Origin of the sequence: Pseudomonas sp. Leaf15 (genome assembly GCF_001421425.1) — a bacterium.
Taxonomy (GTDB): Bacteria; Pseudomonadota; Gammaproteobacteria; order Pseudomonadales; family Pseudomonadaceae; genus Aquipseudomonas; species Aquipseudomonas salomonii.
Genome location: NZ_LMKI01000023.1, coordinates 576716 through 633839, shown reverse-complemented (window position 1 = coordinate 633839; position 57124 = coordinate 576716). Strand labels below are relative to the sequence as shown.

General features: G+C 60.1%; 49 protein-coding genes and 1 pseudogene (2 of these 50 cut by a window edge). 25 read left to right on the top strand and 25 right to left on the bottom strand.

Features of this window, described 5'->3' with window-relative positions:
* Positions 1 to 660, top strand: the 3' portion of a protein-coding gene (locus tag ASE80_RS19080; RefSeq protein WP_056860316.1) for a N(5)-hydroxyornithine transformylase PvdF. Its footprint begins 168 nt before the window's first position; only the last 660 of its 828 coding nucleotides appear in the window; its start codon lies beyond the left edge, outside the window; its stop codon occupies positions 658 to 660.
* 523 nt (positions 661 to 1183) lie between these two features.
* Here ASE80_RS19080 and pvdO read toward each other — a convergent pair.
* Genes pvdO through pvdM form a run of 3 tightly spaced genes read right to left on the bottom strand, consistent with a single transcriptional unit; the run spans position 1184 to position 4738 of the window.
* Positions 1184 to 2056: a dihydropyoverdine dehydrogenase gene (gene pvdO / locus ASE80_RS19075; RefSeq protein WP_056860315.1), complete on the bottom strand. Its 873-nt coding sequence runs from the start codon at positions 2054 to 2056 to the stop codon at positions 1184 to 1186.
* A 33-nt stretch (positions 2057 to 2089) separates the two neighbouring features.
* Positions 2090 to 3370 carry a pyoverdine-tailoring periplasmic protein PvdN gene (pvdN, locus tag ASE80_RS19070; RefSeq protein WP_056860314.1) on the bottom strand — a complete coding sequence of 427 codons (1281 nt, stop codon included), beginning with the start codon at positions 3368 to 3370 and terminating at the stop codon, positions 2090 to 2092.
* Positions 3371 to 3388: 18 nt separating this feature from the next.
* Entirely contained in the window at positions 3389 to 4738 is a 1350-nt protein-coding gene (pvdM, locus tag ASE80_RS19065; protein WP_056860313.1) for a pyoverdine-tailoring dipeptidase-like protein PvdM, read from the bottom strand.
* Between the two features lie 142 nt (positions 4739 to 4880).
* Between pvdM and pvdP the strand changes: the two genes are divergently transcribed.
* On the top strand, positions 4881 to 6494 hold the full coding sequence (gene pvdP, locus ASE80_RS19060; protein WP_056860312.1) for a pyoverdine maturation tyrosinase PvdP: 1614 nt from the start codon (positions 4881 to 4883) through the stop codon (positions 6492 to 6494).
* Here the strand turns inward: pvdP and ASE80_RS19055 are convergent.
* Positions 6487 to 7434 (bottom strand): DUF1853 family protein, encoded by a 948-nt coding sequence (locus ASE80_RS19055; protein WP_017138105.1) that lies wholly within the window; start codon positions 7432 to 7434, stop codon positions 6487 to 6489. The two genes, pvdP and ASE80_RS19055, sit on opposite strands and share 8 nt — an antisense overlap.
* A gap of 144 nt (positions 7435 to 7578) precedes the next feature.
* Between ASE80_RS19055 and ASE80_RS19050 the strand changes: the two genes are divergently transcribed.
* The 8 genes from ASE80_RS19050 (at position 7579) to pepN (ending at position 16075) form a co-directional block, all read left to right on the top strand.
* Positions 7579 to 8469 (top strand): NAD(+) kinase, encoded by an 891-nt coding sequence (locus ASE80_RS19050; RefSeq protein WP_010210870.1) that lies wholly within the window; start codon positions 7579 to 7581, stop codon positions 8467 to 8469.
* Positions 8466 to 9440: a metallophosphoesterase gene (locus ASE80_RS19045; RefSeq protein ID WP_371920483.1), complete on the top strand. Its 975-nt coding sequence runs from the start codon at positions 8466 to 8468 to the stop codon at positions 9438 to 9440. Before ASE80_RS19050 ends, ASE80_RS19045 begins: the two co-directional genes overlap by 4 nt.
* 38 nt (positions 9441 to 9478) lie before the next feature.
* Positions 9479 to 10828 (top strand): ATP-binding protein, encoded by a 1350-nt coding sequence (locus ASE80_RS19040; protein ID WP_056860310.1) that lies wholly within the window; start codon positions 9479 to 9481, stop codon positions 10826 to 10828.
* Positions 10828 to 11313: a hypothetical protein gene (locus tag ASE80_RS19035; protein WP_056860309.1), complete on the top strand. Its 486-nt coding sequence runs from the start codon at positions 10828 to 10830 to the stop codon at positions 11311 to 11313. Before ASE80_RS19040 ends, ASE80_RS19035 begins: the two co-directional genes overlap by 1 nt.
* Positions 11313 to 12236: a tetratricopeptide repeat protein gene (locus ASE80_RS19030; RefSeq protein WP_056860308.1), complete on the top strand. Its 924-nt coding sequence runs from the start codon at positions 11313 to 11315 to the stop codon at positions 12234 to 12236. Before ASE80_RS19035 ends, ASE80_RS19030 begins: the two co-directional genes overlap by 1 nt.
* Positions 12237 to 12315: 79 nt before the next feature.
* A complete protein-coding gene (locus ASE80_RS19025) occupies positions 12316 to 12576 on the top strand; it encodes a YeaC family protein (RefSeq protein ID WP_017138108.1) in 261 nt (86 codons plus the stop codon).
* Positions 12573 to 13403 carry a DUF2797 domain-containing protein gene (locus ASE80_RS19020; protein WP_056860307.1) on the top strand — a complete coding sequence of 277 codons (831 nt, stop codon included), beginning with the start codon at positions 12573 to 12575 and terminating at the stop codon, positions 13401 to 13403. Before ASE80_RS19025 ends, ASE80_RS19020 begins: the two co-directional genes overlap by 4 nt.
* Positions 13404 to 13417: 14 nt before the next feature.
* On the top strand, positions 13418 to 16075 hold the full coding sequence (pepN, locus tag ASE80_RS19015) for an aminopeptidase N (protein ID WP_056860306.1): 2658 nt from the start codon (positions 13418 to 13420) through the stop codon (positions 16073 to 16075).
* Positions 16076 to 16121: 46 nt separating this feature from the next.
* On the opposite strand, the gene ASE80_RS19010 is transcribed toward pepN, so the two are convergent.
* Positions 16122 to 17168: an aldo/keto reductase gene (locus tag ASE80_RS19010; protein ID WP_056860305.1), complete on the bottom strand. Its 1047-nt coding sequence runs from the start codon at positions 17166 to 17168 to the stop codon at positions 16122 to 16124.
* Positions 17169 to 17327: 159 nt separating this feature from the next.
* On the opposite strand from ASE80_RS19010, the gene ASE80_RS19005 reads away from it, so the two are divergent.
* From ASE80_RS19005 to ASE80_RS18990, 4 genes are all read left to right on the top strand, one after another.
* A complete protein-coding gene (locus ASE80_RS19005; RefSeq protein WP_056860304.1) occupies positions 17328 to 18044 on the top strand; it encodes a helix-turn-helix transcriptional regulator in 717 nt (238 codons plus the stop codon).
* 51 nt (positions 18045 to 18095) lie between these two features.
* Positions 18096 to 18431, top strand: coding sequence for a nuclear transport factor 2 family protein (locus ASE80_RS19000; RefSeq protein WP_056860303.1), 336 nt, complete (start codon positions 18096 to 18098; stop codon positions 18429 to 18431).
* 15 nt (positions 18432 to 18446) lie between these two features.
* Positions 18447 to 19583 (top strand): cell division protein ZapE, encoded by a 1137-nt coding sequence (gene zapE, locus ASE80_RS18995; protein ID WP_056860302.1) that lies wholly within the window; start codon positions 18447 to 18449, stop codon positions 19581 to 19583.
* A gap of 127 nt (positions 19584 to 19710) precedes the next feature.
* Positions 19711 to 20202, top strand: a complete 492-nt coding sequence (locus ASE80_RS18990; protein ID WP_056860301.1) for a GNAT family N-acetyltransferase — start codon at positions 19711 to 19713, stop codon at positions 20200 to 20202.
* A 113-nt stretch (positions 20203 to 20315) separates the two neighbouring features.
* Here ASE80_RS18990 and ASE80_RS18985 read toward each other — a convergent pair whose 3' ends face one another.
* The 4 genes from ASE80_RS18985 to ASE80_RS31145 all read right to left on the bottom strand — a co-directional run bounded on the left by ASE80_RS18985 (position 20316) and on the right by ASE80_RS31145 (position 25109).
* Positions 20316 to 20528 carry a hypothetical protein gene (locus ASE80_RS18985; protein ID WP_056860300.1) on the bottom strand — a complete coding sequence of 71 codons (213 nt, stop codon included), beginning with the start codon at positions 20526 to 20528 and terminating at the stop codon, positions 20316 to 20318.
* A gap of 142 nt (positions 20529 to 20670) precedes the next feature.
* Positions 20671 to 22911: a TonB-dependent siderophore receptor gene (locus tag ASE80_RS18980; protein ID WP_056860299.1), complete on the bottom strand. Its 2241-nt coding sequence runs from the start codon at positions 22909 to 22911 to the stop codon at positions 20671 to 20673.
* Positions 22912 to 23037: 126 nt separating this feature from the next.
* Positions 23038 to 24780 (bottom strand): phosphoethanolamine transferase CptA, encoded by a 1743-nt coding sequence (locus ASE80_RS18975; RefSeq protein ID WP_056860298.1) that lies wholly within the window; start codon positions 24778 to 24780, stop codon positions 23038 to 23040.
* A 152-nt stretch (positions 24781 to 24932) separates the two neighbouring features.
* Positions 24933 to 25109 (bottom strand): DUF6026 family protein, encoded by a 177-nt coding sequence (locus ASE80_RS31145; RefSeq protein WP_256349299.1) that lies wholly within the window; start codon positions 25107 to 25109, stop codon positions 24933 to 24935.
* Between the two features lie 270 nt (positions 25110 to 25379).
* Between ASE80_RS31145 and gnd the strand changes: the two genes are divergently transcribed.
* The 3 genes from gnd to ASE80_RS18960 are packed head-to-tail and all read left to right on the top strand — an operon-like array spanning position 25380 to position 28704.
* Positions 25380 to 26363 carry a phosphogluconate dehydrogenase (NAD(+)-dependent, decarboxylating) gene (gnd, locus tag ASE80_RS18970; RefSeq protein ID WP_017138121.1) on the top strand — a complete coding sequence of 328 codons (984 nt, stop codon included), beginning with the start codon at positions 25380 to 25382 and terminating at the stop codon, positions 26361 to 26363.
* Positions 26360 to 27883 carry a glucose-6-phosphate dehydrogenase gene (gene zwf, locus ASE80_RS18965; protein WP_056860297.1) on the top strand — a complete coding sequence of 508 codons (1524 nt, stop codon included), beginning with the start codon at positions 26360 to 26362 and terminating at the stop codon, positions 27881 to 27883. The genes gnd and zwf overlap by 4 nt, the downstream gene beginning before the upstream one ends.
* Positions 27880 to 28704: a Cof-type HAD-IIB family hydrolase gene (locus tag ASE80_RS18960; RefSeq protein WP_056860296.1), complete on the top strand. Its 825-nt coding sequence runs from the start codon at positions 27880 to 27882 to the stop codon at positions 28702 to 28704. Before zwf ends, ASE80_RS18960 begins: the two co-directional genes overlap by 4 nt.
* A gap of 67 nt (positions 28705 to 28771) precedes the next feature.
* On the opposite strand, the gene ASE80_RS18955 is transcribed toward ASE80_RS18960, so the two are convergent.
* Positions 28772 to 29032 carry a hypothetical protein gene (locus tag ASE80_RS18955; protein WP_056860295.1) on the bottom strand — a complete coding sequence of 87 codons (261 nt, stop codon included), beginning with the start codon at positions 29030 to 29032 and terminating at the stop codon, positions 28772 to 28774.
* A 344-nt stretch (positions 29033 to 29376) separates the two neighbouring features.
* Between ASE80_RS18955 and ASE80_RS18950 the strand changes: the two genes are divergently transcribed.
* On the top strand, positions 29377 to 30702 hold the full coding sequence (locus ASE80_RS18950) for a sigma-54 dependent transcriptional regulator (protein WP_056860294.1): 1326 nt from the start codon (positions 29377 to 29379) through the stop codon (positions 30700 to 30702).
* 120 nt (positions 30703 to 30822) lie between these two features.
* On the opposite strand, the gene ASE80_RS18945 is transcribed toward ASE80_RS18950, so the two are convergent.
* The 7 genes from ASE80_RS18945 to ASE80_RS18915 form a co-directional block, all read right to left on the bottom strand.
* Positions 30823 to 32121: a transporter gene (locus ASE80_RS18945; protein ID WP_056860293.1), complete on the bottom strand. Its 1299-nt coding sequence runs from the start codon at positions 32119 to 32121 to the stop codon at positions 30823 to 30825.
* Positions 32122 to 32170: 49 nt separating this feature from the next.
* Entirely contained in the window at positions 32171 to 32920 is a 750-nt protein-coding gene (locus tag ASE80_RS18940) for a hypothetical protein (RefSeq protein WP_056860292.1), read from the bottom strand.
* A gap of 37 nt (positions 32921 to 32957) precedes the next feature.
* Positions 32958 to 33635 carry a C39 family peptidase gene (locus ASE80_RS18935; protein ID WP_056860291.1) on the bottom strand — a complete coding sequence of 226 codons (678 nt, stop codon included), beginning with the start codon at positions 33633 to 33635 and terminating at the stop codon, positions 32958 to 32960.
* Between the two features lie 62 nt (positions 33636 to 33697).
* Entirely contained in the window at positions 33698 to 34381 is a 684-nt protein-coding gene (locus ASE80_RS18930) for a hypothetical protein (protein WP_056860290.1), read from the bottom strand.
* A gap of 67 nt (positions 34382 to 34448) precedes the next feature.
* A complete protein-coding gene (locus ASE80_RS18925) occupies positions 34449 to 35012 on the bottom strand; it encodes a hypothetical protein (RefSeq protein ID WP_056860289.1) in 564 nt (187 codons plus the stop codon).
* On the bottom strand, positions 35009 to 35464 hold the full coding sequence (locus tag ASE80_RS18920; protein WP_056860288.1) for a hypothetical protein: 456 nt from the start codon (positions 35462 to 35464) through the stop codon (positions 35009 to 35011). The genes ASE80_RS18925 and ASE80_RS18920 overlap by 4 nt, the downstream gene beginning before the upstream one ends.
* 315 nt (positions 35465 to 35779) lie before the next feature.
* A complete protein-coding gene (locus tag ASE80_RS18915; RefSeq protein ID WP_056860287.1) occupies positions 35780 to 36775 on the bottom strand; it encodes a FecR family protein in 996 nt (331 codons plus the stop codon).
* 152 nt (positions 36776 to 36927) lie between these two features.
* Here ASE80_RS18915 and ASE80_RS18910 point away from each other — a divergent pair, with 152 nt between their 5' ends.
* On the top strand, positions 36928 to 37197 hold the full coding sequence (locus ASE80_RS18910; protein ID WP_056860286.1) for a PepSY domain-containing protein: 270 nt from the start codon (positions 36928 to 36930) through the stop codon (positions 37195 to 37197).
* Between the two features lie 19 nt (positions 37198 to 37216).
* Here ASE80_RS18910 and ASE80_RS18905 read toward each other — a convergent pair whose 3' ends face one another.
* On the bottom strand, positions 37217 to 42361 hold the full coding sequence (locus ASE80_RS18905) for a dermonecrotic toxin domain-containing protein (protein ID WP_056860285.1): 5145 nt from the start codon (positions 42359 to 42361) through the stop codon (positions 37217 to 37219).
* Positions 42362 to 42544: 183 nt separating this feature from the next.
* Between ASE80_RS18905 and ASE80_RS18900 the strand changes: the two genes are divergently transcribed.
* Entirely contained in the window at positions 42545 to 43582 is a 1038-nt protein-coding gene (locus tag ASE80_RS18900; protein ID WP_056860284.1) for an Ldh family oxidoreductase, read from the top strand.
* 91 nt (positions 43583 to 43673) lie between these two features.
* On the opposite strand, the gene ASE80_RS18895 is transcribed toward ASE80_RS18900, so the two are convergent.
* A complete protein-coding gene (locus tag ASE80_RS18895; protein WP_056860283.1) occupies positions 43674 to 43994 on the bottom strand; it encodes a DUF883 family protein in 321 nt (106 codons plus the stop codon).
* A 163-nt stretch (positions 43995 to 44157) separates the two neighbouring features.
* Here ASE80_RS18895 and ASE80_RS18890 point away from each other — a divergent pair, with 163 nt between their 5' ends.
* Complete coding sequence (locus tag ASE80_RS18890) at positions 44158 to 44412, top strand: hypothetical protein (protein WP_003190904.1); 255 nt, start codon at positions 44158 to 44160, stop codon at positions 44410 to 44412.
* Here ASE80_RS18890 and ASE80_RS18885 read toward each other — a convergent pair.
* Complete coding sequence (locus ASE80_RS18885) at positions 44405 to 45304, bottom strand: LysR family transcriptional regulator (RefSeq protein ID WP_056860282.1); 900 nt, start codon at positions 45302 to 45304, stop codon at positions 44405 to 44407. The genes ASE80_RS18890 and ASE80_RS18885 overlap by 8 nt on opposite strands.
* 91 nt (positions 45305 to 45395) lie before the next feature.
* On the opposite strand from ASE80_RS18885, the gene ASE80_RS18880 reads away from it, so the two are divergent.
* Entirely contained in the window at positions 45396 to 46322 is a 927-nt protein-coding gene (locus ASE80_RS18880) for a carbon-nitrogen hydrolase family protein (RefSeq protein WP_056860281.1), read from the top strand.
* A gap of 301 nt (positions 46323 to 46623) precedes the next feature.
* Here the strand turns inward: ASE80_RS18880 and ASE80_RS18875 are convergent, their stop codons facing one another.
* The 3 genes from ASE80_RS18875 to ASE80_RS18865 are packed head-to-tail and all read right to left on the bottom strand — an operon-like array spanning position 46624 to position 49083.
* A complete protein-coding gene (locus tag ASE80_RS18875; protein ID WP_056860280.1) occupies positions 46624 to 47175 on the bottom strand; it encodes a GNAT family N-acetyltransferase in 552 nt (183 codons plus the stop codon).
* Positions 47176 to 47180: 5 nt separating this feature from the next.
* Positions 47181 to 47642, bottom strand: a complete 462-nt coding sequence (locus ASE80_RS18870; protein WP_056860279.1) for an LEA type 2 family protein — start codon at positions 47640 to 47642, stop codon at positions 47181 to 47183.
* Between the two features lie 13 nt (positions 47643 to 47655).
* On the bottom strand, positions 47656 to 49083 hold the full coding sequence (locus ASE80_RS18865) for a nucleobase:cation symporter-2 family protein (protein WP_056860278.1): 1428 nt from the start codon (positions 49081 to 49083) through the stop codon (positions 47656 to 47658).
* Positions 49084 to 49318: 235 nt separating this feature from the next.
* Here ASE80_RS18865 and ASE80_RS18860 point away from each other — a divergent pair.
* Positions 49319 to 50944: pseudogene (locus ASE80_RS18860) on the top strand (methyl-accepting chemotaxis protein).
* Between the two features lie 108 nt (positions 50945 to 51052).
* On the opposite strand, the gene ASE80_RS18855 reads toward ASE80_RS18860, so the two are convergent.
* Entirely contained in the window at positions 51053 to 53233 is a 2181-nt protein-coding gene (locus ASE80_RS18855; RefSeq protein ID WP_056860277.1) for a M10 family metallopeptidase C-terminal domain-containing protein, read from the bottom strand.
* A gap of 327 nt (positions 53234 to 53560) precedes the next feature.
* Entirely contained in the window at positions 53561 to 54676 is a 1116-nt protein-coding gene (locus ASE80_RS18850) for a Gfo/Idh/MocA family protein (RefSeq protein ID WP_056860276.1), read from the bottom strand.
* A gap of 285 nt (positions 54677 to 54961) precedes the next feature.
* Here ASE80_RS18850 and ASE80_RS18845 point away from each other — a divergent pair, with 285 nt between their 5' ends.
* Both ASE80_RS18845 and ASE80_RS18840 read left to right on the top strand, forming a co-directional pair.
* Entirely contained in the window at positions 54962 to 56014 is a 1053-nt protein-coding gene (locus ASE80_RS18845) for a WD40/YVTN/BNR-like repeat-containing protein (protein WP_056860275.1), read from the top strand.
* A 15-nt stretch (positions 56015 to 56029) separates the two neighbouring features.
* Positions 56030 to 57124, top strand: partial view of an efflux RND transporter permease subunit gene (locus ASE80_RS18840; protein ID WP_056860274.1) — the beginning only. The gene runs 1281 nt beyond the window's last position; 1095 of the gene's 2376 nt are visible here — the first part of the coding sequence; it begins with the start codon at positions 56030 to 56032; the stop codon falls past the right edge of the window.

The following is a 57124-nucleotide window of genomic DNA, read 5'->3' as shown; positions in this document are numbered from 1 at the left end:
GGCGTGGTGTACGACGATGACGAGCACAACCCACGGGACCAGCAGTTGGTCGCTGACTATGGCTTTGCCTACCAGCCGGGTCGCCAGTGGCTCTACCCGGCAGGCCTGAGGGTGCAGGGCAAGCTGGTCAATGACTTGTTGCTGAGCGTACCGTCCACCTATCGCCGCCTGCCGCGTGGCAGCGCCGAACACATCGCCGGCAAGCAGGATTTTGAACGTCGCTTGCACGACACCCTGGTGGAGTTGAAGGCCGATATCGTGGTGCTGGACGGCCTGCTGGTGATCCTCGATGAGTTGGTGCGGCCCGGCGCGCCGTTTGCGCGGCGGATCATGAACATCCACCCAGGCATTACCCGTATTGAATCGCCTTACGAGCGCCGTGGCGCCTATGCCACCTGGAATGCCTTGTACGGCGCACGCGGGCAGACGGTGGTGGATTGGGCGACCAAAGCCACCAAGGCCTGCGAACCGCTGTACCTCACCGGCGCTTCGTTCCATTACGTGGACAACGGCATTGATTCGGGCGAAGTGTTCCACGACGTGCTGAAAACCGAGATTTCGCCTGAGGACACCATCCTCGAACTGCGCTGGAACAACTTCAACAACAGCCTGTTCCCGGCGTTGCATGAAGGGTTGGAGTTGTTGGCCAAGCAGGCTTAAGGCGATCCAAGTGTGGGAGCTGGCTTGCCTGCGAAGGTGGTGTGCCGGTGTACATATCCGTTGCTGCGGTAACGGCTACTTAGGGTTCCGCCCTGACGGCGGGTCACTTTTGCAAGGACGCAAAAGTAACCAAAAGGTCCTCGCCCCACCACTCGGCACCTCGCTTGGGCTCGGTGTGCCCTCACTCCGGCTTGAATCCGTGGGCCGCCGCGATGGGCCATCCTTGGCCCAGCGCGGCTAACCCGGCGTCCTGCCGGGTTACCCACGGATTCAATTCAAGCCTGCGTTCGGCCATCGTGGTTGACGGGGCGCCTCAGATCAAAATCAAGATCAAGATCTACAGCACGGCGGCCTGAAAGCCGACCTGAGTGGTCAAAACAAAAGCTAGATCAAGTCCAAAGCAAAAGCCTGTCTACCTGTTGCAACTCGGTTTAAATGTGGGAGCTGGCTTGCCTGCGATGCAGACACCTCGGTACATCAGGCGCACCGAGTTGATGCCATCGCAGGCAAGCCAGCTCCCACCTTAGAGTTCGCGCACTACCCGAAACCCAATCCAGTCCCCACGGGTTTGCGGGTAAATGGTGTTGCGGTTGCCCGAGCGTGAGAACACCGGCGCTTCGCCCCAGTCATTGCCGCGGATCTGGTAGCCCTCGCAGTGGGGCTCCATCCAGGCGCTGCCGTCGGTAGGGGCGCCGATGTAGTTGGGGTGCTCACAGTCGGCCACCCGCTCATACACATTGCCGTGCATGTCGTACATGCCAAATGCATTCGGCGGGTAGCTGCCCACCGGTGAGGAATAACTGTAGCCATCTGCCGGGCCGTAGGTGTTGGCGTGCTGGGCGATGCTGTAGCCCTTGCCCTCGTCGAACGGGAAGGGGAACGGCCCGGTGGAGCCGGCGCGGGCGGCGTATTCGCGCTGGGCTTCGCTGACCATGTGGTACTTCTGCCCGGTTTTTTTCGACAGCCAGGCGACATAATTTTTGATGTCGTCCATGTCCATGCACACCGCCGGCTGGCGTGGGCCTTGCGGGTAGCGGGGCTTGCTGGCGATGCATTCGCGGCCGGGGCGGGTGTCGCCGTCGGCAATCTTGACGCCGGTCTGGCGGATATAGCTGTCCCATTCGCTGGCGGTGATGTGGAAGCGGCTCATGGCAAAGGGTTTGGCGAAGGTTACGTCGTGCATCGGGCCTTCATCGGGCTCGCGGCCGACTTCGTCTTCCGGCGTGCCCATGGTGAAGGTGCCGGCGGGCAGCACCACCATTTCCGGGCAGTCCTTGCAGTCCTTGAACACTTTGCCGGGTTGCGGCGTGGCGGCCTGCACCAGGTTGGGCAGCCATGCCGCGCAAAGAGCACTCAGCGCCAGGGCGGTCAGGGGTTTGAGTCGGGATGGATTCATGTGGGCATCTCGTTCAAAGGAAAAAAGGGTGCATCACAGGCGTTGGCTCAACAGGGCCATGAACTGCTGGATTTCGTCCGAGTTGTTAAGCAAACCGGGGGACGTGCGGATCACCGGGCCGACATCGCGGTCGACCGCATCGATCACCACGCGGTTTTTCAGCATATGGGCGACGACCGCTTCGCTGTCCTGGTCCTTGACCCGAAAGAAGGTAAAACCGGCCGACAGGTCGCTGCGGCGCGGCGTCACCAGTTCGATCTGCGGATGCGCCAGCAACTGGGTTTTGAGTTCGCTGTTGAGCGCGTGGATGCGCGCCTCAACCTGTGCCTTGCCCAGTTGCAGGTGCAGTTTGAAAGCCTCATCGGCTGCCCAGCGATGCTCAAAGGCGTGGTAGCCACCGGGCGTCATGGTGGTGGCAAAGTTGGTGTCTTCTGAGAAGGTCGGCACCATGGGCGTGACGTATTTGTTTTCGGCATCGCGGGCGCAGACCAGCCCGGTGCCGCGTGGGCCGAACATCCATTTATGCGTGCCGGCGATAAAGAAGTCGCAGTGCATGGCCGGGAAGTCGAGGTTTTCCACGCCAAAACCATGCACGCCATCGACCACATACAGGATGCGGTCGTTGTCGTCGCGGTTGCGATTGAGTTCCTCCACCAGCGTGCCGATCTCGCCGATCGGCAGCTTCACGCCACTGCCAGACTGCACCCAGGTCATGCCCAGCACGCGGGTAGTGGGGCGAATCGCGCGCTTGATATTACCCAGCACCTCGTCACTGGAGACCTGGCTGGCCCGTTCGAACAAGCGGATGCGCCGCACCTGGGTGCCTTGGCGGGCGACGCGAAAATCCAGCACGTTCTGGGTGGCGTAGTGTTCGTGTTCGGTGGTGAGGATTTCCTGGTCGGGGCGCAGCTTGATTCCGCCGTAGATCATCGCCAGGCCCTCGGAGGTGCTGCCGGTGAGCGCGATCTGCGCCGGCTGGGCGTTCAGGTAACGACCTGCCCATTCGCGCACCTGGCCTTCACGTTTCCAGGTTTCTTCCAGGCCCCAGTCCATGGCCAGGCCGGGGTTGCGGTCGATCTGCTGGCGGTAGCGCTCAATGGCGTCGCGCACGGGGCGTGGGTGGGAGGTGACCAGGAAGTTGGAAAAGTGCAGGTAGTCCGGGTCCTGAGTGAACAGCTGTTTGAAACCCGTCCATGGGTCGTTGGTGGCGGGCGCCTGAGTGGCTGCCTGGGCGTGCGCGAGCAATGCACTGCCCAGTGGCAAGCTGGCGGCGAACACCCCGGCCTGCTTGAGGAATGTACGGCGGTCGGTCATGGACTGGCTTCTGAGTAATTAGCGGTTGGCCAACGGCTTGGCGGCTTTTTGTACCTGGTCCCACACCCGCAGGAAGTTGCCTCCCCACAGCTTGGCGATGTCGGCTTCGGAGTAGCCGCGCTGGATCAGTTCGGCGGTGACATTGCGCACATCGCCGACGTTCTCCCAGCCCTGGATGCCGCCGCCGTCGTTGAAGTCCGAGGCGATGCCGACGTGGTCGATGCCGATCTTGCGCACGGTGTAGTCGATGGCATCGCCCCAATCCTTGAGGGTGGCCTTGGGTTCTTCCTCAAGAATGGCGTACAGCCCCTGGGCGTATTGGCCGAACTTCTGCTCGGACCAGGCGGCGATGATGGCGTCGCCGGGCATCAAGGCCATGGCCAGGTTGGGCAGCGGCGGCAAATCGAAGCGCGCACGCAAGGTGTTGAGCTTGTCCTGAGTGGGTTGGCTCAATGGGCGCAAATAGGCCGGGAAGCCCACCACCTGCACCACACCGCTGCTGTTTTTGATCAGTTGCAGTTCTTTGTCGCTGAGGTTGCGCGGGATATCCACCGAGGCACGCGGCGCCGAGTGCGAGGCAATCATGGGGGTGCGGCTCAATTGCGCGACTTGTTCCAGCGCCTTGGTCGACATCTGCGACACATCGATGATCACACCCAGGTCATTGAGGCGCTGCACCGCTTGTTGGCCGATAGGTGACAGCCCTTCAAGCGCGTCGGTGCTGTCATTGAAAAACGGCAACGGGCGTGACGAGTCGGACCAGGCGTTGTTGCCGATATAGCTGAAACCGAACATGCGCATGCCGCGTGCGGCCCACAGGTCCAGCTGGTTGAGGTCGTCGCCCAGCGGGTAGGCGTTGAGCATGCTGATAAAGATCGCAAACTTGCCTTCGCCATGCAGGCGCCGCATATCGTCCGGGGTGTAGGCGATGCCGACCTGGTTGGGGAAGTCGCGCACCATGCCGGAGATGATCTTGTAGCGCACCTCCTGCTCGTGACGGGCCTCTTCGACAAAACCGTCGGTGGGTTTGTGCGGCGCGTTGGGGCCGTTCCAGATTTCCGGCCAGCCGAAAATCGTCAGGGCCGCGCCCGACAAACGCCCGCGTGCCGCCTTGGCCAGGTCGAACTGGCCACTGCCATCCTTGTCGGCTTCGTTGCCGGCGGTGCCGAAATCCATGGGCACGGTGATATGGCTGTCGAACGACAACAAGCGGTCCTGCATTTCGTTGGCCTGCTTGATCACCTCCAGCGGGTAGCCGGCATTGCCTTTGAACCAGTGATCCCAGGCCAGGAAACCGACCCCGGCGCCGATGGCCAGTGCCAGCGGCAGGCCGATATACAGCGCCTTTTTCGAACGTGATTTTGTCATTGCCATCTCAGTCAGTTGAGGCCTTTGCTATCAGGGAAGAACGAGCCATGACCGGGGAAATTTAGGCGCGGGCGCGGCAACGGTAAATTTCTTGCGGCCGTCAACGTTCTAGCTCTGATCAAGCTGTTTCCTAAGGTAAACAATGACCCTCTCTCGACGTGGCTTCATCGCCGGCCTGGCGCTGACCGGCGCTGCCGTGCCAGCGGCCCTTTATGCCCACCGCGAGCTGACGCGTGAAGAATTCCCGATCACGCCGGGCGAGGCCACGGTGGACCTGGCCGACACCGCCGGCCAACACCTGGCCAATACCCTGCGCGGTGTGTGGAGCCTGCGCCTGGAGGGCCGCGATGCGGGCCTTAAAGGCTTGCCGCTGCAAGGCCTGGAGCTGTTGCTCGACATCGCCCCGCGTGGCCGTGGCTTGCGTGGCTATCTGGACACCGCTGCAAACCTGCGTGCCGAGGGCGAGCCGCGTTACCGCGTGCTCGGTGATCTGCTGACGGGCGAGGGCGCCGTGCTCTACTGGCGCCTGATCGACCGCGACGCCGCGGATGGCGCACCGGCCTATGAGTTCAAGATGACCCTCGACGAAGTTTGGGCCGACTTCGCCAATGCCGGCAGCAGCACCCTGAGCGGGCAGGTTCTCGACCTTGAGCGCCCCCTGGCCCTGACCGAGCGCGACAACCGCTTTATCGCCCACAAGCAACTGTTCCCCGAAGCGCGCCAGCGTATCGGCCTTAACCCGACCTTGCTGGCTTGGCTGATCGCGCCTGAGCACCGGCTGTTCCACCAGCTCTGGCACGCCACCCGTGACCAGTGGCACAAGCTGTCTGAGGAAAAACGCGATGCCCTGCGCGGTATCGGTTGGCAACCCGGGCCACGCGGCCAGGAGCGCGACGCGCGCGGCAAACGCAAAGACCGTAACGGTTCGGGTATCGACTTCTTTTTCATGCACCGGCATATGCTTGGCACTGCGCGCTACATGCAAGACCTGCCTTCCTGGCCGCAATTCCCTGAACCCCAACCGGCGCTGGAACGCGATCGCCTGGGGTTTTTGCGTTATTTCGATAACCACGACGGCTTTGCGCTGCCACCCTGTTGGTCAGCACCTGATGACAGCGACTACACTCAATGGGTCAGCGATATCAAGGCGGCCGAGACCTACCACAGCAACTTCCAGGTGTGGGAGTCGCAGTACCGTGACCCGCGTTACCTGGCCAAACTGACCTTGGGCCAGTTAGGTTCGGAGATGGAGCTGGGCCTGCACGACTGGCTGCACATGCGTTGGGCCTCGGTGCCCCGCGACCCGTCCAACGGCGCGCCGGTGCCGTTCGCCCGTGACCCGGCGGACTTTGCCGCGCGTTGGTACGCGCCGCAGAACGACTTCCTGGGCGACCCGTTCTCATCGCACGTAAACCCGGTGTTCTGGCACTTTCACGGCTGGATCGATGATCGCATCGAGGACTGGTTTCGCGCCCATGAGCGGTTCAATCCAGGCGAGGTCAGCCGGCTGGAGGTCAACGGGGTCAAGTGGTTTGCCCAAGGCCGCTGGGTGGAAGTCGCTGACCCATGGCTGGGGCCGGACACCCACGGTTGCAGCACCACGCCGGGGCTGCAGATGGGGCGGTCGATGGAGATGGACCCGGAGACCATGAAGCTGGCGCTGCGCATCACCTTCGCCGAAGAAGACGGATTGCAGGCCTTGTTCAAGCGCGTGCCGAAACGGCCCTGGTATGCGCGCCACCTGAAACTCAAGTAATGCCCGGGACGTTTGGCCACAGGTCTGCAACAAGGAACAAACGTTCGGCTTCTTCCCAATCTGCGCCTTGCTGAACCAGCCGCACCAGTAATTGGGCCGGTGCCATCGGGTCGAGGTCTGCCAGCCAGGCTTGCATCTGGTCAGCACGCCACACCTGATCCTCCGAGTAATGCGCCGGCGCCAGCCAGGCGTGCCGAGGCAGGGGTTGCCAGCGCCCCGGCGGGCTCTGGCTGACGAAGTCGCGCCAATCACGCTGATGCAGCCAGCGCCCGCGCAGGTGCTGTGGTTCAACGCCCAGCGGGGATTCGGCGGTACCGGGCCACGGATAGAGCAAATACCCGCCCAGCCACAAATGTGCATCGAACTGCGCAATATCCAGCGCCGCCAGGGCTTCGCGGCTTTCCGGGCGGGCCGAAATCGGTAGTTGATGCTGGGCCAGGTGCGCGAGCTTGCGGTCCAGCCGGTCATGACAGCCGGGGCCGAGCCATTGCGCGGGGTCCTGGCCGTTGCCGTCCTGCGGCCCCAGATACAGTTTGATCGCCAGTTCCAGGTGGTGCACGCCATCGCGGTCGCGCACCAGCATGTCCAGCTCGCCCAGCGTATGCCCGGCGCGGCGGATCGGCAGGTTGGCGGCCAGTAACTCCACCCCCGGCGCATGTTGCACCGCGAATTGCCACAGGCGCTCGTAGTACAGGCCCAGGCGCCGCGTGCGCGACAGGCTTAGCCAATGCTGCAAGGCGCTGCTGTCCTGGTCGAGGGTGCGTAACCACTGTTCGAGCCGGTGCGGCGCCTGTACCCAGTCGCTGCCGGCCAGTGGGTGGCGCTGCGGCCAGGGCGTTTGCGCAAGCATCGGCGGGGCGAGCACCACCCACGCCAGGTCGCGCACCTCGGGGTGGCGCAATTGGCGGGGCAGGTTGAGCAGGTCGGGGAACACAGTCATGGTCCGAGCATAGCCTTTTAGAGCCGTTAAGGGTGGCTGAGAACCATTGTCATCAAGGCCCTGCGGCGACAAAGGGTTTTGCCTGACGCGGCCTTTCGCCCATAATCGTTCTTTTTGCCAGACCCCAAATCCCGCAGGAGCCCCATGGAGCAATTTCGCAATATCGGCATTATCGGTCGCCTGGGCAGTACCCAGGTGCTGGACACCGTCCGCCGGCTGAAAAAATTCCTGCTGGAACGCCACCTGCATGTGATCCTCGAAGACACCATCGCCGAAATCCTGCCCGGTCACGGCCTGCAAACCTCGTCGCGCAAGATGCTCGGCGAAGTCTGTGACATGGTTATTGTGGTCGGCGGCGACGGCAGCCTGCTGGGTGCCGCCCGTGCCCTGGCGCGGCACAACGTGCCGGTGCTGGGGATCAACCGTGGCAGTTTGGGGTTCCTCACGGATATCCGCCCGGATGACCTCGAAGTCGAAGTGGCCAAGGTGCTCGACGGCCATTACCTGGTGGAAAACCGCTTCCTGCTGCAAGCCGAAGTACGCCGCCACGGCGAGGCCATCGGCCAGGGCGATGCGCTCAACGATGTGGTGCTGCACCCTGGCAAATCCACGCGCATGATCGAGTTCGAGCTGTATATCGACGGCCAGTTCGTGTGCAGCCAAAAGGCTGACGGCCTGATCGTCGCCACGCCGACCGGTTCTACCGCGTACGCACTGTCGGCCGGCGGTCCGATCATGCACCCCAAACTCGATGCCATTGTGATCGTGCCGATGTACCCCCATATGTTGTCCAGTCGGCCAATTGTGGTTGATGGCAACAGTGAGCTGAAAATCGTGGTGTCCAAAGACATGCAGATCTACCCGCAAGTCTCCTGCGACGGGCAGAACCATTTCACCTGCGCCCCCGGTGACACCATCACCGTGAGCAAAAAGGCACAGAAGTTGCGGTTGATCCACCCGCTGGACCACAACTACTACGAAGTGTGCCGCACCAAGCTGGGCTGGGGCAGCCGCTTGGGGGGTGGAGGCGACTGATGCTCGATCCCGCGCGTAGCTACGACCTGATTGGTGACGTGCACGGTTGCGCTCATACCCTTGAGCACTTGCTCGACCGGCTGGGCTACCATAAACAGGCTGGAACCTGGCGCCATCCGACGCGTATGGCGGTGTTCCTCGGCGATATCATCGACCGTGGGCCACGCATCCGCGAGGCGCTGCATATCGTCCACGATATGACCGAGGCCGGCCAGGCGCTGTGCATCATGGGCAACCACGAGTTCAATGCGCTGGGCTGGAGCACGCCGGCGCCGCCGGGCAGTGGCAAGCAGTTCGTGCGCGAGCACAACCCACGCCATGCGCGGTTGATCCACGAAACCCTGACCCAGTTCGAGCACCACCCGGCCGACTGGCACGACTTCCTCGGCTGGTTCTACGACATGCCGCTGTTTGTCGACGCCGGGCGGTTTCGCGTGGTGCATGCGTGTTGGGACGAAGGCTTTATCCAGCCGCTGCGCGCCACCTTCCCGGATGGCTGCATCGACCAGCACTTTTTGCAGGCCGCCGCCGTGCCGGGCAGCTTTGCCTGCAACGCCTTCGACCGCCTGCTGCGCGGCACCGACATGCGCCTGCCGGACGGCCTGACGCTGACCGGTGGCGATGGCCTGACGCGCTCATTTTTCCGCACCAAATTCTGGGAAGACGACCCCAAAACCTACGGCGACATCGTGTTCCAGCCCGATGCATTGCCGGAGCCGGTGGCGCGTACGCCGTTGTCGTCGACCGAAAAAAATTCCCTGTTGCGTTATGGCGTCGACGAACCCTTGTTGTTCGTCGGGCATTACTGGCGCAGCGGCAAGCCGGCGCCGATCCGCGACAACCTGGCCTGCCTGGACTACAGCGCGGTGCTGTACGGCAAGCTGGTGGCGTATCGACTGGACCAGGAAACCCGCCTGGATCCGCGTAAATTTGTATGGGTCGACGTTGAGCGCCCTGAGGTATTCACATGAATCTCTGTGTACCGACACTGCACATTTAAGGAAGCACCATGGATGATTCGACGTTCGATCAGTTAGAGGCGGCTTTGTCTGCGGCGCCCGGCAATGTTGCACTGCTGACGATGCTGCTCGGCGCCAGCCTTGAGCGGGGCGAGCTTGAGCGCGGGCTTAACCTGCTGCCGGCCGACCTTGAACAATGGCCCAACGCCGCAGCCCTTAAGCTGGCAGCCGCGCAGCTGTGTCTTGCCGCCGGCCAGGCGCCACGTGCCTTGCAACTAATAGAAGGCAACGACCCTGCCGCACGCCTGCTCAAGGCGCGCGCGCTGGCGTCGCTGGAACGCCTCAAGGAAGCCCAGGTGGAATACCGCGCGGCAGTCGATGCCAACCCGGCGCTGGAAGACATGGCGCTGTGGCGTCGGTTGAATGTGTCGGTGCTGGATTTTCCTGCGGCCGAAGGGCGCCCGCGCCTGCGCGTGATCTCCAATGACGACACTGACAAGAGCGAAGTGGTACGCCTGCTGGTGCCGGAAAAAGAAACCCTGACCTTTGATGACATTGGCGGCCTGGATGAGCTGAAAAAAACCATCCACAAAAAGATCATCCTGCCGTATCAAAAGCCGGGTTTGTTCCAGCGCTTTCGCAAGAAGGTTGGCGGCGGTGTACTGCTTTATGGCCCGCCGGGCTGTGGCAAGACCTTGCTGGCACGCGCTACAGCCGGAGAATGCAAGGCGACGTTTTTCAATGTGGCCATTTCCGACGTGCTGGATATGTATATCGGCGAGTCCGAGCGCAAGTTGCACGCCTTGTTCGAACAGGCGCGTGCGCAGGCGCCAGCGGTGATGTTTTTCGATGAGGTCGAGGCGCTGGGTGGTAAACGCTCCAATACCCGCGAATCTACATCGTCCAAGCTGGTCAGCCAGTTTTTGTCTGAGATGGACGGCTTTACCAATGACAACCACGGCGTACTGATCCTTGCCGCGACCAACGTGCCGTGGTCGGTGGATTCGGCATTCCGTCGCCCCGGCCGCTTTGACCGGGTGCTGTTTGTGCCGCCACCGGATCGCGCTGCGCGCGAAAGCATGCTCAAGGTGATGATGAAAGGGCGGCCGATGGCGGATGATATCGACTTTGCCTTTCTGGCCAAGAACACCTCGGGCTTTTCCGGCGCGGACCTCAGTGAACTGGTGGAAACAGCCGCTGATGAGGCAATTGAAGCATCGATTGAAAGTGGCGCCGAACAGTCTATTTGCGACCGCCATTTCAAGGCAGCGTTGAAAGATGTACGTGCCACCACCCTGGAGTGGCTGACCACCGCGCGCAATTACGCGCGATACGCTAATGAAGGCAATCAATATGACGAGGTGCTGGCCTTCCTCGACAAACACGGGAAGGGTCGCTGATGGCGCAGTACGGCGGATACCGCATTGAAGACGAACCGCGGCCGGGCGCCCTCGCCAAGTGGGCCGTTTCACCGCTGTGGCCATTGCTGGGTTTGATGTTGGGCGGAGCATGGCTGGGCTTGCCATGGTTTGTGTTCAATTCCATTGCCGTCGGCAGCCCGACACGGGTGCGTGAATGGATCCTCGCTGGCGTGGCGCTGTTCGGCAGCCTAGTGATCGGCTTGGGGCTGATGCAATTGGTGGGTTTTGGCTACGTCCAGACCCAGGCTGAGATTCAATACGCCTTGCTGGTGCTGGTCGTGTGGAAGTTGAGTATTGGCTACATGCTCTATATGCAGCAGAACGCGACCATCGAGATTTATCAGTACTACGGCGGCGTGCTCAGTCGCTTTGGTCTTCCATTGGCGTTGATCGGTGGTTTTGTGCTTAAGGGCATGGTTGTCAAATGGGTGCCCAGCACCCTTTGGTATCTGGTGGTGAGCTGATGAATACCGACTATCTGTTGCAATTGGCTTATCAGCGTCTGCAGGCGGATCACAATGACGGCGCCATCGACGCGCTGCGCCAACTGTTGGCCAGTGATCCGCACTCGGCCGAAGCCCATGCGCTGCTGGCTATCTGTTTGATGAACATGCGTCGCGTCCATGCGGCCAAGCGCGAAGTGCAATTGGCGCTGGCCGCCGACGCGCAGTTACCAATGGCCCACTACGCCGCTGCCCAGGTGGCGATAGCCATGCGCAAATTCAGCTTGGCCCAGGAGCATTTGACCCAGTTATTGGATATGGAACCGCTCAACCCCAGCAATCACCGCTGTCTGGCGGAGCTTTATCAGTTGACCGGCCGTCTGGCCCAGAGCCGTGAGCCGCTGGAAGAAGCGCTGGAGCTGGCCCCTGATGATGCCGCCAATTTGGTAGCCATGGCGCAGTTTCATCGTACGAGCGCTCACTGGGATCAGGCGTATCGGTTCGCGCGCGAGGCGTTGCAGGCCGATCCAGGTAACGCGGGCGCCGTGGTGGTGCTTGGCCATTTACTGCTGCGTGAAGGCGATATCAATGGCGCCCGTGACCATGCGATCTGGGCATTGCAGGAAAACGCCACGAACGTTGCGGCACTGCATCTCCTGACGGCAGTAAAAGCCCGCAGTAATGTGTTTTTGGGGGCCTGGTGGCGTTTCAATAATTGGATGAGCGAGCGCAGCGCTACCCGGGCCATTGTCCTGCTGCTGTTTATGTTCGTGATCTATCGTGTGGTAGTCATCACCCTGACGGCCCATGATTACCCCCAGTTGGCCCAAATGATTGATTGGGTATGGCTGGGGTTCGCTGCCTATACCTTCGCTGCGCCGCAGATTTTCCGGCGTCTGCTCGAAAAGGAGCTGGTCCAGGTCAAGTTGTCCAAGGAGTTCTGACGTGTCGTTATCGAGCCCCACCGTCCATTTTCATCATTGCATTCGCTGAACCAGCGACCGTTATAAAGAGGTTGTGCACATGTCGTCCTTTGCTGAAATGATCGAAAACATCACCCCGGACATCTACGAGAGCCTCAAGCTGGCCGTGGAAATCGGCAAGTGGTCCGATGGCCGCAAGCTCACCGCCGAGCAGCGTGAGCTGTCCTTGCAAGCGGTGATCGCCTGGGAAATCCAGAACCTGCCAGAAGAGCAGCGCACCGGCTACATGGGCCCGCAGGAATGCGCGTCGAAGTCGGCGCCGGTGCCGAACATTCTGTTCAAGTCGGATGCGATCCATTGATTGAAATTGGTCGCGGTGCAGTCAGCAAAATGTCGGCGCAACTCGGTGAGCCGACCGTTCAATACGCGTTTCGCCTGGGCGACACCGAGGTGCCGGTCAACCCGTTGATCGGTACCCACGTGCGCCTGGAGTATCTCGGTGCCATTCATTGCAGCCATTGCGGCCGCAAGACCAAGACCAGTTTCAGCCAGGGTTACTGCTACCCGTGCATGACCAAACTGGCCCAGTGTGACCTGTGCATCATGAGCCCCGAGCGTTGCCATTACGACGCCGGCACCTGCCGTGATCCGGGCTGGGGCGAACAATTCTGCATGACCGACCACGTGGTGTACCTGGCCAACTCGTCGGGCATCAAGGTCGGCATCACCCGTGCCACCCAGTTGCCGACCCGCTGGCTCGACCAGGGTGCCAGCCAGGCGCTGCCGATCATGCGCGTGGCGACCCGTCAGCAATCCGGTTTCGTTGAAGACCTGTTTCGCAGCCAAGTGGCCGATAAAACCAACTGGCGTGCTTTACTCAAGGGCGATGCGCAATCGGTGGACCTCAAGCAGGTACGCGATGAGCTGTTCGCCACCTGCGCCGACGGCTTGCTGGGGTTGCAGGAACGCTTTGGCTTGCAGGCCATCCAACCGGTAACCGACATCGAACCGATCGAAATTCGTTACCCGGTCGAGCAATACCCGGCCAAGATCGTCAGCTTCAACCTGGACAAGAACCCGATTGCCGAAGGCACGTTGCTGGGGATCAAGGGCCAATACCTGATCTTCGACACCGGCGTTATCAACATTCGTAAGTACACGGCCTACCAGCTCGCCGTGCATCAGTAAAAAGGATGCTATCCATGCGCACCGAACAACCGAAGATGATTTACCTGAAGGACTATCAGGCGCCGGATTACCTGATCGAAGAGACGCACCTGACCTTCGAGTTGTTCGAGGACCACAGCCTGGTCCATGCGCAGCTGGTGATGCGCCGCAACCCCGAGCGCGGCGCCGGCCTGCCGCCGCTGGTGTTCGATGGCCAGCAGCTGGAGCTGCTGACGGTCAACCTGGGTGACAAGGAACTGAGCGAGGCCGACTACCAGCTGACCGACAGCCACCTGACCCTGCACCCGACCCGCGAAACCTTCACGGTCGACACCAGCGTGCGTATCCACCCGGAAACCAACACCGCCCTCGAAGGCCTGTACAAATCCAGCGGCATGTTCTGCACCCAGTGCGAGGCCGAAGGTTTCCGCAAGATCACTTACTACCTCGACCGCCCGGACGTGATGAGCACCTTCACCACCACGGTGATCGCCGAGCAACACCGCTACCCGGTGCTGCTGTCCAACGGCAACCCGATTGCCAGCGGCCCTGGTGAAGACGGCCGCCATTGGGCGACCTGGGAAGATCCGTTCAAGAAACCGGCCTATCTGTTCGCGTTGGTGGCCGGCGATTTGTGGTGCGTTGAAGACAGCTTCACCACCATGACCCACCGCGAAGTGGCACTGCGCATCTACGTCGAGCCGGAAAACATCGACAAGTGCCAGCACGCCATGACCAGCCTGAAAAAATCCATGCGCTGGGACGAAGAAACCTACGGCCGCGAGTACGACCTCGACATCTTCATGATCGTGGCGGTCAACGACTTCAACATGGGTGCCATGGAGAACAAGGGCCTCAATATCTTCAACTCCAGCGCCGTGCTGGCCCGCGCCGAAACCGCCACCGACGCTGCGCACCAGCGCGTCGAGGCGATTGTTGCCCACGAATACTTCCACAACTGGTCGGGCAACCGCGTGACCTGCCGCGACTGGTTCCAGCTGTCGCTCAAGGAAGGCTTCACCGTGTTCCGGGACTCGGGCTTCTCCGCCGACATGAACTCGGCCACGGTCAAGCGCATCCAGGATGTGGCGTACCTGCGCACCCATCAGTTCGCCGAAGACGCCGGCCCGATGGCCCACGCAGTGCGCCCGGACAGCTTTATCGAGATCTCCAACTTCTACACCCTGACCGTGTACGAAAAGGGCTCGGAAGTGGTCGGCATGATCCACACCTTGCTCGGCGCCGAAGGCTTCCGTAAAGGCAGTGACCTGTACTTCGAGCGCCATGACGGCCAGGCCGTGACCTGCGACGACTTCATCAAGGCCATGGAAGACGCCAACGGCGCCGACCTCAGCCAGTTCAAGCGCTGGTACAGCCAGGCCGGTACGCCGCGTCTGGCGGTGAGCGAGTCGTTTGATGCCGCCGCCAAAACCTACAGCCTGACGTTCCGTCAAAGCTGCCCGCAAACCCCGGACAAGGTTGAGAAACTGCCGTTCGTGATTCCGGTGGAGTTGGGCTTGCTGGACGGGCAGGGCGCCGCTATCGCCTTGCGCCTGGCCGGTGAAGCGGCAGCTGGCGGCACGTCACGGGTGATTTCGGTGACTGAGGCTGAGCAGACCTTCACCTTCGTCGATATCGCCGAAAAGCCGTTGCCTTCGCTGCTGCGTGGCTTCTCGGCGCCGGTGAAACTGAGCTTCCCGTACAACCGCGACCAACTGATGTTCCTGATGCAGCACGACAGCGATGGTTTCAACCGCTGGGATGCCGGCCAGCAATTGTCGGTGCAAGTGTTGCAGGAGCTGATCGCCCAGCATCAGCAAGGCCAGGCGTTGAAGCTCGATCAGCGCCTGATCGACGCACTGCGCACGGTTCTGAGCGATGAAAGCCTGGACCAGGCCATGGTCGCCGAAATGCTCTCGCTGCCAAGCGAAGCCTACCTCACGGAAATCAGCGAAGTCGCAGATGTGGAGGCTATTCACGCCGCCCGTGAGTATGCCCGCATGCAACTGGCCGACAACCTGTTCGAAGCGCTGTGGCTGCGTTACCAGGCCAATCGCGAGCTGTCCAAGCAGACGCCTTATGTGGCGGCGGCCGAGCACTTTGCGCGGCGCGCCTTGCAGAACATCGCGCTGTCGTACCTGATGCTCAGCGGCAAGCCCGAAGTGTTGGCCGCAACCCTGGATCAGTTCGACACCAGCGACAACATGACCGAGCGCCTCACGGCATTGGCGGTGTTGGTGAACTCGCCGTTCGAGGCGGAAAAAGCCCAGGCGTTGGCGGTGTTTGCCGAGAACTTCAAGGACAACCCGTTGGTGATGGACCAGTGGTTCAGCGTGCAGGCGGGCAGCACGTTGCCGGGCGGGTTGGCGCGGGTCAAGGCGCTGATGGAGCACTCTGCGTTCAACATCAAGAACCCGAACAAGGTGCGTGCACTGGTGGGTGCCTTTGCCGGGCAGAACCTGATCAACTTCCATGCGGCGGACGGCTCGGGTTATCGCTTCCTGGCGGACCTGGTGATCCAGCTCAATGGCTTCAACCCGCAGATCGCGTCGCGCCAGTTGGCGCCGCTGACCCGCTGGCGCAAATACGACAGCGCCCGTCAGGCGCTGATGAAGGCGCAGCTGGAGCGCATTCGTGCCTCGGGCGAGCTGTCGAGCGATGTGTTCGAGGTGGTCAGCAAAAGCCTTGCGTAAGCTGGGCGCCTAAAAAAACGGCCTGTTCAGGCCGTTTTTTTTCGTCTCAAATAACCGGTGGTCGCGGTGTGTCTGCGCCATGGTCGAGCGCGAAGCGCTCCGCGATAATCCCGTGGGGAACGCCCAATGGGATTGCGCCGGCAGTGTCCAGGCGGGTGACTTGCTCGGTCGACAGCTGCACGTTCAGTGCGCCTAACGTGGCATCCAGCTGCGCACGGGTGCGTGATCCAAGGATCGGGATCAGCGCGGTCGTCGAGCGCCGGGCCTTTTCCCGTAGCCAGGCGATGGCGACGTGGGTGGGGCTTGCCTCCAATTCGCCGGCAACCGCCAGCAAGGTATCGAGCACGGCCGTTTCACGCGCGCTTTGTTCGGAATGGATCAGTATGCCCAGCTTGTTGGCGCGATTGTCGTCCAGGCTTTCGCGGTATTTGCCGGTGAGAAAGCCGCCGCCCAACGGTGACCACAGCGTGGCGGCCAGGCCCAGGGCTTCGGCCATCGGCAGCACTTCACGTTCGGCGCTGCGTTCGACCAGGCTGTATTCCACCTGTACACCAATGACCGGCGCGAAATTGCGTACTTCGGCCAGCAGGTCGGCGCGGGCGATGCGCCAGGCCGGGAAGTTCGACAGGCCGGCATAGTGGATCTTGCCGGCGCGCACCAGGTCATCGAAACCGCGCAGGATCTCTTCCATCGGCGTGACGTTGTCGCTCATGTGCGCCCAGAGCAGGTCGATGTGCTCGGTGTTCAAGCGTTTCAGGCTTTCTTCGACCGCCCGCACCATGTTCTTGCGGTTGTTGCCGAGCTTGATCGTGCCTTCGTCGGACGGCTGGGTGCGCAGGCTGTATTTGGTGGCAACCACCAGGTTGTGACGCTCGGTGGCGATAAATTCCCCCAGCAGCTTTTCGGCCTGGCCGAACTGGTAACCGTTGGCGGTATCGAGGAAATTGCCGCCTGCTTCGAGGTAGCCGTCGAATATCTGTTTGGCTTCCTCGCGCTCGGCGCCATGCCCCCAGCCCGTGCCGAAATTGCCGGTGCCCAAGGCCAGTTCGGATACTTGCAGACCGCTGCGGCGGCCGAAGACTTTATTGCGCATACAGAGACTCCAGAAAGGCTGAGATTTATACATGTCTTGAAACATGTATTTAATATGATCTCGGTAATTTATTCGGTCAAGAGACTTTTTACTGCTGACATTTTCTGACAGGGCGCTCTGCTAAGCTGCGGCACTTTTGGCTGTTTCGGCGGGGTCCACGTGTCGCGCACTACTCGTTTACTCACTTTGTTGCAGGCACTGCGGGGCAAGAAGCGCCCGGTGACCGCAGCGGTACTGGCTGCGCAGCTGGAAGTGTCCGAGCGCACGCTCTACCGCGATATCGCCGAGCTGACGGCCCTCGGCGCGCCGATTTTTGGTGAGGCGGGGGTGGGTTATGTGTTGCGTAGCGGACTGTTTTTGCCGCCCTTGATGCTCAACGCCGAGGAAACTGAAGCCATCGTGCTGGGCTTGCGCTATGTGGACCAGCGCGGCGATGACGTGCTCAGCCGTGCGGCGGCGAATGCCTTGGCAAAAATCGCCGATGTGCTCGACCCGGCGGCGCAGGAAGCCTTGCGTAACCCCACGCTGCTGCCGGGGCCGCCGGGGTTTGGCTACCCGGAAAACCGCGTGCCGCTGAATGTGTTTCGTGAGGCGATTCGCAACCAGGCCAAGCTGCATATCGATTACGCCGACGCCAGCCAAACCCAGAGCCGGCGGCTGATCTGGCCGCTGGCATTGGGGTTTCTCAATGAGGTGCGTGTGATCGTGGCCTGGTGCGAGTTGCGTGGCGCTTATCGTACGTTTCGCACCGACCGGGTGGCCGCAGCTGACGCCCACGGTGAGCGTTACCCTGGCCGGCGCAGCGACCTGCTGCGCGGCTGGCGCAAGTTGATGGACCACAATGATTCAGCACCGTTTACTCCTGACAAAAACTGACACACGGCTGGCTTAGCATGGCGCCATAAATCACTAAAAAGGAGCTGTGCCATGTCTTTTCCAGCGTTGGCCCCCGCCATTGCAGCCTATATAACCGCGACCAATACCGGCGACACCTCTGCTATTGCCCAGTACTTTGCCGACGATGCCAATGTGTTCGATGAAGGCGAGCATCAGGTCGGTCCGACAGCCATTGCCCGCTGGGTCGAAGACACCGGGCGGCGCTATCAGCCCCGTGTAGAAGTGCTCAACGTGCAGCACCGCACCGGCAAGGTATTGGTCAGCAACCGGGTCTCGGGCAATTTCCCCGGTAGCCCACTGGAGCTGCGCTATACCTTCCGCCTGAACGAGCAGGGCAAGATTTCACGGCTGGATATCTCGCTGTAAGTCATACTGGCACGCATGACTTTCGACTCGCCGCTCGCCGCCTACCAACACGCCATCGCCCAGCAAGGCTTCGTGCCCGACGACGCCCAGCGCCGGGCGGTGCAAGCCCTGCAAACCTGCTTTGAGGCCCTGCACCAAGGCCGCTCGCCGATTTCCGGGGTTTACCTGTGGGGGCCGGTGGGCCGGGGCAAGACCTGGCTGATGGACCAGTTCTATCAGAGCCTGCGCGTTCCCGCGCGGCGCCAGCATTTTCATCACTTCATGGGCTGGGTGCATCAGCGTTCTTTCCAGCTCAGCGGCATCCAGGACCCCTTGCAGGCTTTGGCACGGGAACTCAGCCAGGAGGTGCGCGTGCTGTGTTTCGACGAGCTGTTCGTCAACGACATTGGTGATGCGATCATTCTTGGCCGACTGTTCCAGGTGATGTTCGAGGAGGGCGTGGTCATCGTCTGCACCTCCAACCAACCGCCGGACGAGCTGTACGCGGGCGGCTTCAACCGCGAGCGATTCCTGCCGGGCATCGAGGCTATCAAGCGGCATATGCACGTGGTGGCGGTAGACGGCGGTGAAGATCACCGTTTGCACCCTGGTGTGGGGTTGCAGCGCTATTGGGTGAATCAACCGGAGGCACTCGCTTCGGTGTTCAGCCAATTGAGTGAAGGGCAGGTGGTCAGCAGCGGGGCGGTCGCCGTCGGTTTTCGCTCGATCAAGGCGGTACAGTCCTGCGATTCGGTACTCTGGTGTCGTTACGCCGATCTGTGCGAGCAGCCTTTGTCGGCGATGGACTTCATGCTGCTGTGCGATCGCTACAAGGCGATCCTGCTGGGCGAGGTGCCCAACCTGAGCGCACAAAAACGCCCGGCCCGGATTGCCCGTGGCACCGAGGATGCGGCTCAACGCGTGGTGGCGGGTGATCGAGAGCTGCCTGAATTGTCGGTACACGATGACAGTGTGCGACGCTTCATCGCACTGGTCGATGAATGCTATGACCGCAAGGTGCCATTATTTATCGAGGCCCAGGTGCCGTTGACGAGCCTTTACACCGAGGGCTACCTGGAGTTTGCGTTCCGGCGCACCTTGAGCCGTTTACAAGAGATGCAACTGCAGCGTTTTGGCGTCCAGGAAAAATCCCTGGCGGATGACGCCTGTTGATACGCACAACCTTCGTACTTTCCGTCAGGCATTTGTAGTTAATCTCCTTCATCTGCGACTGACTCCCCGCTTACAATCACCCTCTCAAAGGGAACCGATTCCCTTGTTGTCGTGATTGAGGAAGGAAATGGACACCCCAGACATCCTGGTGCTGCAAGCCAGCTACACCAACCCTGTGCACGCTGACGCCATTGGCTTGGTGCTCAACCATTACGCTGAAGACCCAATGGGTGGCGGCCACACGCTGCCAGCCGATCTGTTGCTGCAACTGCCAGCCGAACTGGCCAAGCGCCCCCACGCTTTCAGCGTATTGGCGTTTGTCGGCGGGGAGCCGGCGGGTCTGGTCAATTGCTTCGAAGGGTTCTCGACGTTTGCCTGCCGCCCGTTGATCAACGTGCACGATGTGGTGGTGATGAATCAGTTTCGGGGCCTGGGGCTTAGCCAGAAAATGCTGCTCAAGGTCGAGGAGATCGCCCGTCAGCGCGGTTGCTGCAAGATCACCCTGGAGGTGCTCCAAGGCAATGACGTGGCGCAAGCGGCCTATCGCAAGTTCGGTTTTGATGATTCGATTTTTGATCCCGCCCATGGCCGCATGCTGTTCTGGAGCAAGCCGCTTTAATCACGGCGCTTAATATCGGCGGCATAAAAAAAGGCGCCATTAAATGGCGCCAAATTAACCTTTGCCAAAGGAGCGGATTGGCACAGGGGCATGCGGATTAACTAAAGATTAAATCAGCTGTTAGGTTGTTGTTCAGCGCGGGACTGTTCGGTCTTTACATTCTTGCCGTCGGCCAGTGCGGTTTTGTCCGTGGTGCCGTGAATTTGCTGCTGGTCGAAGGCGAAGTTGTTGTAAAACTCCTTCGAGCGCTCTGAACCGCCCTCTGCGAAGGCAGCAACGGAGGTCAGGCTCATCAGGCCGGCAAGCATCAGGGTCGAAAGTTTCATGGCAGTATTCCCATTAAGAGTGATTGGTGTGTGATCGCTCCGTGATCCGATTCATGGCGCGACTATGCCGCCATCTTATTAAGTAGGAATTAACATGGAACTGCCCCGAAGTTAACGTTTTTGTTAACTTCGGGGTTGCAGTTTATAGCTGCCAATCCACTGCCAGTGTGATCGAGCGTGGGTCTCCCCAATACACGCCATTATAAAAGCCGACGCGCTCGTAATATTTTTTATCAAATAGATTGTTGACGTTAACTGACGCAGAAACATGCTCGTCGAATTGGTAGCGCGACATCAGGTTGACCACGGTGTAGGCCTGCTGGGTGATCCTGGCTCGTGTGGTGATCAGGTTGCCCTTGTCGTCCCGGGCGCCCGTCGGCCGATTGCTGAGGCCGTAGAAATCGCTCTGCCAGTTCACTGCACCCCCCACGGTAAGGTTGCGCCATTCGCCTGGCAGCCGGTAGGCGCTGGAGACTTTCAGCAGGTTGAGAGGCTGTTCGGTATTGTTGCGTTTGCCCGTGCCGTACGTTGAGTGGGTGTAGGTGTAGCCGGCCGTCACATTCCAATCGGGCATGATTTCACCGGCGGCCTCCAGTTCGAAGCCCTTGACCTTGTTACCTTTTCCGCCGGTTTTGTAGTACTCCTCACCCGTGACTGGATTGGGGGGCACCGAGTCGTCCAGCTCCGCGACATTGTCCTGGCTGCTCCAGAAATACGCCGCCGCCAGGTTCAAGCGTTCGTCCAGCACGCTGCCTTTGAGGCCCACCTCATAGTTGCTGCCCACCACAGGCTCGAGGTATTTCTTGTTGGCATCCCGGTTGCTTTGTGGCTTGAATATATCCGTGTAGCTGGCGTAGACCGTGTAGTGCGGCGTCAGGTCATAAAGCAGCCCGGCGTAGGGCGTCCACATATCATTGTGGGTCTGGCGGGTTTTGTTGGCAGCAGTCAGTTGATCGTTGGCGTTGTAGGCCGGTTCTGCGCTTTCCAGCGACCAGCTGCCGTAACGGCTGCCGAGCACGGCGTGCAAACGATCTGTCAGGCTCAGGCGCGTGGCCAGGTAGCCAGCTTTCTGTTCCTTACTGCTGTGCTCACCCTTGAGGCCCGTGACGGTGTCGGGAAATTTGCCGATTCCGCCCATGTATTTCCAATCTGGAATAGTTTCGTAACCCGCAGGGTTTTGGCCTCGACGCAAAAAGGGTGATACATCGCGTTGGGCGGCTTCGCCATAGCCCACCATCAGGGCGTGTTCGCGGCCCAATAGCGTGTAGCTGCCGGCGAGATTAAGGTCGATGGCTTCCATGGTTGATTTGCCGAGCATATGGCTGGACCAGGAATACATGCCGCTGCGATCTTCATTCGGGAAGCCCGCACCGCCGTAGTAAACCTTGCCGTCGGTGTCGCTTTGCCGATGGGTGTAGGCCGCCTTCAAATGCCAGTCACCGGCGAACCGATGGTCCAGTGTCGCGAAGGCGGTTTTGTCCGTCAGCGGCCACGAACTCCAGTCTGCCGCCATGTTGGTTGAGCGCGAGAGACCGGCCTTGCCGCCCTGGCTGTTCCAGTAGGGCACAGTGCCCCAGGACGTGCCTTGCACATGCTTGTCTTGGTAATCAAACCCTACAGCCAGCACGGTATCGTCTGAAAGGTCGCCTTCCAGAATGCCGTAGCCCACCGAGCGCTGCAGCCCGTAGTTGTTTCGGAACGACTTGCTGTCGCGGTAAGCCAGTACGGTGCGTCCGCGCAATCGCCCGTCAAATGCCAGCGGCCCGCCGACATCCACGTAGCTGTAATAGTTGTCATGGCTGCCACCACTCACGCCGGTTCGCGCCTGCCATTGGGCGGTGGGGCGCTTGCGCACCATATTGACGGTGGCCGAAGGGTCGCCTGCACCGGTGGTCAACCCCGTGGCGCCGCGTACCACTTCAATGTGGTCGTAAATGATGGTGTCCGAATCCGACTTCATGTAGCCGAAGGTATTGAGCATCCCGTCAATCTGGTAGTTATTGATGCCGTAGCCACGGGCGGAATAGTAGACACGGTCGGAGTCATAATGCTGGACGTTGACACCTGTGGTCTGGCGCAGCACTTCGGTGAGGGTATTGAGGTTGAAATCATCCATCTGCTGACGGGTAATCACCGAAACCGACTGCGGGGTTTCCTTGATGGACATGTTCAGCTTGGTGGCCGTGTTCATCGAGCCGGTGGTGTAGGCCCCGGTGTGTTCGGTGGTCGCGCCCAGGCCTTCGGCGGTGATGCTGGTGGCACCCAGCTCAAGGGCGCGTGGCGGGGCAGGCTCGGGGTCGGTTTCAGCCAGCAGGTCCTGGCTCAGCGCGACGCTGAACAGGCCAAGGGTGAGGGTCATGGAACGGGTGATGGGCGCGAACATCGCAGCAGACTCCTTGTCGTCTTTGCGGCCTTCCAAAAGGGAAGGCCATGGCTCAAAGACGAAAGGAGGCGCGGGACTTTAGGCTTAAACGAGAATGATTGTTATCTTTCTGTTGCAAGGCTCAGTTTATTTTGCAACCACCTCGGAGGCGTCCGACTTCTTCGGCTTGATCAGGCTGAAATCAATCAAACCCTTTTTCTGGCCGATGTAAGGGTCACCAATCAGCAGCGGACGCGGCTTGAAGCTGTCGTTGACCAGGCTCTTGCTGCGGTCCCATTCATCGAAGCTCAGACCGGCCAGGTCGGCCCAGGTGTGGATCAGCTGCGAACTGCTGTAAGGGCGTTGCAAGTCGCTGGCAAAGCTCCAGTCGTGGGTTTCACGCCACTTCGGCGAGGCATAGGCCATGAACGGGATGGTGTACATCGGCGCCGTCGGCTTGCCTTCGTTACGGCCCAAGGTGCTGTGGCCGGCCGAGTCGAACACATCTTCGCCGTGGTCCGAGAGGTACAGCAAAAAGCCGTTCGGGTCGGTCTTGGCGTAATCCTTGATCAGGCTCGACACCACGAAATCGTTGTACAGCACCGCATTGTCGTAGCTGTTGTAGGTCGGCAACTGATCATCGCTGATGCCGGCCGGTACGCCCTGGCGATCGGTGAACTTGTCGAAGGTCGGCGGGTAACGGTACTGGTAGCTCATGTGAGTGCCCAGCAGGTGCACCACGATGAACTTGCGTTCGGCAGGTTCGGCCAGCGCCTTGGCGAACGGCGCCAGCACGTCGCCGTCGTATTGGCGGGCGTTCTGGTTGCGGTTGTTGTTGAGGTATACCTGTTCGTCAGCCTGCTCGGAAAAGGTGGTGAGCATGGTGTTGCGCTTGGTCATGGTCTGCTGGTTGGTGATCCAGTAGGTCTTGTAGCCGGCCTGTTTCATCACGCTGACGATCGACGGCGTCTTCAAGTACAGGTCCGGGTTTTCTTCGTCGGCAAACGTCAGCACCTGTTGCAGCGCTTCGATGGTGTAGGGGCGCGGGGTGATGACGTTGTCGAACACTGCCAATTGGTCGCGCAGCTTGTCCAGTTCCGGCGTGGTGTTACGCGGGTAGCCGTAGAGGCTCATGCGCTGACGGTTGGTGGATTCGCCGATCACCAGCACCAGGGTCGACGGCTGGTCGGCCATGGTGTCCTTGAGGTTCTTCAAGGGCGGGATCTTGCTGGCACTGGTGAGCATGCCCTGCATGCTGTTGAGCTGTTCGGTGTAGCGGCGGTAGGCAACGATCATCTGCCATGGCACGGCCGGTTCGACGCGGCTTTCGAAGCCGTCGATGGCCAGTTCCATGGTCGGGTTGGTCGCAATCTGCTTGACCAGCGGGTAACCGACCACCGCCAGCACGATCGCGGTGGCTGCCAGCAGCGCCTGGCCACGCGGCAGGTAAACCGGGCGCAGGCGGGTCCACAGGAAAATGGCCACGGCGGTATGGGCGATAAACGCCAGCACGATCCACCACGCGAAGTACTGGGTTGCGTATTCGCCCGCTTCAGAGATGTTCGACTCGAACATAATGAAGATGACGCTTTGTGAAAATTCCTGCTGGTAGATGAAGAAATAACCCAGGCTGGCCATCGAGCAGGCCCACAGCACCACGCCGATCAAGCCCGCGAGCAAGCGCGTACGCTTTGGGAACAGCAGCATCGGCGCGAGCCAGAACGCACTCAGGAAGAAGGCTTGGCGAAAGCCACTGAAACCGGAGGTGCCGGTCAGTTGGATCAGGAGTTGGGTAATACCCGAGAAATACCAGAAAAACAGGAACAACCAGCCAAGACCGGCCCAATCAAAGCCTTTCGCAGACTTGGTGCTGCGTTTGAACATCGCCATCCAGTACTCCAACCCGATAATTGCTCAGTCGCTGCGCAGGAATGCACGCGACAGTGGGCCGCCGCGTGTGCGTGGCCCTATTCGGCGGGAGTATCGGGAGGAGGATGTGAAAACTTTGTGAGTTATTTCTGAAGGCTTCGTTCAGCTGAGGTTCAGCAAAGCGCAGGCTGGGTGCCGGATGCCTGATTGACCTGTGCTTGAAGGTGTGCGCGCAGACGCAGAACCTCCTGCTGCAGTTGATCGCGTTCTTCTTTTAATTGGCGCAATTCATCGCGACGCACGCTCACGTAGAGGGTCTGTGGCGGTCGGGTCATCTGTGCTGTGCTCATTGCTTACCTCGCAAATAGCCGGTAGATCGCGGTGCCGGAACGCGTCAATCGAGGTTCTCGGCAACAGTCGGAAGCAATTCTGAATTCTTTTTCAGGCCAATGGAACTTTTTTATTTTTGGTGGTCCCTGTGACTTTTTCGGCGGTGATGCTGAAACGATGGCATTTTTTTGTCATGAAACTACACGGATCCGCTCTGGACTAACCCTCATTAGCCTCATTGCGCTATAAACTATGTCACACATTTATTTAGTAGTTAGGAGCATCAGCACATGCAACTGGGGATTATCGGACTAGGCCGCATGGGCGGTAACATTGCGCGGCGCCTGATGCTCAATGGGCATACCACCGTTGTATACGACCGTAACGAAGCATTCGTCAAAGGCCTGAGCGAGGAGGGCGCCACCGGCGTCGCCGACCTCAAGGCCCTGGTAGCCGGCCTGCAAAAGCCGCGCGCCGTGTGGGTAATGTTGCCGGCAGGCGCGCCCACCGAAGACACCATCAATACGCTCAGTGAGTTGCTCGAAGACGGTGACGTGATCATCGACGGCGGCAACACCATGTACAAAGATGACATCCGTCGTGCCAAGGCCCTGTCGGAAAAAGGCCTGCACTACGTTGACGTAGGCACCTCCGGCGGCGTCTGGGGCCTGGAGCGCGGCTACTGCATGATGATCGGCGGCGACGTCGAAACCGTGCAGCGCCTCGACCCGATTTTCGCCAGCCTGGCACCGGGCCTGGGCAGCATCCCGCGCACCAAGGACCGTTCGGCCTCTGCCGACAGCCGCGCCGAGCACGGTTACATCCATGCAGGCCCAGCCGGTTCCGGGCACTTTGTGAAGATGATCCACAACGGCATCGAGTACGGGATGATGCAGGCCTTTGCTGAAGGCTTCGACATCCTCAAGACCAAGAACTCGGAGAACCTGCCGGAGCACGAGCGCTTTGACCTCAATGTTGCCGATATCGCCGAAGTCTGGCGCCGTGGCAGCGTAGTCTCGTCCTGGTTGCTGGACCTGACCGCCGACGCATTGGCCACCGATCCGAAACTCGACGGTTACTCCGGCTCCGTGGCCGACAGTGGCGAAGGCCGCTGGACCATCGAAGCCGCCATGGAGCAAGCCGTGCCGGTACCGGTGCTGTCCACCTCGTTGTTCGCCCGCTTCCGTTCCCGTCAGCAGAGCACCTACGGTGACAAAATGCTGTCTGCCATGCGCTTCGGCTTTGGTGGCCATGTGGAGACTTCCAAAAAATGACCGCTAACGGCAAGAAACCCAAGGCCGAACCCGCTCCACCCACTACCTTGTTTCTGTTTGGCGCCCATGGCGACCTGGTCAAGCGCCTGCTCATGCCGGCGCTGTACAACCTGAGTCGCGACGGGCTGCTGGGCGACGGCCTGCGCATTGTCGGCGTTGACCACAACGCCATCAGTGACGCCGATTTCGCCAAGAAACTTGAGGACTTCATCCGCACCGAGGCCGCCAGCAAAGTCCGGGGCAATGCCGAAAACGCCCTGGACCCGGAGCTGTGGGCGCAGTTGGCCAAAGGCATCAGCTACGTCGAGGGCGATTTCCTCGACGACAGCACCTACGCCGACATCGGCAAGAAGATCGCCGACAGCGGCACCGGTAACGCCGTGTTCTATTTGGCCACGGCACCGCGCTTTTTCGGTGAAGTGGCGCAGCGCCTGGGCAGTGCGGGTTTGCTTAACGAAACCGATGATGGTTTCCGTCGTGTGGTGATCGAGAAACCGTTCGGGTCGGACCTTGCCACCGCCGAAGCGCTGAACGCGTGCCTGCTCAAGGTGATGAGCGAGAAACAGATCTATCGCATCGACCATTACCTGGGCAAGGAGACGGTGCAGAACATCCTGATCAGCCGTTTCTCCAACGTGCTGTTCGAAGCGTTCTGGAACAACCATTACATCGACCACGTGCAAATCACTGCGGCGGAAACCGTCGGTGTCGAGACGCGGGGTAATTTCTTCGAGAAAACCGGCACCCTGCGCGACATGGTCCCCAACCACCTGTTCCAGCTCCTGGCGATGGTAGCCATGGAGCCGCCGGCGGCGTTTGGCGCCGATGCGGTGCGCGGTGAAAAGGCCAAGGTCGTGGGGGCAATCCGCCCGTGGTCGTTGGAAGATGCGCGCGCCAACTCGGTACGCGGCCAGTACAGCGCCGGCGAAATCGGCGGCAAGTCGCTGCCCGGTTATCGTGAAGAAGCCAACGTTGCGCCTGACAGCAGCACCGAGACGTTTGTCGCCCTCAAGGTGATGATCGACAACTGGCGTTGGGTCGGCGTGCCGTTCTACCTGCGTACTGGCAAGCGCATGAGCATTCGCGACACCGAAATCGTGATCTGCTTCAAGCACGCGCCGTATGCGCAGTTCCGCGACACGGACGTGGATGAGCTCAAGCCCACTTATCTAAAAATCCAGATCCAGCCAAACGAAGGCATGTGGTTCGACCTGTTGGCCAAAAAGCCCGGGCCGGCCCTGGAAATGGCCAATATCGAATTGGGTTTCGACTACAAGGACTTCTTCGAAATGCAGCCGTCGACCGGGTATGAAACCCTGATCTACGACTGCATGACCGGTGACCAGACCTTGTTCCAGCGCGCCGACAACATCGAAAATGGCTGGCGTGCAGTGCAGCCGTTCCTGGATGCCTGGAAGCAGGATGACGCGATCCAGACCTACAAGGCCGGTGAAGACGGCCCGGCGGCCGCCGACGAGTTGCTGGCCCGCGATGGCCGCAGCTGGCATAGCCTCGGATGAGTGATGCAGCGATTCATCCCATCCAGTTGGTGCTCAGTGATGTAGACGGGACCTTGTTGCATCCTGACCACAGTCTTAGCCAGCGCACCGCCGATACGGTCCGGGCGTTGCGTGACGCCGGGGTGTTTTTCAGCCTAGCCAGCGGGCGGCCGCCCAAGGCCATGCTGCACCTTATCGAAACGTTCGGTATTGATGTGCCGGTCGCAGGTTTTAATGGCGGCACGTTGATCAACCCGGATGGCAGCATCCTGGTTGCCCATCATCTGCCGGCAGAAGCCGCGCTGGTGACCCTGGCGCTGTTTTCGGCCGAGCCGGACGTGGAAGTCTGGGTGTTCGCCGATGGCGATTGGCTGCGCCGTGACCCGCCTGGGCCGATGATGCAGCGCGAAGCCGATGGCCTGGGCTACGGGCCAGTGGTGGTGGAGAGTTTTGAGCCGTACCTGGACCGGGTCGACAAAATTGTCGCGGCGAGCAACAACACGCAGTTGTTGATCGAGCTGGAAGCGCAGTTGCAACCCAAGGTGCAAGGGCTCGCACAGGTATCGCGGTCGCAGCCGGTGTACCTGGACGTCACCGCCATGCTCGCCAACAAGGGCGAGGCCTTGAAAACCCTGGCTGCGCACCTCGGCGTGCCGATGCAGCAGACGGCGGCCATCGGTGATGGTGGCAATGACCCGGCGATGTTTGCCGTGGCGGGTTTGTCGATCGCGATGGGGCAGGCGGAAGAAACCGTCAAGCGCCAAGCCAGTGTGGTCACCGGCAGCAATGTCGAGGACGGCGCAGCCGAAGCGATCGAGCGCTTTATTCTTGCGCCGCGATAAGTCGCTTAAGTTGTAATGCTCAACTTCCGATCATTGTCAGGCAATGATCGGAAGTTACTGCCGCGTCTTACTTGGGCATGGCCCACGACAACAACTGATGGCCATCTTTGTCGAGTTCGGCACGCGCCTGCAACAACAAATCTTCCAGTTGAGCCGGGTCGGTATAGGTACTCGATGACAGCTGTTTGCTGCCGATACGGGTGTTGGTACGGTCGATGACGCTCAGGCTCAGGGCGCCATTGCCATCGTGCCAGGCCACGCACTGAAAGGGCTGGAAGGCACGGTCTGCAATCAAAAGAGCTTCGTTGATGCGCAGCGGGGCGTTCATGTGGGTCTTCTCTCTAAATGCCCAGTCAGTTAAGTCCCGTCGGTTGGGCGAGCCAGACGGTGAGTTACTTGTACTGATGCACGATGGCAGGGTACGGGTCACATCTTAGAGCAAGAAATTTCAACTTTTCGTGATTGGCGTCATGTAAGCGGCTGTTTTGAAAGCGCATTGAGTGTGCAGGTGGTGGCTGTTTTTTTTGTCCGCAGCCACGCCGAGGTGGCTTTGTGCTCAGACTTATAGCGAAACGATACAAAGGCCGCGTCAATAACTTGCTAGTGTTAGCGCCAGGCCGCACAAACCGTTGTTTATAAATAACTTTAATAATTTGGCGCCAAGGAATAGTCATGGTTGTTACACCTGTCCAACGACGCTTGCTCGTAGTCGACCCGTGCGACGACTGCCACCAGCTATTGCCTGGGCTGCACGGTGCAGGGTGGGAAGTGGACAGCTGCGCACTCACCGCCGTGGGCGACAGGTCGTGTGATGTGGGCCTGTTGCGCCTGCAGCCGTATCATCTGGAGCGCCCCGAAGCGGTCAAGGAGTTGATCAGCCGCAGCGGCACCGAATGGATCGCCGTGCTCAGCCAGGATGTTTTACGCCTGCAAAATGTCGGTGATTTTGTCTGCGAATGGTTTTTTGACTTCCACACGTTGCCGTTTGATGTGGCCCGCGTGCAGGTCACCCTGGGGCGTGCATTCGGCATGGCGCGCTTGCGCGGCAAAGGCCATGCGCTGACCGACGCCCAGGAACATGAACTGCTGGGCGACAGCCGACCCATTCGCGAACTGCGTAAATTGCTCGCCAAGCTGGCCCCTACAGAGTCGCCGGTGCTGATTCGCGGCGACAGCGGCACCGGCAAAGAGCTGGTGGCCAAGACCCTGCATCGCCAATCCCAGCGCCATGCCAAGCCCTTTGTCGCGATCAACTGCGGCGCCATTCCCGAGCACCTGATCCAGTCCGAACTGTTCGGCCATGAAAAAGGTGCGTTCACCGGCGCTCACCAGCGCAAGGTCGGGCGTATCGAGGCGGCCCACGGTGGCACGCTGTTTCTCGATGAGATTGGCGACCTGCCCATGGAACTGCAAGCCAACTTGCTGCGCTTCCTGCAGGAAAAGCAGATCGAGCGCGTCGGTGGCAGCCAGCCCATCCCGGTGGATGTGCGGGTGCTGGCGGCGACACACGTGGACCTGGAAGCGGCGGTTGAGAAGGGCACGTTTCGCGAAGACTTGTATTACCGGCTGAATGTCCTGCAGGTGATCACCGCGCCGCTGCGCGAGCGGCATGGCGACGTGGCGATGCTGGCCAACCATTTCTCGCGCTTCTACAGCCAGGAAACCGGGCGCAGGCCGCGCAGCTTCAGCGAGGATGCACTGGTTGCCCTGGGCCAACACCCGTGGCCGGGCAATGTGCGCGAATTGGCGAACCGTGTGCGCCGTGGCCTGGTGCTGGCAGAAGGGCGCCAAATCGAAGCCGGTGACCTGGGGTTGCAGGGGCAGCAGGCAATTGCGCCGCCAATGGCTACACTGGAAGATTACAAGCACCGCGCTGAACGCCAGGCGTTGTGCGATGTGCTCAACCGGCACAGCGATAACCTGAGTATCGCGGCCCGCGTGCTGGGCGTGTCCCGGCCGACGTTCTACCGGTTGCTGCACAAACACCAGATCCGCTAGGGCGGGTAACCGAAAAGCCCCGCAACGACCCTTATCGTTGCGGGGCTGATCGTTCCCACGCTGATCGTTCCCACGCTCCGCGTGGTAATGCCTCCAGGGACGCTCCGCGTCCCACTACTGCTAAAAGTAATACGGGAATTTCAGGCTGAACGTAAAGTCCGGCGCATCATCCGTCATCCCAATCGACAGGTTCGGCACGATCGTCAGGTTGTCCGACGCCGCAATCGTCATGCCCACGTTGAAATAACCGGCGTTGGCATCGCTGGACACCACCGATTGCCAGTCCTGGCCGCTCTGCTTGACCTTGCTTTTGCGCTGCACCAGGTCGGACACCGAGAACGACATACTCATCTTCTCGTTGAGCGCGAAGGCCACCCCGACACCGAGCTGGAAGCTGTCACCCAGGCTGACTTTGCCAGGGATCTTCTGATTGAGGTTGGGGCTGATGTCACTGAACGAGTCTTCGAAGTTATGGGTGTAGGAGAGCGAGCCGAACAGCACCGCCGGGTCGAAGGTCTTGACCAGGGAAATACCTGGCGTTACCGACCACACCCCGTTACCGGTCGGCAGGCTTTCCGGCACGGCGAGGTTGTTGTTGCTCGCTTGCTCGATCAGCTTGATGCCATAGGGTTCCTTGCCAGTGGGTGCCTTGACCCGCAGCGACACCACCGCATCCGGCAGGCTGGCGCTCTCATCGAGGAACTTGTAGGCGATGCCGAAGTTGACATCACCAATGGTCGGGTCGCGGCTGACGGAGGCTTCCGACGTATTCTTGGCATCGCCGCCGGCACCACCGGATTGGTACGTCGCTTCGCGATACACCACCGGCACGTTCAGGTCGAACTGCCAACGGTTGTCCAGGTTGTAGCGGCCGGTGAGGTCCAGGGTCCAGCTGTCCGATTTGATCCGGTCCAGGTTGATATTGCCGAGGAAGATCGAGTCCAGTGCCAAAAAGCCGTTGAGAGACAATTGCCGCGCGTCGTAGCGGGCATAGGTGAGGCCGGTTTCAAAGCTGAACTTGCCATTGCCGAAAAAGCCGCTGGCCTCGTTGTACAAGTTGCTCACACTTTGGGCCGGGGCGGAATCGTCCTTCAGGTTTTGCCCGTAGGAGCTGCTGCCGGCCGCACCCCCGGATGCAGCGGCTGCGCCGACGCCTGCCACTGTCGTACCGCCTTTTTGGAAGTCGGCAGGGGATTTGGCCAGGCGTTTGGGCGCAGGTGTTGCGGGCTGATCTTCTACTTGTCTTACGCGTTGCTCCAATACGGCCAGTGCTTTTTGCTGCACTTCATAACGTTGCTTGAGCTCCAGCAGCTCCTGTTTCAGCGTTTCGATGTCGGCATCCGGAGCGGCATACAGCACCGACGCGGGCAGGAGCGTACTCAAACAAATCACGGCACGTAACGATAAAGATCGATGCATGAAATAAGCCGTCCCTTTCTAATGCGTAAGTGTCGAGGCTCAGCGTAGTTCAATAACCGGAGGGGCGTAGGCCTTTGAGTTGATCCAGGTTCAGGTTCTGCGTGATGTTGTTCAAACCGTTGTTGCCCATGACCACATTAAGTTGGGTCATGTTACTCACGAAGTTGCTGTTGCCTTGAATAACCGTGCCTTGCAGCACATTGCCGGCGCCGATTTGTTGCACCACATTGCCTTGATTGTTATTGGCCTGGAGGGCCATTTGCAGCCCGCCGTTTTTAGCCGTGACCGTGACCTGGCCGGCGGCTGTGCCACCGGTGATCGGCTGGCCGGCAATCAGTGCCTGGCCGGACTGCACGTAATTGGCCGGTGCCAGGCCGTTTTTCGTCACGTTGATATCCACGCCGTTGTTGGCCGTGTTGCCATCGCCCGCTGCGCGCACGCTTTGCGTCACACCCTGGCCGGTGCCAAGGCCGGCGCCGCCGACGACGGTGCCCTTGCCGTCAGGCTGTTTGATCACCCCAGTGCCGTCGTTGCCGGTAATTTGCACGTAAAACTGCGGGGTGACGGTGGAGGCATTGACTTGCATGTTCGCGGTGCCGGTGACCGTCGCGCCGGCGGCATTGGTCCAGGTGCTGCTCATCACAATGCCGAAGCTGATAATCCGCCCGGGCATCACATAGCGCCCGCGCAACTCGGCCATCTCCGCGTCCTTGAGCTCGATCGGCTTGAATGCCGAAGAAGCATAGGCAGGTGCTGCGGCTGCCAGGCATATCACCGTCAGCCAGCGTCGAGTGTTCATCGTTTGCTCCTGGAGCGTCCTGCTCCTTATTGCGCTTCTAGAAGAAGTCGCTCTGGATAAAACCGAAGTCCATCAATTCACTGTCGCGTACCGGGCTGAACTCGTTGAACTGGTTCTTGGCCGTCAGCGGCGCGCGGGGCGTGAGCAGGGCGTTGGTCTTGTCGTAACCTTCACCGATCACCGCGAACACGATGCCGTTCCAGCCCTTGACGAAATCGTCCTTGGCATAGCGCTTGTTGCCCAGCACGGGGTCGCCGATATACACCCAGTCGTTGTCGGCCCGTTGCAGCACCACAAAGTGCTTGTAGCCGCGAATATCCAACAGCACCACCACCGGCACTTTCACGGTGACCAGCACTTCAGGCGTAATCCGGTAGCCCTTGGCGCGCATGTGGATGCTTTCCAGGTAGCGCTTCATGTCGAGCATCGAAAAGCCTTGGGTGCGCACCAGGTCCTGGTCGGCGTTGACCAGCATGCCCTTGATCACGTGGTCTTCATCCACGTCCATCCAATAGGCTTGGCGCAGGATGGTCGCCAGCGCGGCGGCGCCGCAGCTGAAATCGGTTTTCTGTTCCACCAGGTTGGCGAATTTGCGCTCGCGGATGCTTTCGACCTTCTTGTACACCACCGCGCCGTTTGGCATGACAACGGCCATTTGCGCCGCCCAGGTCGGGCCGGTGAGTGCGAACAAGAGAAGGGCAGCTGTGAGGCGCATGATCGTATGACCTGCTGGACACTGGAAATAAAAAGGGCCTTGTTGCCAAGGCCCGATCTGGATCAGAAGCGAGTGATTGCTACGTTGTTCTGACCCTGGTTGTTGCTGCCCGACAGAACGTTGGAGTTCGAGACCCCGGAGCTGTAGTTCATCGAGTTGTTCACGCTGGCGTTGTTGACCACCGGTTTGGTGCTGCCCCAGCCGTGGCCGCTGGCCAGGTTGAGGGTCAGGTTGCCCGACACATCCTGCACGCCAGTGACGGCTGCAGCACCGCTGTCGCCATTCCCCGAAGCAATTGCAACGCTGTTGCTGCCTTGGTTGGAGGTGCCCGATGCGGCGTTCAACTGAATCACGCCTGAGGCGTGGTTGCCGCTGTCGTTAAGGGAAGCGTTGTTTTTAGTGCCGCTGTTGGCCACAAAGTTACCGGTGTTCGATTGGGCGGTGCCGGTGGTGGCGAACACGAAATCCGCATCCCCGGAAACGATAGCCACATCGTTTTTGCCTTGGTTGTTGTCGCCGCTCAGCACGTTGCCGTTGGCCACGCCACTGATGTTGTTGTAGGAGTCATTAGCCGAGGCGTTGTTTTTGGTTTTGTCATTGAGCACTGCGTTGCCATGGTTGCTTTGACCGTCCAGTGTGGTCGCGGCAGCTGTGGTAGGCGCGTGATAACCGCCCGCTTGAGCAGCAACAGCCATGAGCGCAGCGAGAGCAAAAGCCAGTGGTTTAAGAGCCATTGAAGTTTTCATGGTGTATCTCCTTGCTTCTAATTAGTTGGTTAAGTGTTGGTACGGTCTAGCTATGGACTCAGCTCCATCAGTTGAGTCGTAAGTTCAGGGTGTTAGCCACTCGGTTCCCCACCCCGGCGCTCTGGTTGACCTGAACCACTCCACGGCTGCCGGTGAAGGCCTGGTCGCTGGTAACGACCTGGCGGCTGCCAGTGGTAGGGGTCAACCCTGAGTCGGTTGCAAGCGCAACGTTCTGTTGCGACATGACGCTGTCGTCGATGCTTTGCGGGCCAGCATTCACGCTGATGCGCACGGCATTGATCATCTGGTTCTGGGCCCCGGCGGACTGGTTGACACTCAGTGCACCGTTGCCATTAGTGAAGGAGTTGCCCTGGATCGCCGCGTTGGCGTTCAGGGAACGGTCGGCGGGCGTGCCGCTGATTTTTTGCGTGACGGCGATGTTTGCCTGGGCGTTGTGGCCCACTGCGATGGCAACATTGTTGCTCAGTTGCTGCTGGTCACCGGCGGCCTGGTTGATAGTCACCACACCGTTGTACTGCTGGCCCGAGTTCTCTAGGGTTGCGTTGTTGTTGCTGTCGGCCATCGCCGCGGTGCAACCGAACGCTGCAAGCAACATCCAGGAGTGGTTCATTTCATTGCCCCCCCGACCATGCCGCTGATGTTGTTCAGCGGCGCGAGGCCGCTGGAGATCGCGCCGTTGACCGTGCCGGCAATGCTGCTGCCGCTGCCGTGGCCGGCTGCACCCGCTGCGCCGAGGTTGTTGGCGCCACCGAGATTGTTCAGCCCGGGGATGCCGCCATTGGGCATGATGCTGCGCGTAATGCTTAAGCCACTGCTGATACCGGCGATGTCGTTGTCGCTGAGCTCATTGTTCATGGCGCGGTTGACTTGAGCCGACGGGTTGGCATTCACGGTATTGGGGTAGGGGTCCTGGCCGCGTGATCGACCGATTGAATAAGGTTGAACCTGGCGTTCAACCACGATCACACCATCACCTGCCGCGAGCACCGGAACGCTCACGCTGGCACTCAGTGCACAGCCGATCAGCAGGAGGCTCAGTGAGCCTGGATTGTGTGTGTCCATGGCGGTGTTCCCTATTCTTAACGCTGACCCTAAACAGCGTTGTCAGGAACAGAGCAGAACGCGTGCCGCTTTTTATTTATTGTTTGTATTCAAAGGGTTGAAGTTAATTCAAGGCAAAGTGATGGCGCTGCTGTTTCATGGTTGAAACAGTGCCGCCGTCAAGGGACATGCCCGGCCCCGCCTCAAGCCTGTCTCAGCGATGAAACACTGCGCATGACAAACTCATGAATGCGCACCCGGCGGGCGATTCAGGCGAGTGGGGTGTTTCAAAAATGGACACTTTGGGCGCGAGCGAACCGGCTGTTGCAGGCAGGCTCAGCCCTTGGGCGTTTTACGCGGGATGGAATTGAGTACCGGGTTGCCGTCCTGATTTTGGGTCAGGTAGACCGGCAACACTTTGGGCAGGGAAGGCACGAGGTTGTTGACCTCGTTGATGTTGTAGATGCCGCCGATGCGAATCGCGCCGGTGCTGGCATCTGCCAGCATCACCGGTTTGCTCAGGTAGCGGTTGATCAGCGGCAACGCGTCGGTCAAGGCCAGGTTGTCGAGTACCAGTTTGCCCTGGCGCCAGGCCAGGGCCGAGTCATTGGGGTTAATCGCAGCGACGTGCGGGGTGGCATCGCCCAGGTTGTAACTGGCCTGCATGCCGGGGTTCAGCGGCACGCTGGCGTGCTCCTTGTCGCTGGAAATCTGCACCGAGCCTTCCAGCAACATCACCCGCACCTGGTCTTCGTACTTCCAGACGTTGAACTGAGTGCCGGTGACCCGCACCTGGCCTTCGCCCGCCTTGACGATAAACGGGTGAAGGCTGTCATGGCTGACCTTGAAAAACGCTTCGCCCTTGTTCAAGGTCACGCGGCGCTGGTCTTTGTAATGGCTGTAGACCAGTTCGGTGCCCAGGTTCAATTCAACCTGGCTGCCGTCGCCGAGGGTGACCTTGCGCAAGCCAGTGCCGGCTTCGAAATGCTCGTAGGAGCTGGGCAACCAGCCCGCTTCCCAGCCGGTAAAGGCGGCCAGCGGCAGGGCGGCGAGGCTTATCGCGGCGGCCACCGCGTAAGTGCGCAAGCGGCTGCGCGGTTTGAAGGGCAGCACCACCGCAGCAGGCGCACTGCGCGGCAGGTGGTCGGCCACGTCCCAGATTTCCAGCATGGCCGCATACTCAAAGGCATGCAGCGGATGGGCGTCGTGCCATTGTTCAAAAGCCCGACGTTCGCCCGCCGTGCAATCACTGGCATGCAGGCGCATGCACCAATGCGCGGCGGCATCGGTGATCGCGTCATATTCGTCTTCTGAAAGGGGCTGTTGAGTCATTAAACCGTCCTGATTTCCAACATTCTAACCTCCCGAGGCGGATGACGAGAACAGCCGTCATGGCGATTGCACATCAATTGGAACTTATTCTCGTTTGAAAACATCAGAAAACACAGGACACGAGTCCGTCATTCCCACAATGGAGAACGAATATGTTGAAGAAAACCTTAGTCGCCCTGTGTGCAACCACCGCGCTGCTCAGCGCCGGCGCCGCCCTGGCCGATAAGCCGGGCGCGGGCTGGATCACCATCGAAAAGGCCATTGAAACCGCCAAGACCAAGGCCGGCTATGTCGAGGTCTACAGCGCCGAAGCCGATGACAACGGTTACTGGGAAGTCAAAGGGCGCAAGTCCGATGGCATCGTGTATGAAGCGCGTATCGATGGCGCTTCCGGCAACGTTTTGCGTGATCAGAAAGACTGAGGCGCCTGACGGGGGCTGCTCAAGCCCCCGTATCCAAAACACGGCCCAGGTGCGTAATCAGGTAAGTCACCGAGTCGGCATTGGCCAAAATTGTGTCAATGCGTTTGTCGGCGTTACTCATGAAGACGTCGCGGGCATCCTTGAGGTCCTTGGTGCCGGTGGCGTTCAGGACTTTTTGTCTCACGTGAGCCGTCGCAGTGTCAGGCCCGTAGTCTTCCCATCGTGCCGAGTAATCATCCCAGGTCTTGAACAACATCGTCGCGGGCGTCAGGGTGGAGAGCGCGGTACTTTGCAGGTCCTCCAGGGTTGTTTTGAGGATCTGGGCGCCCGGTTTGGCCGCGTTGATCAGGTCGGTGAATGGCCGCATCGCGTCAAGGTAGGCGATGTCTTCAGTGTCGAGCTTCAAGTGCGTCAGTTCGTGAATCAGGACACTGGCCCTGGCATGGGCGGAAGTATCGAAGGGTGAATTCAAACGGTTCTGGTAACTGTCCATACACGGGTCGAAGAACCGATTGAGCAGGTACAGCTTGCGCTCCCTGTCTTCAGGAATAACAAACGCGTATTGGTGCGTGGCACTTATACGGCTGGTTCCACTGACAAAACGCCTGGAATCGGCGCTGGTCAGGGTCGGGTCGCTCAATTCATCCAATATCACGTCGACGATTTTTTCGACCCTGCTCACCTGTTCAGGCGTCAGGCTGACCACACCGAACAACTCACCCAAAAACCGACCTGCACGGCTATTGGGCGCACGCTGTTTGGCAAACTGCACGATATTGCGTTTGCAGTTGACGGTGTAATAGGTCGCAACATTTAACCCTTCGGTGATGACCTGGGCTTTCCAACTGGAGAGCGCGGCAATTTCGCGCATGCCCGTCGCCTCGATATTGATCGCCGCCCGTTCGCCGGCTCGTGCCTGCATGCGCGACATGACTTTACCAAACCGTGGGTTATGCAAGCTGAGGTCCAGCACCCATTTACCCTGTGGGTTGCGGCCCACATATGCGCCCACATGCTCACCCTGGGACAGGCGCCAGCGCTCGGCGGTTTTTTTCACCGAGTACACTTTGCCGGCCAGTGGCACATAGTTCTTCAAGCTCGCCTTGTCCAGGTACACATGGATGGACGCGCTGTGTTCCAGGTCCTTCAAGGCGACACCGTGCGCTTCGAATGGCTGCAGCCCGGTACGCGCGGGCGCAGTGACATCCAGGTTCGCCAGGCGGGTGGCCGTGGGCAGGCTTTCGTCTGACAGGTCGGCGTGTGAGGCTTCGGTTTCGGTGGGCGGATCGGCTTCGCTGCCCTCAAGCTCATTGCGCAGGGCGGCCATATGCGCCACGCCGATGATGAAATCCTTCATGCCGGTTTTCCACTGATGCAATTGCAAGGCATCGGCTGAACGTTTGAACATTTTGTAGGCACGCCATACCGCCAGCGGATACGCGAGTTTTCCTGCCATGTACTGCGCGGCTGCGGGGATGCCCTCGCGCAACAGGTCGGTCAGCCTGTCCCATAGCGCCTTGGCGCCTTTCTCGAACTGGCAGGCGAGCATTTTCAGCAATAGCCGCGTGTTGTCGTCGAACAGGTAGTGAAGGGCATTGCCGGTGACGACGGACGAGGCCAGGCGGATATCGAGGGGGCGATGACGGTTGTTTTGCAGCAAATTTCGGTAGGTAGCCTGATGCGGCGCCTCCAGGTGCAGCACCACCCAGTCCTGAAGTGCTCCAGGCTTGGTCAAGTCATCCAGCAGCGCTTGCTCGTTCGCATACTCCTTGAGTGCATGGTGTTCGCTGTGGGGCGCGTACAGCACCAGCGGCCCGGCGCCACGGGTCGTAGGGCCAATCAAGTACATCCCCAGCACCTTGGCCAGGGAAGCGCCTTCGGTGGCAATCAACTCCAAGGGCCGCAGCATGGCCGATGCCCCCTCGAGCGCCGCCCGCGCCAGTGCGTCGGGCATGTCGAATACCTGCTGGACATGACTCAGTGCCTGCGCCGTCAGCCGCTCCTGCAGCCGTTGCTCATGGGCGTACTGCAGGGTTTGCCAGGGTAACTGTCGGCAATACAGGCCGCGGCGTTTGCGGCCTTCGTCCGTGTTGACGTCCAGCTGGCTTTGCAGCAGCTTCTGGTAGAGGCTGTTCAGGTCCAGCTGGCGAACCATTTGCACCACGGCACTGGCATCCAGTGTGGCCGGCAGAGCCGTCGCGTTACGTGAACGTGGTCGGATGTTTTCGGCATCCAGGTCGGGCCAGTGCCGCAAGGCAAAGTCGGTCAAGTTGTAGACATGCACGTCGAGTGCCTGATGCACGGGGATCAGTATGTTATCGGGGTTCAGTGGCTGGTCGGGATAGCGGGCCTTGAGCAATGCCAGCAGCGCCGTGTGCGCATGCGCGCGCAGAGGGGTGATGCCGCTGAGGTAGTCTTTTTCGTCAGGCGCACTGTTGTGATACTGCTCAAGCAGCTCGGCTTGATGAAGCTGGTCCTTGGGCGGCGCCAAGCCCAGCCAGACGGGCAGGGCCTGCTGATGAGTCATGGCACTCGCCATCGCGATGGCTCGCTGAAGGTTGGTGGGCGAGGGCTGCTCCAGGGTTGCCTCGATACGGTCTTGCAACGCGCGAGCGGCCAAGTTGATCGAAAGCAACTGATCGATACCGTTCATGACGTGGTCGCTGTAGGTCTTCAGGCGATTGTCCAGCACGTTGTCGTCAATCCTTTGCAGTGGCCCCAGCCCATACACCTGATGCGGTGCGCGCAAGGAAATCGCCAGGTTTTCCAGCAAGGGCAAGCGTTTGATCGGGTGCTCCAGGCGCCGGGCCATTTCCTCTCGCAAAGCGAGTACCGAAGTAAACACCTCATACCCGCGCCGAGGCGTCCAGAGCACGGCCTGGCCCGAACGTTGCGGATCGATCCCTCCGCGTTCGGTCAGCACAAACAGGTTGGCGAGCGCCTGGGCGATGTCGGAGGTGCCGATGTTCAGTGTCAAGGCGTAGGCATCCGGCAGAAAGCCGTTCAGGCCATGCCGGGTCAAGCGCACCAGGCTGTCGGTGCGTAGCAGGGTATCGACCACCGCCTGGCTGCTGGGCAGCAGTGTTTTGCCTAACAGCCTCAGTTCGGCCTCACTGCGCAAACCCAGCAGCATCGAGTGCGCCTGTTTTTCCCGCATGTTACTGAGGAACAGTAAGGGAAGCTGGCGCATCTCGTGGTTGGCAAACACCTTCAAGACTTGATCATTGATCGTGTTGAAGGTGCTCAGGGTCATGCTGGGCAACTTAAGGGCCAGATGCGGCTCGGGCTGGGTATAAAACCCGGTGGTGGCCTGGTTGGGAACGTACGACACCTCACCGCTCAGGCGCTCGATGAAGTGCTCAACCATGCTCACGGACGTCAATGACGGACGTTCTTCGCGCTCCTGGGCATGGGTTGGATACGTGTTGATATAGACGTCCTCGGCCTTGAGCGCCAGGCGCTGGGATTGCAATTCGGCATTCAAGGCGAGGGCGACCATGGAGCGCAACGTCGGGTGTTGTTTGCGCTCGGTGGCCAGTGCGTCGGCAGCTGCGCGCAGGCGCTGCAGGTGCAGTTTTGCGCGTTCGGCCTGCACCGTCGACGGCCGTTCGTTACCGCTGGTGACGGGGTGCGTCGTCCAGCGCCCGGAGGTTTCCAATGCCGCCAGGCGACTGTCCAGCATGGTGCGTATATCCAGGGCGCAATCGAGCAACGCGTCCAGGTTTATCTGGCCATCACTGCGCCGGAACAGGTCCAGCGCGTGGTTCATGTTGCTGATCTGCTTGGTCGCAATGTCTTCGATCATGCCGGCAAAAACGTTGCCCGGCACCGACTGGGCGGTGATGTCTATCGGGTCCAGGCCTATAAACGTGTCGCGCTCGTCCAGAGACAGAAAATTGAGCAGCTCATCTTCGTGGCCTGCGGTCTTGAGCATGCTCAACAACGTATCTTTGAGCGCCTGCATGTCCTTGAGCACCTGCACCCCGCGCGATTGCGTGTACAGGTAGGCGTGGCTCTCGCTGATCAACAGCGTGCTGGCCAGCTCCACATAGTGCTGATAGGGCGCATGCAGGCGTACGGTTTCCACGCTTAGTTTTTTGGCGTGAGCATTCCGGGCGTGCTGGTCTGGCAGGAACAAGGCCTGAAGGGTGTGGCTTTCGTCGGCGCTGAGGATTTGCTCCTGGCGCTTGAGCAAGACATCCAGGCGAAATTTATCTGCCATCACCTGGGTAAAGAGTTCCAGGCGTGAGGTTTCGTTGCCGATGTCTTCGTTCCAATAGGTTTTCAGCAGGCTGTCCAGCAGTTTCGAGAGGCTACCGGAGGTTTCCTTGATCAGGGTTTCCCAATACTGCTGATCGTGTTCGCGTTCTGCCGAGGTGAAGGTACTGGTGATGTGTTTCGGATTGAAATACTCACGGGTCTGGTCCTTGGGCCAGGCATGTTTCACATAAAACTGCAGCAACGCCTCGCTCAGCGGCAGGGAATTGGCCCAGCGTCGCTGACCGCCCGCCGGGTCCTGGATAAAGAAATCTACCCGTGTATCGCGTTGATCCAGGTTGGGGAAATACGAGCGCGCCATGATGCCGAGCAGCGTGTCGAGCATGCCGTACAGCGTGGGGGTCTTTTGCAGGTGCTCGAGTACGGCGCGCACGTTGTCTTGCTGGCAGGCCTCAAGGGCTTGCTCCTGGTCTTGCATGACGGCGCCTTCGACAACCGTGGTGGTCAGCGTTATCGGCGTGCCGGCGGGCAAGGCGATGCGCTGCGCAATCGACAGAAAGCTCATCAATTGGACACGCTGCACCGTATCCGCCAATTGCTCGGCGACATCGACAAGCAGGCTGGCAGGGTCGTCAAACACCTGAATACCGCCATAAGGCGTGTAGAGCAGTGCTTTGCCGGCGTCCGGGGTGGGGCTCATCACAAAGGCGCCGGCCAGTGGGAAGGGCGCCTGGCCCGACACATTGATCATCAGCCTTTCGACACTCATGGGGTAGGTTTGCCGCTCGGGGTCCTTACGTGCGGCATCGCTGGCTTGATACACCGTATGCAGCCAATCAAGGTCTTTGACGGTCAGCCCCAGCGCACGCTCGCGTGCGCTGGGCGAGTTTCTTTTAATCGGCAGTAAAAATTCGTCAAAAAAATACGCCGGGGTAACGCCGGTCATGGGCTTGCTCCAAAGGGCAGGGGAATGACAGGCTAAGGACACATGAGCGGCGGGCGGGGGTAAATATTGAGGTCCGTCGCAAGTTGACAGCAGGCACAGTGCGTGGTGTTTAATCGGGCACTTGAATGTCCATTCGTTGCCTCTCCTAATCATAAAAACGTAATCATAAAAACGGAGCTTCAAATGTCTGCGCAGTCTCCGACAGTTGCCAAGGCTTCAACCGCAATCGGCTTCACCGAATTAGTCGCACTGCTGCAACAGGTCTTTGTGCGGCACGGCACCTCTGCGCAGGTGGCGGCCATCCTTGCGCACAACTGCGCCAGCGCCGAACGTGACGGCGCCCATAGCCACGGCGTGTTCCGCATTCCGGGGTATGTGTCGACGCTCAACAGCGGCTGGGTCAATGGCAAGGCTGTGCCGGTGGTCGAGGATGTGGCCGCAGGCTTTGTACGTGTGGATGCCGATAACGGGTTTGCCCAACCGGCGCTCGACGCCGCGCGCTCGCTGTTGGTAGAGAAGGCGCGCAGCGCCGGGATCGCGTTGCTGGCGATTCGCAATTCTCATCACTTTGCGGCGTTATGGCCTGATGTCGAGCCCTTTGCCGAAGAGGGTCTGGTGGCCTTGAGCGTGGTCAACAGCATGACCTGCGTGGTGCCCCACGGTGCGGATCGCCCCTTGTTCGGCACCAACCCCATTGCCTTTGCCGCGCCGCGTGCCGATGGGCCGCCCATCGTGTTTGACCTGGCTACCAGCGCGATTGCCCATGGCGACGTGCAAATCGCGGCGCGCAAGGGCGAGCGCCTGCCACCGGGCATGGGCGTGGACAGCCTGGGCCAGCCGACCCAGGACCCCAAGGCGATTCTTGAAGGGGGCGCACTGCTGCCATTTGGCGGGCACAAGGGCTCAGCGCTGTCGATGATGGTCGAGTTGCTGGCGGCGGCGCTCACGGGCGGTAATTTTTCGTTCGAGTTCAATTGGGCCGATCATCCCGGTGCGCGAACACCCTGGACCGGCCAATTGCTGATCGTGATTGACCCGAGCAAAACCGCCGGGCAAGGCTTTGCCGAGCGCAGCCAGGAACTGGTGCGGCAGATGCATGCGGCGGGGTTGCGGCGGTTGCCGGGGGATCGGCGCCATCGCACGCGGGCAAAGTCGCAGGAAACCGGCATCGAGATCGATGCGCAGGCGCTCAAGCAGTTACAGGCACTGGCCGAAGGCTAAAAGAAAAGGCTGCGCCAGTGGCGCAGCCTTTATCACGCAGCCTCGATGGCTTAGCTCGATGGCGTAGTCTCGATGGCATAGTCTTGATGGTTTAGTTACGACGACCCAGCAACAGGCCCACCACCAGGCCAAAACCTGCAGAAATCGCCACGGTCTGCCATGGGTGGCCACCGATATAGTTTTCGGTGGCATCCACCACCGGCTTGCTGCGTTCACGCACGTTGGACACCGAGTCCAGCGCCTGCTTGAGCTTAATGGCAACCTGCTCGCGCAGCGTCTCACCTTCTTCGCCTACCAGCGAAGCGCTGCTTTTGAGCAGCTTGTCCGACTCTTCGATCAAGGCCGTCAGTTCACTGAAAGCTTGATCCTTGATTTGATCTTCGACAGCTTGGGCGGCAGTTTTGCGGGCCATTGTGTGACTCCTTGCGAGTGAATGTGACAGTGAACAATGGAGTGTCGGGCGTGGCTAAAAGTTGCAGTTTTTTTGCCGTGAGCGGTTTGCGGGTAAAATCCGGATCAGAATCGTTCGACCTACAGTGTAAGATGTCACCTATTTGTGCAGCAGGTAATTCAACATGAGCTTCAATCTGGCCAACAAAACCCTCGCCGAACGCGCCGAGCTGGAAGATGAAAAGTCCCGCCTCTACGACCTGTGGCAAACCAACCTGGGCAAGGCCAAGGGCGAAGCGGCGCGTTTGTTCGGCGAGCGTGCCAAGCGCAAAGGCAAGTGGGCCGAATGGGTGCGTGCCGAGCTTGATGGCATGTCGCCGCCAGAGTTTTCCAACATGGTGCGCAGCGAAGTCAACAAACTGATGGCCGCTGCTAAGTAAAGCTGGCCACAATGGCTTCGCGTACTTTGAGCAACAGCGGATCCAGCTGCGCCTGGGTGCGCCAGCCCAGTTCCACCGGGTAGCGCGGCAGCGCCAGTGGGCAGGGCAGCACACGCAAGCCGGTCATCTGCGCAATCGCTTCGGCGGCATGCCCGGGAATCGTCGCCACCGCCGCGCTGCCCTTGAGCAAAAACGGCAGCCCGGCAAAGTGGCTGGTGGACGCACACACTTGGCGGCTCAACCCGTGCGCCGCCAACCCTTCATCGGTAATCCCGATAAACCCGCCCGACGACACCAGCACATGCTCGCGTGCCACGAACTGCGCAAGGCTGATGCCCTGTTGGCCCGGCGCCAGGCTGTGCGGGTCGACCAGGCAGCGGTAGTCGCCTTCGCCCAGCACATGCCGGCTCAACCTGCGCTCGGCAAAGCCGCCGGCGGTGATCGCCAGGTCCAGGCTGCGCTCGAGCAGGGCGCCTGCCACGATCTGGCTGTGGGTCTGGCGGAAGATCACCCGCAGTTTCGGCGCACGCCGGGCAATTTCTGCCATCAGCCGCCGGCCATGGGCAATCTCGAAGTCGTCGGACAAGCCCAGCACCACCGAGCGCCCCTGATAGTTCGGGTTGGCCGGGTTGATCATTTCCAGGCTCTGCCGACAACGGTCCAGCGCCTCGCTGATCACCGGTTTCAACTGATTGGCGCGCAAGGTCGGCGCCAGCCCACGCCCGGTGCGCACAAACAGCGGGTCACCATACACGTCACGTAAACGCCGCAGGCCGGCGCTGATCGCCGATTGCGTGACGCCCAGGCGCAAGGCTGCGCGGCTGGCGCTGGACTCGTCGTGCAAGGCTTCGAAGGTTTTCAGCAGGTTCAGGTCAACCTGGGCGATATTCATTTGGCTCATATCATTTAGCACTGAAGCGGGCTTTATTCATGATTGCTCCTCGCCGGAGAATGGGCAACCCCCTTTATCTGGAGTGAACCTGATGCCCATTTCTACCGTAGCGGCGTTGCAGATCGGAGCCTTGCCGGGTGGCAAGGCTGACACCCTGGCCCAAATCCTCACCTACGAGGACGCGATTGTGCGCAGTGGCGCGCAATTGGTGGTGATGCCCGAAGCGTTGCTCGGCGGGTATCCGAAGGGCGAAACCTTCGGCACGCAGTTGGGCTACCGCTTGCCGGAAGGCCGTGAAGCCTTTGCGCGCTATTTTGCCAATGCCATCGATGTGCCGGGCGCCGAGACCGAAGCGCTGGCGGGGTTATCCGCACGCACCGGTGCCAGCCTGGTACTTGGCGTGATCGAGCGCAGTGGCAGCACGCTGTATTGCACCGTGTTGTATTTCGAGCCCACCGGCGGCCTGGTGGCCAAGCACCGCAAACTGATGCCCACCGGCACTGAACGACTGATCTGGGGCACCGGCGATGGCTCGACCTTGCCGGTAATCGACGCTGCCGTCGGGCGCTTGGGCGGCGCAGTGTGCTGGGAAAACATGATGCCGCTGCTGCGCACGGCGATGTACGCCAAAGGTGTGCAAGTGTGGTGCGCGCCGACGGTGGATGAGCGCGAGATGTGGCAAGTGAGCATGCGCCACATCGCCCATGAAGGCCGCTGCTTTGTGGTGAGCGCCTGCCAGGTGCAGGCTTCGCCCCAGGCGTTGGGCACGCAGATTGCCAATTGGCCGTCAGAGCGCCCGTTGATCGCCGGCGGCAGTGTGATTGTTGGGCCGATGGGCGACATCCTGGCCGGGCCGCTGGTGGGGGAAGAAGGGTTGCTGACTGCGCAGATCAACACCGATGATCTGGTGCGAGCGCGCTATGACTATGACGTGGTGGGGCATTACGCGCGGCCGGACATATTTGAGTTGGTAGTGGATGAACGCGCCAAACCGGGCGTGCGCTACGTCACTGACTGAGTGCGTTAAAAAATGTGGGCGCTGGCTTGCCTGCGGTGACCATATCTACACAACTTTTTAAGGCTGCCAATTTCTCCTGTGGCGAGCAGGCTTGCCCTGCGTTGGGTTGCGAAGCAGCCCCAAATCCAGACGCTGAGTTCTTTCAGGAAAAGTTGCAGTGCCTTTACTGGGGCCGCTTCGCAACCCAACGCAGGGCAAGCCTGCTCGCCACAACAGCCCTCTTGCCACATACGTTGTGTTCAACAGAAGTTGTGTAGATACCCATGGTCATCACAGGCAAGCCAGCTCCCACATTCGATCTTCAGCGTTTGGGTGATTGAAATGCCAACCACTCTTGGCGGGTAATCTCCCAAATGTCGCGTGGAAACCTACCTTCTACAAACTCACCCAGCTCCGTGCGGATCAAGCGCATCCCCGTGCGCTCGGAGATCCGCCGCGATGCCAGGTTGGGCGCAGCCTTGGGCACGCGCATCTGCGGGCGCTTGAGCACTTCGAACCAGTACTGCGTCACCGCCGCACAGGCTTCGCTCATAAAACCCTGGCCTTGCCATTGCGGGCCCAGCCAGAAGCCTCGGTTGTCGTCTTCCTCGTCCGTGAGGTTGATATTGCCGATCATCGGTTGCGGCGCACTTTTAAGGCGGATCGACCAATGCCATTGGTCGCCACGGGCCATGCCTGGCAAGGCCACCTGTTCCAGGTAGCGGCGCGCGCCATCGGCCGGGTACGGCCAGGGCACCTCGGCAGTCAGGTAACGCACCACGTCCCAATGCGCGAATTGCGCCTGGATGTCCTCGGCATCTTCCAGGGTCAGCGGGCGCAGGATCAGTCTTTGGGTAAACAACGTCGGTTGCATGGCGGTTACCAGGTCGCGGTGTTGGGCAGGTCGAGGGTGCCGCGTTCCACAAAGCGCATAGTGCCGAACAGGCCGCCTGCGAGTTTGCCGCGCAGTGTGTAAGGCAGGTTGTTCAGGCTTTGGGTCTGGCTCAGCCCCAAGGTCTGGCGCAACACGGAGAACGCCGAAACACTCACCGGCACCATCAGCACTGTCTCGGAAAAGCGTGGGATGCTGCCGGCCTGGTCGCTCACGCCGGACGCCAAGGGGCGCCCATTGACGTCCAGGTCCAGGGCCACACCGTTGTAGTCGATCGCCGTTTCATTGGGGTTTTGTACCCGCAACTTCACGGCGAAACGCACTTCCAGGTCCTGGCTTTGCAGCGGTTCGATGCCCACCACCGTGATATTGACCGGGTCGCGATTGGGGAACAGCGCGCAGGCGCTCAAGGTCAGCAAAAGCAGTGATAGAACCATGAGCTTGCGCATACCAAAGGTGCTCCTATTTCGTGACGTCCGGATCCTGCATGACCTTGAGGGTAGAGGACTCCGGATCAAATTCATCCTCTTCCAGCTCTAAGAACTCCTCCGGCAGGAAAATGTTCAGCAGGATTGCACAGAACGCGCCCACGGTGATCGGCGATTCAAAGATGTTGTGCAGCGCCTTGGGCAGGTCGCGCAGCACTTCCGGCACGGCGGCCACACCCAGGCCCATGCCTAAGGAGATCGCCACGATCAGCACATTGCGTCGGTGCAGCCCGGCTTCGGCGAGAATCTTGATACCAGCCACGGCCACCGTGCCGAACATGATCAGCGTGGCACCGCCCAATACCGGCTTGGGCATCAGTTGCAGCACTGCGCCGATCATCGGGAACAGCCCCAGCAGCACCAGCAGGCCGGCAATAAAGTACGCCACATAGCGGCTGGCCACGCCGGTGAGCTGGATCACGCCGTTGTTCTGGGCGAAGGTCACCATCGGCAGGCTGTTGAACGTCGCCGCCATCGCCGAGTTGAGGCCGTCGGCCAACAGGCCCGACTTGATGCGCTTGATGTACAGCGGGCCCTTGACCGGTTGCTGGGAAATCATCGAGTTGGCCGTCAGGTCGCCGGCGGCTTCCAGCGGTGAAATCAGGAAGATCACCGCCACCGGGATAAACGCCACCCAGTCGAACGAAAAACCATACTTGAACGGCACCGGCACACTGATCAGCGGCACCTGGGGCAGCGCGGCCATGTCGACGCGGCCCATCCACCAGGCCACCACAAAACCCAGGGTCAGGCCGATCACGATCGAACCCAGGCGCACGAACGGGTTACTGAAGCGGTTGAGCACCACGATGGTCAACAGCACCAGGGCGGCCAGCCCCATGTTGCCCGCGGCGCCCAGGTCGCTGGCCCCAAAGCCGCCGGCCATGTCGGTGACCGCGACCTTGATCAGCGACAAACCCATCAAGGTAATGATGGTGCCGGTGACCACTGGAGTAATCAGCTTGCGCAGCTTGCCGATGAACTGGCTGAGCACCACCTCGATAAACGCGGCGAAAAAGCAGATGCCGAAAATCGTCGAGAGGATCTCATCGGTACCGCCGCCCCGGGCCTTGACCATGAACCCGGCGCTGAGGATCACGCTGATAAACGAAAAGCTTGTCCCCTGCAGGCACAACAGGCCGGAACCGATCGGGCCGAAGGTGCGCGCCTGCACAAAGGTGCCGAGCCCGGACACGAACAGCGCCATGCTCACCAGGTACGGCACCTCGCTTTCCAGGCCGAGCACGCCGCCGACGATCAAGGTCGGGGTGATGATGCCGACGAAGCTGGCAAGCACATGTTGCAGCGCGGCAAAGATCGCTGCAGTGAAATGCGGGCGGTCTTCCAGGCCATAGATCAGGTCGGATTTATAGCGGGGGCGGGGGGCTTGAGCGTCAGACAAAGTGCGGGCTCGGGTCAGAAAATGGAGGCGCAGGATGCCAGAAAGTGCCAGCCCTCAGAAGTGTAAAAAAATATTTATAAAAACCCTGCGCAAAACCTCAGGATCTGCCGATATCTCGTATAGGCCCACATTCCAACCATAACAGTGGTGACCAAAGATCAGAGCGGCGCGTTGACGCCCACTGATCGTTTCGCGGCAGGGACGCTCGCAAACACTCCTTCTGAGAGCAACCCCTATGTCCCTACGTCATTTGAATATTGCCCCGCGCGCGTTTCTCGGTTTCGCATTCATTGCGTTGTTAGTGGTGTTGTTGGGGGTGTTTGCGGTCAACCGCATGACGCAGATCCGTCAGTCGTCGGTGGAGATGACCTCCACGCAACTGCCCAGCGTCACGTACCTGGGCAACATCACCGAAAACGTGCTGCGCTTGCGCATCCTCTCGTTTCGCGTGCTAGTTAACCGCGAGCCTGCCGGCCTGCAGGAAGCCGAGACCCGCATGGGCGTCCTGACCGACAAGGTAAAAGCCGCCCAGGCCGGGTATGCGCCGCAGCCGGCGGGGCCGGAGGAAGCCGCGTTGTACAAGACATTTGTCAGTACGCTGGACAACTACCTCAAGGCGCAGGCCGAAATGCTGGCCTTGTCCAAACAAAACAAAGTCGAGGAGATGCGTGCGTTAATTAACACGCGTATCAAGGACGGTACCGACCAGATGGGCGAGCAGCTCAACAAGCTGATCGCCATCAATGCAGCCGATGCCAGGGATGCCGACACCTTGGCCGGGTCGAGTTATCAAGGTGCGATTACCGGCGTTATTGTCTTCTCGGTCGCTGCCGCCTTGCTGACGGTCCTGCTCGCCTGGTTACTGACCCGCAGCATCGTCACGCCGCTGCGCAAAGCGTTGGACGTGGCCCAGACCATTGCCGGCGGCAACCTCACCACAGTCATCGAAGACGCCGGCAAGGATGAGCCTGCGCGCCTGCTGGGCGCCTTGTCGGCGATGCAAACCAACTTGCGCCAGACCATCCAGCACATCGCCGGCTCGGCCACGCAGCTGGCCTCGGCCGCCGAAGAATTGAGCGCGGTGACCGAAGAAGCCTCCAAAGGCCTGCAACAGTAGAACAACGAAATCGACCAGACCGCCACGGCCGTCAACGAAATGACCGCCGCCGTCGAAGAAGTGGCGCGCAATGCGGTGTCCACCTCCGAAGCTTCCGGCCAGTCCAACCAGGCGGCACGGGAAGGGCGTGACCGCGTGGTGGAAACCGTCGGCGCCATCCAGACCATGACCCAGGATGTGCAAAACACCGCACGGATGATTGAAGGCCTGGCGACCCAGGGCCGTGATATCGGCAAGGTCCTCGACGTGATCCGCGCGATTGCCGAACAGACCAACCTGCTGGCACTTAACGCAGCCATTGAAGCCGCACGCGCCGGTGAGGCCGGGCGTGGGTTTGCGGTGGTGGCCGATGAAGTACGCGCCTTGGCGCACCGCACCGCGCAATCGACCCAGGAAATTGAAAAAATGGTCGCCGGCATCCAGAGCGGCACCGGCGACGCCGTGCAGTCGATGCAGCAGAGCAACCAGCGCACCCAGACCACCCTGGAACTGGCGCGCGCGGCCGGTGTGGCCCTGGAGCAGATCACCGAATCGATCAGCCTGATCAACGAGCGCAACCTGGTGATCGCCAGCGCCTCGGAAGAGCAGGCCCAAGTGTCCCGTGAAGTGGATCGCAACCTGGTCAATATCCGCGACCTGGCGACTCAATCGGCGGCAGGCGCCAACCAGACCAGCGCGGCCAGCCATGAGCTGTCGCGCCTCGCGGTGGATTTGAACGGGATGGTCGCGCGGTTTGTGATCTGACGGGCGCGTGTGGGAAGCGGCGATGCGCCGCTCCCACCCTTTAAACCTCGCAACGTTGGCACAGGCCGATATACGAATAGTTTCGTGTACACCCAATGCATTACAACGTTAGAGGTAGCCGTCCTTCTGGAGGGTTAAACCTATAACATCTTCACGGCTGATGGGCGCAGTACTTTTAATCACAAAGTCGCTTTTGCCATTGCCGGTCATATCAATGGCGAGGAAGTAACGTTTGGCGGCCTGGTTATAACCCAGGACCGTATCGCCCGCTCGCCCAGTGTATTGGTCGACCGCATTGAAAGTGACATTTATGTTTTGACTCATCTTGCTTAAATCAATCTTGTCCTGGCCGCTGATAAAGTCCGTAATCAAGTCAGCGTTATCACGAGGCGAATCGTTCATTGCATGATAGTTGAACGTATTGAAACCGCCGTTACCTTTCAGGGTATCGGCGCCGGCGCCACCGGTCAGACTGTTATCGGCCGAGTTTCCGATAATACGATCATTGCCTTTGCCGCCGATGGCATTTTCAATCACTGTTCCCGTCGTGATATGAACATTGTCGGCCAGGCCACCCACGCTGGAGTGTGAGCCCGGCGTAAGGTTGATGCGCTGGTCCTGCTTGAATCGCGAAAAGTCAAACGTGTCATTACCGCGTTGATCGCTGACACTGAAGGCGGGTTTGTCGCAGGATGAAGTCAGGCTTGTAGCGGGGTTTCCCGTGTTGGAATTGAATCCGTAGACAGTGTTGTCTTTGTCACATTGTGGGGATGGCGGTGGGGTGGGGTTGGGCTTTGGTTTTGGCTCGGGATGTGGTTTGGGTTTTGGTGCAGGTGCAGGTGCAGGTGCAGGTGCAGGTGCAGGTGCAGGTGCAGGTGCAGGTGTGGGCTCGGGCTGTGGTTCTGGCGAGGGCGCGGGTTTGGGCCCCGGTGCTACAACGGGCGGCGGCGCATCGGAGTGGGTCACGATGTCGTCTGGTTTTATCGGGGTTTTACTTAAAATCATCAGCGTCGATTTACCGTCGCCACTCACGTCGAGCGTCAACCTGTGCATCTGTGTTTTTTTATCGTAGTCCAGCAGCAGTTCGCCTTTCTTGCCGGGCATTTTGCCGGCCTGGTCGGTGTGTACACCGGTGATTATCGGCTTCGCGATACCGGCTTCTTTCAGGAGGCTGGACAAATCAATCTTGTCTACGCCACTGACAAAGTCGTTGAGTTTGTCCGGGTTGCCAGGCGACGAGTCGCTGGCCTTGTGGTAGACGAAGGTATCAGCACCGCCCCCGCCGAGCAGTGTGTCGCCGCCGGCGCCTCCGGTCAGGCGGTTGCTGACATCGTTGCCGATCAGTTGGTCGTTGCCTGACCCGCCAACGGCATTTTCCACGACCACGCCTTTGGCGATGGATACGTTTCCTTTGCGGTTGCCCACGTCCGAAAGGGACTCGGCATTCAGGTTGATCTTCTGGTTTTGCTTGTAGCCGGAAAAATCCAGGGTGTCATTACCGCCATTATCCCAGACGCAAAAAGCGGTCAGGTCATCGGCATTTTTCAGGCTGTAGTAGCTACGCTCGGCATTCGAGTTGAAACCATAGGTGGTATCACCGGTGCGGGTTTTGTTATTGGCACCGTAGAGGCTTTGGCCGGCTGCAATATCGCCCATCATGGGCGTTGAAGTACTGTCCGAGATGCTCACACCCCTCTCATCACGAGGTCGCCACCAATGGGTGCTGTAAGACATGGCCGTGTGGGTTTTGTTGTTCTGCGGGTAATTGCCCTCCGGATGCCCCAGCCCCAGGCTATGGCCGATTTCGTGAATCATTGACGAGTTTAAAGGTAAGTTCTTGTCGCCCACCCCGATCCCGATGCTCATGTTGCGGGCGTCACCGACAGGCATGCTGGCGTACCCCCCGACACCGGGGTTACCGTGCACGCTGATGACCACGTCGGCGTCCTTGGTATTTTCGGTAAACGTGACATTAACCACATCTCCCCACGCGCGGATTGATTCTCTGAAGGCGTTCTTTCGCTCTTCGCTGAACGCCGATGCGCCGTTTTTTTTGCGCCAGGCATTTTCGGGTTTGGACAGGTCGGCAAAGTTATAGGCAACGGTTATTTTGCCATCGCCGTTATTGTCGCTTATTTTGAATTTTTCACGGGTGAGGTCTTTGCCAACTTTGTCCGAGACCGAAGAAGTTTGAGGATTTTGAACCTGGGAAGCCGGCGGTTGATCAGCTGGGGTAGGCGCCGCGCCCAAGTTTAACAGGGCCGGTGTGTAGGATCGAATAGTTGACATGATTACCCTCGAAAGATGTAAAGATACATGACGCGCTAATGTGAATGAAAGAGGTGAAACAATAAGGTGAGGGGTTTTTGTTGAGGGAACAAGCAGGCAAATATTGCGATGTGTGAGTTATATAGCTGTGGGGTTATCAGTGGGTAAAGAGTGTGTTGGATAGCGCCGCAGGTGAGTATGAAAGTTTATGCGCGAGGGTTTGAATAGCGTAGTGGGCGGGGAGGAAAAGTTACCGGGGCTGGGCGTTATATGTAATGACTTCCAACACGTGCGCGGATGAGCGCGCAGGAACACTGCGCACCCATCAGGCAAACGAAGCGTGGCGTATTAAAGCTCATCCACCTTGACCCAGCGCTGCGCCTGCGCCGCCAGGCGTATCGCCGTCGCCAACCGCTCGACCGCCCAGGCACTGTCAAAGTCGGTGCCGTGTGCGCCTTGCCCGGCCAGCGCCATGATCAGCTCCTGGACTTCCAGTGTTTTCAGCTCGTTGTAACCCAACTGATGCCCGGCGGCCGGGCTGAACGCGGCGTAGCCGGGCAGGGCGGGACCGGCCAGCACACGCTGGAACCCGTCCTGGCCGGCGCGGCAGACACGCAGCTCGTTCAAGCGCTCTTGATCGAACGCCAGCGTGCCTTGAGTGCCACTGATTTCAAAACTCAGGTGGTTCTTGTAGCCCTGCTTGAGCCAACTGCTGCTCACGGTGCCACGGGCGCCGTTGGCAAAGCGCAGCAGGGCATGCACGTGGTCATCCACCGCAATGGGTTTGAGTTCGTCGCTGCCTTTGACGGCCGGGCGTCGGGCATGCACGGTTTGGGTATCCGCGCACACGCTCTCCACATCGCCCACCAGATAACGCGCCATCGACAGCAAATGGCTGCCCAGATCCGCCAGCGCGCCCCCGGCATGTTCGACTTCGCAGCGCCACGACCAGGGCGAAGCCGGGTCGGCCATGAAGTCTTCGCTGAACTCACCCTGGAAGCTGATGATCTCGCCCAGTTCGCCGTCGACGATCATCTGTCTGGCCAGGCCAATCATCGGGTTGTGCTGGTAGTTGTAACCGACACGCGTGACCACGCCGGCCGCACGGGCGGCACGGCGCATGGCGTCGGCTTGTTCCAGGCTCACGGCCAGCGGTTTCTCGCAGTACACCGCCTTGCCCGCCGCTATCGCCGCCATGGCCATGGGGTAATGCAAGTGGTTGGGTGTGGTGATAGCCACTACATCGACATTAGGGTCATTGACCAGCGCCTGCCAGTCACCGTGGGCCTGGGCAAAGCCCCAGGCCGTGGCGCAACGCCGGGCGCGTTCGGTGTCGGCATCGGCCAGTGCCGCCAACTTGAGGTGTACCGGCAGTTCGAACACTGCGCGGGCATTGTTGAACGCCAACGCATGGGCGCGCCCCATGAAGCCTGTGCCGATCAAGCCGATTCCGAGTTCACGCATCGCCGTGGTCCTTTGGATTATTGTTGTCAGGATGGCTATTAATGGAATAATAATTCCCATAATTCAATAGATGGAATAAAAATTCATTAATCAGTCTGCGTAATGCAGACATATTCAGGCCAACACCAAACACCCTCAGTTAACAAAAGATAACGTAGCGCCGATTGTCAGACGATTCCAAAGCCCGATAGGATGGCCCCTGCTTCCTCCAGGCGCTCTAGATTGCAGGTTTCAGAGCCCGGGAAGGCGAGACCACCTAACAATAATAAATGGGGAGAAAGGTCTATGAGTGAGCCTGTCATGGGTTGGGCTGTTTGCCGCCCGCGCGCCGCACGCAAGGTTGCGATGCTGGCCACAGCGCTCTCGCTGCTTGGGGTGTTGTCGACACCCGCGCTCGCAGCCGGCGACACCAGCGGCGCACAGCCGGTATTTGCAATTGAATCCCCCAAGGCCGCCAAGGGCCTGATGATCGATGTGGTGCATGCCGGCAAGCGCCTGGTGGCCGTCGGCGATCGCGGGCACATCCTGTATTCCGATGACCAGGGCAGCACCTGGAACCAAGCCAAAGTGCCGACCCGGCAACTGCTCACGGCGGTGTATTTCGTTGACGACAAACAGGGTTGGGCGGTGGGCCATGACGCGCAGATCCTCGCCAGCACCGACGGTGGCGCCACCTGGGCCCAGCAATACCAGGACCTCAAGCGCGAAGCGCCATTGCTCGATGTGTGGTTCAAGGATGCCGAGCATGGCCTGGCCGTGGGCGCCTACGGTGCGCTGATCGAAACCACCGACGGCGGCAAAACCTGGGACGACGTGAGCGATCGCCTCGACAACGAAGACCAGTTCCACCTCAATGCCATCGCCGCTATCAAGGGCGCCGGCCTGTTTATCGTCGGCGAGCAGGGCAGCATGTTTCGTTCCAGCGACGACGGCCAGACCTGGGAAAAGCTCGAAGGCCCTTACGAAGGCTCGCTGTTCGGTGTGATCGGCACCGCCCAGCCGCAGACCCTGTTGGCTTATGGCCTGCGCGGCAATCTCTATCGCTCAACCGATTTTGGCAGCACCTGGGAACAGGTCGAGTTGAACGCAGCACGCGGCGCCCTGGAGTTCGGCTTGTCGGGTGCGACGTTGCTCGATGACGGCGCCATCGTGGTGGTCGGCAACGGCGGCAGCGTGGTGATCAGTCACGACGACGGCCAGACCTTCAGCGTGTTCAACCGCCCGGACCGCATTTCACTGTCGTCGGTCACGGCGGCGGGCAATGGCAACTTGATTCTGACGGGGCAGGGCGGCGTTCGTGTTGCCCAGCCAACCGGCGCTGAACTCGAAAAACAATAAGAAGGCGGGGAAAGAATGAGCAGTCATCACAACGATAAAGCGACCTTTCTTGAGCGCCTGATCTTCAACAACCGCCCGGCAGTGATCATCATCTGCCTGCTGGTGAGTATCTTCCTGTTCTGGCAGGCGACCTTGATTCGCCCGTCCACCAGTTTTGAAAAAATGATCCCCCTCAAGCACCCCTTCATCGAAAAGATGATGGAGCACCGTAACGACCTGGCGAACCTGGGCAACACGGTGCGTATCTCGGTGGAGGCCAAGGATGGCGACATCTTCACGAAGGAGTACATGGAGACCCTGCGTCAGATCAATGACGAGGTGTTCTACATCTCCGGCGTTGACCGCTCGGGCCTCAAGTCGCTGTGGAGCCCCAGCGTGCGCTGGACCGAAGTCACCGAAGAAGGCTTTGCCGGCGGTGAAGTGATCCCGCAAAGCTACAACGGCTCGCCGCAAAGCCTCGACCAACTGCGCAACAACGTGCTCAAGTCCGGCCAGGTCGGGCGGCTGGTGGCCAACGATTTCAAGTCGAGCATCGTCGATATTCCGTTGCTCGAGTCCTACCCGGACCCGCAGGACCAAGGCAAGTTGCTGGCCCTGGACTACCGCAAGTTCTCCCATGAACTCGAAGACAAGATCCGCGACAAATTCGAAGCCCAGAACCCCAACGTCAAAATCCATATCGTTGGTTTCGCCAAGAAGGTCGGTGACCTGATCGACGGCCTGGTGATGGTGGTGATGTTCTTCGGCATCGCGTTTGTCATCACCTTGATCCTGCTGCTGTGGTTCACCAACTGCCTGCGCAGCACCGTCGCGGTGTTGAGTACCACCCTGGTGGCGGTGATCTGGCAATTGGGGTTGATGCACTTTTTCGGCTTCGGCCTCGATCCCTATTCGATGCTGGTGCCGTTCCTGATCTTTGCCATCGGTATTTCCCATGGCGTGCAGAAGATCAACGGTATCGCCCTGCAATCGAGTGAAGCGGACAACGCACTGACCGCGGCGCGGCGCACCTTCCGGCAATTATTCCTGCCCGGCATGATTGCGATCCTCGCCGACGCTGTGGGCTTTATCACGCTGTTGATCATCGACATCGGCGTGATCCGCGAACTG

Excerpts from the sequence above, each read along its gene's own strand:
- ASE80_RS18945 (WP_056860293.1), bottom strand. The coding sequence starts at position 32,121 with ATGCATCGATCTTTATCGTTACGTGCCGTGATTTGTTTGAGTACGCTC.
- ASE80_RS18855 (WP_056860277.1), bottom strand. The coding sequence starts at position 53,233 with ATGTCAACTATTCGATCCTACACACCGGCCCTGTTAAACTTGGGCGCG.
- ASE80_RS18955 (WP_056860295.1), bottom strand. The coding sequence starts at position 29,032 with ATGAACGCCCCGCTGCGCATCAACGAAGCTCTTTTGATTGCAGACCGT.
- ASE80_RS18935 (WP_056860291.1), bottom strand. The coding sequence starts at position 33,635 with ATGCGCCTCACAGCTGCCCTTCTCTTGTTCGCACTCACCGGCCCGACC.
- ASE80_RS18905 (WP_056860285.1), bottom strand. The coding sequence starts at position 42,361 with ATGACCGGCGTTACCCCGGCGTATTTTTTTGACGAATTTTTACTGCCG.
- ASE80_RS18920 (WP_056860288.1), bottom strand. The coding sequence starts at position 35,464 with ATGGACACACACAATCCAGGCTCACTGAGCCTCCTGCTGATCGGCTGT.
- ASE80_RS18845 (WP_056860275.1), top strand. The coding sequence starts at position 54,962 with ATGAGTGAGCCTGTCATGGGTTGGGCTGTTTGCCGCCCGCGCGCCGCA.
- ASE80_RS18890 (WP_003190904.1), top strand. The coding sequence starts at position 44,158 with ATGAGCTTCAATCTGGCCAACAAAACCCTCGCCGAACGCGCCGAGCTG.
- ASE80_RS18925 (WP_056860289.1), bottom strand. The coding sequence starts at position 35,012 with ATGAACCACTCCTGGATGTTGCTTGCAGCGTTCGGTTGCACCGCGGCG.
- ASE80_RS18990 (WP_056860301.1), top strand. The coding sequence starts at position 19,711 with ATGGACACCCCAGACATCCTGGTGCTGCAAGCCAGCTACACCAACCCT.
- ASE80_RS18875 (WP_056860280.1), bottom strand. The coding sequence starts at position 47,175 with ATGCAACCGACGTTGTTTACCCAAAGACTGATCCTGCGCCCGCTGACC.
- pvdN (WP_056860314.1), bottom strand. The coding sequence starts at position 3,370 with ATGACCGACCGCCGTACATTCCTCAAGCAGGCCGGGGTGTTCGCCGCC.
- ASE80_RS31145 (WP_256349299.1), bottom strand. The coding sequence starts at position 25,109 with ATGAGCACAGCACAGATGACCCGACCGCCACAGACCCTCTACGTGAGC.
- pepN (WP_056860306.1), top strand. The coding sequence starts at position 13,418 with ATGCGCACCGAACAACCGAAGATGATTTACCTGAAGGACTATCAGGCG.
- ASE80_RS19025 (WP_017138108.1), top strand. The coding sequence starts at position 12,316 with ATGTCGTCCTTTGCTGAAATGATCGAAAACATCACCCCGGACATCTAC.
- ASE80_RS18900 (WP_056860284.1), top strand. The coding sequence starts at position 42,545 with ATGTCTGCGCAGTCTCCGACAGTTGCCAAGGCTTCAACCGCAATCGGC.
- ASE80_RS19035 (WP_056860309.1), top strand. The coding sequence starts at position 10,828 with ATGGCGCAGTACGGCGGATACCGCATTGAAGACGAACCGCGGCCGGGC.
- ASE80_RS18985 (WP_056860300.1), bottom strand. The coding sequence starts at position 20,528 with ATGAAACTTTCGACCCTGATGCTTGCCGGCCTGATGAGCCTGACCTCC.
- ASE80_RS18885 (WP_056860282.1), bottom strand. The coding sequence starts at position 45,304 with ATGAATATCGCCCAGGTTGACCTGAACCTGCTGAAAACCTTCGAAGCC.
- ASE80_RS18950 (WP_056860294.1), top strand. The coding sequence starts at position 29,377 with ATGGTTGTTACACCTGTCCAACGACGCTTGCTCGTAGTCGACCCGTGC.
- ASE80_RS19010 (WP_056860305.1), bottom strand. The coding sequence starts at position 17,168 with ATGCGCAATAAAGTCTTCGGCCGCCGCAGCGGTCTGCAAGTATCCGAA.
- ASE80_RS19030 (WP_056860308.1), top strand. The coding sequence starts at position 11,313 with ATGAATACCGACTATCTGTTGCAATTGGCTTATCAGCGTCTGCAGGCG.
- pvdM (WP_056860313.1), bottom strand. The coding sequence starts at position 4,738 with ATGACAAAATCACGTTCGAAAAAGGCGCTGTATATCGGCCTGCCGCTG.
- ASE80_RS18975 (WP_056860298.1), bottom strand. The coding sequence starts at position 24,780 with ATGGCGATGTTCAAACGCAGCACCAAGTCTGCGAAAGGCTTTGATTGG.
- ASE80_RS18850 (WP_056860276.1), bottom strand. The coding sequence starts at position 54,676 with ATGCGTGAACTCGGAATCGGCTTGATCGGCACAGGCTTCATGGGGCGC.
- ASE80_RS19040 (WP_056860310.1), top strand. The coding sequence starts at position 9,479 with ATGGATGATTCGACGTTCGATCAGTTAGAGGCGGCTTTGTCTGCGGCG.
- ASE80_RS18910 (WP_056860286.1), top strand. The coding sequence starts at position 36,928 with ATGTTGAAGAAAACCTTAGTCGCCCTGTGTGCAACCACCGCGCTGCTC.
- ASE80_RS18940 (WP_056860292.1), bottom strand. The coding sequence starts at position 32,920 with ATGAACACTCGACGCTGGCTGACGGTGATATGCCTGGCAGCCGCAGCA.
- pvdO (WP_056860315.1), bottom strand. The coding sequence starts at position 2,056 with ATGAATCCATCCCGACTCAAACCCCTGACCGCCCTGGCGCTGAGTGCT.
- ASE80_RS18930 (WP_056860290.1), bottom strand. The coding sequence starts at position 34,381 with ATGAAAACTTCAATGGCTCTTAAACCACTGGCTTTTGCTCTCGCTGCG.
- ASE80_RS18880 (WP_056860281.1), top strand. The coding sequence starts at position 45,396 with ATGCCCATTTCTACCGTAGCGGCGTTGCAGATCGGAGCCTTGCCGGGT.
- gnd (WP_017138121.1), top strand. The coding sequence starts at position 25,380 with ATGCAACTGGGGATTATCGGACTAGGCCGCATGGGCGGTAACATTGCG.
- ASE80_RS19000 (WP_056860303.1), top strand. The coding sequence starts at position 18,096 with ATGTCTTTTCCAGCGTTGGCCCCCGCCATTGCAGCCTATATAACCGCG.
- ASE80_RS18980 (WP_056860299.1), bottom strand. The coding sequence starts at position 22,911 with ATGTTCGCGCCCATCACCCGTTCCATGACCCTCACCCTTGGCCTGTTC.
- ASE80_RS18960 (WP_056860296.1), top strand. The coding sequence starts at position 27,880 with ATGAGTGATGCAGCGATTCATCCCATCCAGTTGGTGCTCAGTGATGTA.
- pvdP (WP_056860312.1), top strand. The coding sequence starts at position 4,881 with ATGACCCTCTCTCGACGTGGCTTCATCGCCGGCCTGGCGCTGACCGGC.
- ASE80_RS18895 (WP_056860283.1), bottom strand. The coding sequence starts at position 43,994 with ATGGCCCGCAAAACTGCCGCCCAAGCTGTCGAAGATCAAATCAAGGAT.
- zwf (WP_056860297.1), top strand. The coding sequence starts at position 26,360 with ATGACCGCTAACGGCAAGAAACCCAAGGCCGAACCCGCTCCACCCACT.
- ASE80_RS19055 (WP_017138105.1), bottom strand. The coding sequence starts at position 7,434 with ATGACTGTGTTCCCCGACCTGCTCAACCTGCCCCGCCAATTGCGCCAC.
- ASE80_RS18915 (WP_056860287.1), bottom strand. The coding sequence starts at position 36,775 with ATGACTCAACAGCCCCTTTCAGAAGACGAATATGACGCGATCACCGAT.
- ASE80_RS18870 (WP_056860279.1), bottom strand. The coding sequence starts at position 47,642 with ATGCGCAAGCTCATGGTTCTATCACTGCTTTTGCTGACCTTGAGCGCC.
- ASE80_RS19050 (WP_010210870.1), top strand. The coding sequence starts at position 7,579 with ATGGAGCAATTTCGCAATATCGGCATTATCGGTCGCCTGGGCAGTACC.
- zapE (WP_056860302.1), top strand. The coding sequence starts at position 18,447 with ATGACTTTCGACTCGCCGCTCGCCGCCTACCAACACGCCATCGCCCAG.